Genomic DNA, 57671 nt, shown 5'->3' with positions numbered 1-57671 from the left:
AATTTTCTTCAAAGATCCATATTTTAATGATGCTAATAATCCATTGGTATTAGGAACAACATACGATGATAAATTTGGAGATAGAGACAAACCAGTTTATCGTAAATTTATTCCAAGCACACAAGAAAAAATGGATCAGGAATTTACAGCAATTAACATTCCTTTAATGCGATATTCAAATGTATTGTTGATGCAGGCTGAAGCTTTAAATGAATTGGGTCGTCCAGCAGAAGCAATTCCGTATATCAATAAAGTTCGCGCTAGAGCAGATATGCCTGCAATGACAGGAACAAGTGGTGTTGAGGTAAAAGCGCAAATCGAGCACGAAAGAATTTTAGAATTCCCTCTTGAAAATTTCCGTTTTTACGATTTACGCCGTTGGGGAAAAACAAAACAAGCTCTTGATGCAGTTGGACGCACAGGTTTCGACGCAGCAAAGAATAACTTTTACCCAATTCCATTGACAGAATTGCAAACGAATTAATTCTCTCAAAATGATTTAAATATTTAAAAAGAATAGCCTATATTTCTTGGCTATTCTTTTTATCTAAAGATATTGGTCTGCTCAGTAAAATGGGTTGACCTATAGCTATATAACAACACAACACAAAAAATGACACAACATGAGCAAAAAGAAAATACTTTTTATTCTTTCATCCCTCTTTCTAATACAATCAGGTTGGTCTCAAAAAAGCTTTCCAAACTTAGAATTTGCTAAAAATAGCATTAATTATAAAGGAAATCTGACAAACGCAACCGACAGAAAACCATTGGCGTTCTCTGATAAAGGAGCTTGGTTTGCATTTGGATTTTTAGAAGGTTCAAATGTTCAAGCAGGATTTTCAGGACCTTTTTTGATGACAGAACAAAACGGAGTTTGGATAAGTCCATCATTTGTTTCGCTTGAGCTAAAAGACGAAAACAAGCAAGATATCATCAACTGGAAAAATTCATTGGTTGCGCAAAACAGTTTCAATAGCCATTTAGAACAGCAGTTTAAAAATGAGAAATTAGAAGTAAAACAGCAATTGGTGTTTTTATCAGGCCATTCGGCTTTGCAAAAAACAAGCATTACAAATAAAAGCACAAAATCAATCACTATTTTTCCTTCTTATAATGCGTCTCTTTTTTTAGATGATTTACAATTGTCTAATGAAAAAAACACTTTAAAAATTGTTTCTACAAAAAGCACTGCTGTAGGATATATTCAGTTTTTAAAATCAAATCCTGAATTTGAAATTACCAAACAGGGATTCAAAGCACAGACAGAAAAATTGGTTTTAAAACCAAATGAAACCAAAGAAATTATTGTTTCGCAAAGTTTTATTTTTCCACAGTATTCTTGGAAAACAGAAAATGAAACGATACAAAAAACGGTATTTACTACGCTGTTAAACAACACACAAAAAGAAAAAGAAAAACTATTAGCAGAGTTAATTGCCAAAAAGAAAAACATTTACAAAGATCAGATCTATTCAGATTTTGCAGCAAAATTGGTGCTGACTTTACAAAACAATACAAGAATTGCAGCGGAAGGATTAAAACACGGAGGTCTTTTCCCGAGTTATAATTACGAGTGGTTTCACGGTTTTTGGGCTTGGGACAGCTGGAAACATGCCGTTGCAGTAGCTAATTATGATACCGAATTAGCCAAAAATCAAATGCGTGCTTTGTTCGATTATCAGGATCCAAATGGTTTTATTCCAGATTGTATTTACAGAAATAATCTTCTTGAAGAAAACAATTACAGAAATACAAAAGCACCACTTGCAGCTTGGGCAATCTGGAAGATTTATGAAAAAACGAAAGATGCTGATTTCATAAAAGAGTTTTATCCAAAGCTTAAATTATATCACAATTGGTGGTACAAAGAACGCGATCATGATCAGGATGGTTTATGCGAATTTGGCTCAACAGATGGCACTGTAATCGCCGCAAAATGGGAAAGCGGAATGGATAATGCTGTTCGTTTTGATGATAGCAAAATCTTGAAAAACGGCGAAAAAGCGTATTCGTTAGATCAGGAAAGTGTTGATTTAAATTCGTTTTTATTTGCAGAGAAAAATTATCTCAGCAAAATGGCGACAGTTTTAAAATTAAGTGAAGAAGCAAAAAAATGGATAGACGAAAGTGATGCATTAAAGCAGAAAATTCAAAAGCAATTTTGGGATGAAGCGACAGGCTGGTTTTATGACACGACAATTGACGGCAAAACATTGATAAAAGCGATGGGATGCGAAGGATATTGTCCGATTTGGGCAGAAGTTGCTACTGCAGAACAAGCCAAATCTGCAAAAAACAATATGATTGATCCAGCTAGTCTGAACACTTTTGTGCCTTTGCCAACATTGGCGGCAAATCATCCAAAATTTAAGCCTGATAACGGATATTGGAGAGGGCCAATTTGGCTTGATCAAAGTTATTTTGGCATCAACGGATTAGAAAAATACGGTTACACAAAAGAAGCAAATGAACTGGCGCATAAACTGATGCATAATGCCGAAGGTGCTTTGGATAAAGGCACTACCATAAGAGAAAACTATCAGCCATTAAACGGAAAAGGATTAGAAGCGTTTAACTTCAGCTGGTCGGCTTCACATTATTTAATGCTACTTTTAGAAGATAAATAATTTGAATTTAATTATTCAATTTAATAACGAATACAACAACTAAATATGTTTAACCACAATATATCTTTCACAAAAATAATAACGGCAGGATTGTTTATTGCAGGCTGCCATTCAACGCCTGTTTTTGCTCAAAATAAGAAAAACTCAGTTGCAGAAAATAAAGATCCGCAGCGATTTTTCTCCAAACCTGATTTAATGCAGATTGGAGTTTATTATTATCCTGAGCAATGGCCAAGAGAACAATGGGAACGTGATTTAAAAAATATTAAAAAACTAGGTTTTGAGTTTACGCACTTTGCTGAATTTGCGTGGACTTTTATGGAACCAGAAGAAGGAAAATACGATTTCAAATGGTTGGATGATGCATTGGCAATTGCTGAGAAACAAGGTTTGAAAGTAATCATGTGCACACCAACGCCAACGCCACCAGCATGGATGGGAGAAAAATATCCTGAAATTTATTTGGTTGATGCAAGCGGAAGACGCAGAGAACACGGGAACAGAGCCAACCAGTCTGTTTCTAATGAAAAGTACAGAGAATTTGTAGCCAAAATTGTTACCGAATTAGGAAAAAGATACGGCAATAATAAAAACGTTATTGGTTGGCAGGTTGATAACGAACCGGGAGCGCCGGATGACTTTAGTCCATCAGCACAAAAAGGATTTCAAAAATGGCTGAAAGCGAAATATGGAACAATCGAAAAATTAAATACGGAATGGGTAGCCAGTTTCTGGAGCATCAGATACAATAATTTTGAGCAGATTGCGATTCCAAATGCAGAGATTTATTTTGAAGATAAATTAAGTCCGCACGCTATTCTAGATTTTAAAAGATTTACAGCAGATTCTCAAGCAGAATATTTGAATTTGCAAGCTGAAATACTTCGAAAATATATCGATCCGAAACAATGGATTACGACAAATTATACCAATGTGGTTTATGGTGCTGATCCGAGAAGAACAGATAAAATGGATTTTGCAACTTATACGATGTATCCTGTAAGCGGAAGAAATCAATTAGGAGGACAAAATTTCAGAATGGGACATCCTAATAAAATTTCGGAAGCCAATGATTATTATAGATCTATAAATGGTGTTACAGGAGTAATGGAAATGCAGCCTGGACAAGTAAATTGGGCAAGCATTAATCCACAGTTATTGCCAGGAACTGTCCACATGTGGATTTCTCAGGCTTTTGGTGGAGGCTGTTCTTTTACTTGTACATATAGATATAGACATCCGCTTGGAAGCAGCGAAATGTATCATGACGGAATTGTTGGAACTGATGGCGTGACTTTAACTACTGGAGGAAAAGAGTTTGTTCAATCAATCGATGACATGAAACTGCTTCGTAAAGAATACAATCCGAAAGCAGTCATTCCGCAAGAAATAGCAAAAAGAAAGACTGGGTTTTTATGGAGCCACGAGAATCTGTGGGATTTGGAAAATCAGAAGCAAACTGAGTTTTGGAGTACTTGGAGACATAGAAATACCTATACTTCGGCAGTAAAATCAACGGGTGCGCCAATGGATTTTATTACAGAAGAAAGCGATTTTTCGGATTATCCGTTTATTGTTGCTCCAGCGTATCAATTAGTTGATCAGAAACTGGTAGACAAATGGACGAAATATGTTGAAAATGGCGGAAATTTAATTCTTTCATGCCGTACAGGACAGAAAGATAAAAATGGTCATTTCTTCGAAGCAAATTGGAGCGGACCAATTGTACCTTTAATCGGTGCAGATGTTGAGTTTTTTGATATGTTGGTTGAAGATGTAAACGGAACCATAACTGCAGGAAACAATACCTATAAGTGGAATGTTTGGGCTGATGTTTTAAATCCGAAACAAGGAACTGAAGTTTTAGCTTCTTATGCCGATCAGTTTTACAAAGGCAAAGCGGCTGCGATTACGAGAAAATTAGGAAAAGGAACCGTTACTTATATTGGAGCTGAAAGTAAAGATGGGAATCTGGAGAGACAAGTGGTAAGAACGGTATATGAACGTGCAAAAGTTGCTATTCAAGATTTGCCAAAAGGGGTTTATGTAGAATGGCGTGATGGTTTTTATGTGGGTGTAAATTATACAAATGAAACGATAAACTTGCCAATTCCTGCTGGAAGTAAAATATTAGTTGGAAAAAATCCATTAGAACCAGCTCAAGCTGTTATTTGGAAATAGAATAGAATAAAGTTTGCCACGAATTGCACGAATTTACACGAATTAAGAGAAAACATTTAAAAAAATTAGTGAAAATTGGTGTAATTCGTGGCTAAAAAAAAAAGAAAAAACAATTTAATTGAATACAATGACTTTTTCAGAAACAGTTATTCAGGACTTAGTAAAAGAACATTACGGTTTAAATGTAACCGTAAAAGCATTAAATGGATATGATGAATTGAATTTTCTTTTATCTGATGATAAGAATGAAAAGTACATTCTAAAAGTATCAAATGAGAGCCATTCATTTCCATTTTTAGAAGCGCAGGCTGCCATTATGAGGCATCTTGCCAAAAGTGATATTTCTGATTGTTTTCAGCATTTCTGTCTAAATACAAAAGGAGAGGAGCTGACTCAGATTATAACAGATTCGCAAATCTATTATATTCGAATTCTCAACTTTCTGGAAGGCATTTTTTGGGTGGATGAAAAGAACAAAAACAGTCAACTGCATTACAATTTAGGTTCGTTTTTAGGTAATATGGATGCTGACCTGGCGAATTTTTCTCATCCGGCAATGCATCGCAATTATACGTGGGATATTAGCCACGCAAGCGAAGCTGGAGATAATTTAAAGTATATTTTAAATCACGAAAGAAGACGTATAGCTGGATATTTTTTATTGCAGTTTGATACAGAAGTATTACCGCAGTTGCACCGACTGAGACACGCTTATATTCACAATGACGCCAACGATTACAATGTTTTGGTAAAAGACAATCGCATTAGCGGATTGATCGATTTTGGAGACATGGTATATACCGCTTTAATCAACAATCTAGCGATTGCTTGTGTTTATGCGATGCTTGATGAAGAAGATCCGTTGGCTGTAGCAACAGAAATTGTCAAAGGATATCATAATTCGTATGCGCTTACCGAACAAGAATTAGATCTATTGTATTATCTCATTGCAGGAAGACTTTGCATCAGTGTGACACAATCTGCTTATAATGCATCGTTGGATAGTGACAATGAACATCATTTTGTCACTGAAAAACCAGCTTGGGATTTGTTGTACAAACTGATAAAAATAAACCCTATAAAAGCACAAGATGAATTTAGAAAAGCATGTGGTTTTGACGGGTTAATAAATAATGATGATTATTCGGAACTTCTTGAAATTAGAAAACAAAAAATAGGAAGAAATTTAAGCATTGGCTACAAAGACAAATTAAAAATTGTAAAAGGAGCTTTGCAATATTTATACGATGACAAAGGAAGAACTTTTGTTGACTGTGTAAATAATCCTTCGCATGTTGGACATTGCCATCCAGTTGTGGTTAGAAAAATGCAGTATCAAATAGCGACTTTGAATACGAATACAAGATACTTAAATGATGCTATAACCGATTATGCAGAGAAACTGACAGCAACTTTACCCGAAAAACTAAGTGTCTGCTATTTTGTAAATTCAGGAAGTGAGGCCAATGATTTGGCTATTCGTATGAGTCGTCATTTTACCAAACAAAAAGATATTATTGTACTCGATCATGCTTATCACGGAACTTCGACTGTAGCGATGGAAATGAGTCCGTATAAATTTGACAGCAAAGGCGGTTCTGGACAAATGCCTTGGATTCATAAAGCAATTAACCCAGATTTGTATCGCGGGCCTTATAAATATGGAGATGCAGCAGCAGGAGAAAAATATGCTGAAGATGTACAGCGAATTATCGAAGATTTAAAAAAAGAAGATAAAGCACCTGCCGTTTTTATTTGCGAAACCTTATTAGGAGTTGGCGGTCAAATTCCGTTGCCAGAAAACTACTTAAAGAATGTCTACGAATCTGTTCGTGCAGCAGGAGGAGTTTGTATTGCAGATGAAGTTCAGGTTGGATTTGGAAGAATTGGAGATCATTTCTGGGGATTCGAATTGCAAAATGTAGTGCCAGATATTGTTGTCTTAGGAAAACCAATTGGAAACGGGCATCCACTTGCTGCTGTAATTGTAACCGAGGAGATTGCTGAATCTTTCAATAATGGCTTGGAATACTTCAATACTTTTGGAGGAAATCCTGTTTCAATGACAACAGGATTGGCAGTTTTAGATGTTATTCAAGAAGAAGAAATGCAAAAGCATGCTCTAGAGACTGGAAATTACTTGATGGATGGATTAAAAGGTTTAATGGCTAAATATCCTATCATTAGTGATGTTCGCGGGCATGGTTTGTTTATTGGTGCAGAAATGGTAAAAGACAGAATTACCATGGAACCTGCGATTCCTGAGATTGATATTGTAGTTGAAAAACTGAAAACCAAAGGTTATTTGTTAAGTACAGACGGACCTCTGCATAATGTTTTAAAAATAAAACCGCCAATGCCATTTAATAAACAAAATGCTGATGAAATGGTTGAGTTGCTAGATATTGCATTAAGCGAATTATAAAACCTTTCCATTAAAATAAAAAGTCTTTCGTTGCAATAGACGGAAGCTTTCATTAGTTCTACACAACGATTTAAGCAAACCAAAATTAGCGACAGCTTTTCTCTTTTATCATTTTTGGTAGAAGTGGATTTGTATACAATAAAGCAAAAAAATGAATGATAATAAACTTGTCAATTTAGAAAAGCAATTAGAAGGAAAATTATTTTACGATCATACCATGCGTCTGCTGTACGCAACAGACGCAAGCGCTTACAAAGAAATGCCTTTGGCTGTAGCTGTTCCGAAAACTAAAGAAGATATCCAAAAAATTATTGCTTTTGCAAAAGAAAACAACAGCAGTATCATTCCTCGTGCCGCTGGAACTTCACTTGCAGGGCAAGTCGTTGGAAACGGAATTGTGGTTGATATTTCGCAAGAATTTACCAAAATTATTTCGGTAAATCAGGAAGAAAAATCGGTTTGGGTAGAACCAGGAGTTATTCGTGATGAACTGAATCTTCATTTAAAACCGTATAAACTTTTTTTTGGTCCAGAGACTTCAACCAGTAATCGCTGCATGATTGGCGGAATGGTGGGAAATAATGCCTGTGGAGCAAGATCTGTTGTTTATGGATCAACCCGCGAACATGTGCTCGAAATACAAGGTTTTTTAGCAGATGGAAACGAAGTTGTTTTTGGTTCTCTGACTAATTCCGAATTTGAAGATAAATGCAATGGGATTAATGTTGTAAGTCCGCTAGAACAGGCTATTTATGTTCAAGCTAAAGAAATACTATCATCTGAACATAACCGAAATTTATTTGAAGCCAATTTTCCTAAAAAATCAATTCCGAGAAGAAATACAGGATATGCGCTAGATTTATTATCAGACAGCAGTCCGTTTGATGATTCTGCTGAAAAGTTCAATTTCTGTAAACTAATTGCAGGATCTGAGGGAACATTATTTTTTTCTACAGCAATCAAACTAAATTTGGTTGATGCCTTAAAACCTTATTCGGCTTTGGTTTGTGTGCATTTTGAAAGTATTCATGAATCTTTAAAAGCCAATATTGAAGCACTGAAGTTTAATCCGGATAGTGTAGAATTAATTGACCATTATATTCTGGAATGCACGAAAGAAAATATTGAACAAAGCAAGAATCGCTTTTTTGTAAATGGTGATCCTCAAGCTATTTTGGCGGTAGAATTTTTGAGAGATTCACAAGAAGAAATTGACAGCATTGCCAGAGGAATGGAAGCTTTAATGCGTTCTAAAAACCTTGGTTATCATTTCCCGATTGTTTATGGCGAAGACACCAATAAAGTCTGGGCATTAAGAAAAGCAGGATTAGGTTTATTGTCTAATATTCCGGGTGATGCCAAAGCAGTTGCTGTAATAGAAGATACAGCAGTTGACGTAAATGATCTGCCTGATTTTATTGAAGATTTTAATGCCATTTTAAAAGAGAGAAATCTGAACTGTGTGCATTATGCGCATGCTGCTACGGGTGAATTGCATTTGCGTCCGATCATAGATTTAAAAACTCATGAAGGAAAAGCACTTTTTAGAACTATTGCAACCGACATTGCGCATTTGGTCAAAAAGTACAAAGGCTCGTTGAGCGGAGAACATGGTGACGGAAGACTACGCGGAGAATTTATTCCGCTCATGCTGGGAAATGAAATTTATGAGTTATTTGTTCAGATAAAAAAAGTTTGGGATCCTTGGGGTGTTTTTAATCCTGGGAAAATCGTGAATACGCCTCCTATGGATACAAGTCTGCGATATACAGCAGGGCAGGAGACACCAATGCCTGAAACGTATTTCGATTTCTCAGAACACAACGGAATTCTTCGTGCAGCGGAAATGTGCAACGGTTCTGGCGATTGCAGAAAAACAGAGAAAAGCGGTGGTACAATGTGTCCGAGTTATATGGCTACTCGAGATGAAAAACATACCACTCGAGCACGTGCAAATATGCTCAGAGAAACCATTACAAACTCATCAAAAACCAATAAGTTTGATGATGAAAATCTGTTGGAGGTTTTGGATTTATGTTTAAGCTGTAAAGGCTGTAAGTCGGAATGTCCTTCTAATGTGGATATGGCAAAATTGAAAGCCGAAACTCTACAGCAATATCATGATAAAAATGGAGTAAAATTTAGATCTAAACTAATTGGAAATACGCCAAAAATTAATCAGCTGTTTGCCTCAGCTCCGTGGTTGTATAATTTATCTGCTAAAGGAATTATTGGAAATTGGATTAAAAAAGGAACTGGTTTTGCCACAGAAAGACAATTGCCTTTAATGCACAAGATTACTTTTGCAAAATGGATAAAAAACTACAGTCAAATAGGTGATTTTAGAAACGGAAATGTCTATTTGTATAATGACGAGTTTCTGAACTATTATGATGTTGAAATAGGGCAGACGGCGGTAAAACTTTTAAATAGATTAGGTTATAAAGTTCTAATTCCTAAAATTGGAATTAGCGGAAGAACGTATCTTTCTAAAGGAATGCTGAAAGAAGCACGAGAGATTGCAGAACAGAATATTAGAATTTTTGAAACCGAAATTCCAAACGATGGTATTTTAATCGGAATTGAGCCTTCGGCAATACTTTCATTTCGTGATGAATATCCTGATTTGTGTCGTGGTGATTTGAAAGTAAAAGCAAAAAAAGTAGCAACTAAAACTTTTTTGATTGAAGAATTCTTGGCTAAAGAGTTGGATGCAGGAAAAATTACGTCAGATAGCTTTACAGACCAAAGAGAAAGAGTTCGTATGCATGGGCATTGTTTTCAGAAAAGCTTATCGTCTTTAGTGCCACTTAAAAAGATACTTTCACTGCCTAAGAATTATACTGTTTTAAATATTCCAAGTGGCTGTTGCGGTATGGCAGGTTCTTTCGGTTATGAAAAAGAACATTATGATATTTCGATGAAAATTGGAGAACTGGTTTTGTTTCCGACAATTAGGGCAGAAGAAAGCGCCACATTAATTTCTGCTTCAGGAACTAGTTGTAGACATCAAATTGCTGATGGTACAGGAAGAAAAGCGCAACATCCGGTTGAAATATTATTTGAGGCTTTGAAATAAATATCGTTGTGGATATTCGTTGTGTAGACGCACTGCGGTGCGTCTCTACAGATATGCTTTGTGTATAAATTAATCTGTTTATATCTGCTAAATCTGTGAGATAAAAAAACTATATGTAGAATTATCTCTCGCAGATCTCGCAGATTTTGCAGATTTTTTTTTAAATCTGCGTGAAAACAAACTATTCTCAAAAAAAACAAACCTCCAAGTATATTTTGGAGGTTTGCATCAAAAAACAATAATTCAAAAAAAATTATAACTTAATATTTATCGTAGAACCATCTTTTATGACCTTATTCATTAAAAGTTTCTTACCGTCAGTTATTTTTAATTTTAGGTTTTTACCAGCTCTTTCGACTGTAATGTCAAAATCGTGTTCAAAGGCATGAATCTGTTTTAATTTCATAGTATTCCAAGATTTTGGAAGACGAGGTGTAAGATCAAAACTACGCAAACCTGTCGGACGAATACCAAATAATCCCTCTGTAAAAATTCGGCAATATAAACCGCTTTCAGCCGAAAGATGACGTTGATCGCCTTCTGGATAGGCTTCTACAGGATACGGAACGTGATCTCCCAATAAGCGACGATCAGAATAATAATGTAAAAAATCAAGCGCTTTATCTGTCTCGCCAGCAGCAAGAACTCCTCTTAAAGCATACAAAGTAGAGCGATCCCAGAATATCTTATCTCCGGCAACACTTGCAAGACCATCTTTTGTCCATAATCTAGGAGAAAATAATGCGTCTATCGTTCCGTTTTTTCGATCATAAATGCCCATTGTAAGTGGCGTACAGATCCAAGCTCTTAAGACATCATTTTCTTTATAGTATTTGTAGGTTTCAAAGCCTTCAACTTTAGCTCCAAAGTATTTTTCTATAGCTGTTTTTAATTTTTCAGCTTCGACTTTATATGCTTTTAGCTGTGTTGCATTTTTTCCTAAAACGTTGCCTAGGTAAACTGCAGAATTTAAAGCATCATAATACAAAGAAGAAGTATTCAAATTGGCTTTTCCTGCTGGAAGACGTCCTTCAAGTTCATCAGAATCTGAAGCAACTATGCCATCAGCATTTATTTTTCTGTGACAGTATTCTAAGCACCATTCAATTAATGGCCACAATTGTTTTGCTTCGTCTGTATTTCCTCTAGAAAGCGCGTAACGAGCAGCTCCGTACGCAATCATCGCGCCATCTCCGCGATCTCCTGCGCCAGCCCAAATATCTGTTCCCTCTGCAACAATAGAACTCGGAATCGCTTTATAATCCTTGTTCATAAATTTGGCAAATTGAAGGTAAGCATTTAAAGATGCTTGATTTCCATATTCATATCCTAAATAAGGGAAAAATGGACCAATATATTCCGCTTGATCATTTGCCCAAATGGCGGCATAATACGATTCTCCACCAGGACCGTGCATTGGACCGCCTTTGGTTTCAAAAATACTTTCTGCCGCTCTGATTTTCGCGAAAGCAAATTCGGTATTCAAAACCTGATCTGGTGTTTCCAAAATCAATTTGCTCCATATTTCGCGAATCAATTCTAAACGTTTGTTTTTTTCATCTTCAGCATTTACAGCAGGAACTGTTTCGTTTGCTTTAATGCCTGAATAGATAACAGAAAAGCTAACAGTTTCATTTGGTTTAAGATTAAAACTTCCATTATTAATAAGATCAGCATGTATAGTGTAACTGCCTTCTGTTCCTTTAGCTGAATCTGTGGTATAAACCGCATTCGATTTTGGAATTTCTACAATACAGTTTTTATCAGAACTGTTTTTAAGGGTATAAATTTCATTATAAACCGATAAAGCTGTAGAAGGAAAAAATTGTCTGGTAAGCTCAAGATTGTCTGTTTTACTTTTAACTAATAATGTTCCGTTAAGAGTCAGCGAGATTGTTTTTTCTGCTGGAATTGGTTTGTAATTTACGGTAACAAGGTTAAAAGCATCCTGCGCAAACTGACGTGTTAAACTGGCATGGGTATTATTCGGAATGGTTCTCAGCATTGGCCAAACCAAACTGCGTGTAGCATGAAAAGAACCATCCGCTGCGACGCCATATCTCAGAACGCACGAGATTCTTTTACCGCTCATTTCGATATGATCATCATGTGGAATTGTGTTGTTTATTTGCCAAGAAATAGAACCATCAGTATTAATTTGCCAACGTTGGTCGTTTTGTGAAAATCCCGTATTTGTAATAAAGCAGAATGCCATAAGGACAAATAAGATAGATTTAAGTTTTTTTCTAGAAGATATCTTCATAGCATTTGTTTTTTTAATTGTTATCCAATGTATTAGTAGTACGCTGGATGAGTTGTTTTTTAGCGACAAGCTGCCGTTATTTTTTGTCCAGGATTCACACGAATTGTAATAGCAGTGTAGGGATTTCCCTTGTTATCCTTTTCATGAATTACGGCAGCTTTTTTTTCATTTATAAAAATAGAATTATAATTTCCAGTAAACATAGCTTTCCATTCTATAAAATTTTCGCCTTTGTTGTGTAGTGTTGTTGTTTGGTTTTTGTGTTTTACAGCTAATGTTGTCTGTAGCACTGGTAAATTGTCGACCTCAGAAACGCTATCTTTTTTTCCTCGATTTACTGTTGTTATTATTTTTTTTGATGCATCTGGCTCTATTCCCATACAACCATGAATGATGCCTTCAATTACGCCGTATGAAACTTCTGGATATTCTCTTCTTTTGGTTTCAGGGGCGGTTAAGTGTAAAATGTATTCGTAGGCTTTATCTTCATAGCCATATTTATACAATAGAAAAGGAAGATAAGAGGCATTTTCTACATTGCTTTTTGCAGAAATAATGTTCTTAATTGTTTTTTCGGTTCTGTCTGCATTTGTTAAAGCATCGAACCATAATAAAAATAGTTCGCCAAAATCTTTACTGAATTTGCCGTCAGCAGTGTAAATTACATTATAAGCCGAAGCATTTTGATCCCACCAGATTTGTTCTATCTGCTCTTGATATTGTATTGCTTTTTTCTCAAAGAAAGCTGCTTTTTCAAATTGCGCTTTTTCTTTTAAAATAGAAGAATAGGTAAGCAAACCACGATAAATTGCTGCAACCAGATCGACCCCCATTTTTAGACCAGGAATGCCTTCAGAATAGGAAGCCAGTCCTCGACATTTATGAAAATCGTCTTTAATATTGAATGGAGCAGGAGAGTTTACAAATTCTGGTCTTGTCAATAATGATTCCGATTCGAGATTCCAGCGTTTTATATATGCTGTCGAAGATTTTTCGAAGAAATTCTCAAACTCAGGATTTTTGATATAACCTTCATCTCCAGTCCATAAATACAATCTCCAGCAAGCAAATATGATATCAAAATTGCTGTTAAGATTGTACCAGAATTCTTTGTCGTTTCTGTAATCTTCGGGAGCAGGTTTTCCATATTTATTGATTTCCCAATAAGAGCACCAGTCTTTATTTTCTGAAATGTTTTTAGCAAATAGCGAAAGCATATTTTTATTTTCGTTACTCAATCCAAGAATTTCTGCGCCAATGCTCTGATGCGATACGTCTCGCATGCAAAATGCAGATCTAGAAGGCAGAGCCGCTTCATACCATGGTCCAACAGGATCATTAGAATTTCCTTTATAGCTCAAGGCCATATTTTTGGCACGCTCAAAAGCAAGCTGAAGTGCAGAATCTGAAGATTTGAAAGTAACGGTTTCTTGACTAAATGCATTCAAAAAGAAACAGCAATGAGCCAGTAAAACTAAAAAGTGATTTTTCATAGAGCTATTTTCGATTTGGATTTTGGTTTGAATACATTTTAAAAGCAAACCCATCCCCCTAGATGGGTTTGCTTAATTGGTTATAGTTAATTATAACCAGGGTTCTGGGGTAAACCTGTTCTGTTAATTTCATCTCTAGGTATAGGAAGCAGATAATGTTGTGGTTTGAAAATCCTTTCCTGAACTTTGGAGTACGTGTAAGTTTTAGAACCGTCACTGTTTTTAGTAATAATTACTCCCATTAATGGTTTGTTTTCAGTTTCTTCGGCTATTTTCCAACGTCGTACGTCATAGTAGCGGAATCCTTCAAGACATAATTCAACTTGTCTTTCGTTGCGGATTTTATTCTCTAAAGCTGTTCCTGTTAAACCAGTTAACGGATTTGTTATTCCTGCGCGCTGTCTTAATAAATTAAGGTATTGAATTGCAGTTCCTTCATGCCCCAATTTAAATTCTGATTCAGCATAGTTCAGATATATTTCTCCTAAACGAGAAATAATCCAAGCTTTATTAGTTTGCGTTTCATTATTGTAATTGTACGTTGTATCGCAATATTTACGGAAAGTATAACGAGTTTTACTAGCATTCCAAGTATCCCAACCTTGAGGAGAATCTAAACCTCCTTCGTAGAATTCAGCTTTATTTGAACTTCCTGCATCATAACGATCTTGAAAGAATTCAGGTTTTCCGTAAGCACGTCCGTCGTATACAATATTTTTATAAAAACGCGGATCTCTGTTTACATACGGTTTTTGAGGATCGTAACCAGATGTTGGGTCAGTAATGTCTTTTCCGTCAGCTGTTCCGTAAGCATCAATATGGCTTTGGCTTGGCGCAAAATTGGCCCATCCGTGAAAACCACTCGGAGAATTAAACATTTCTACACCATTAAATGCGCTCCATTGCGGATCTTTACTAGACAAACGAGAGAAGATAACTTCTGAATTGTTGGTAGTGAATAAATCTTCATACTTTTTATCGTAAAGCGAATATATATTTAAATCCATAACCGCTTTTGCAGCGTCTGATGCTTTTTTCCATTTTGCCAAATCATTAGAAGGATTCCATTGCGGACTTGCGGCATAAAGCAATGTTCTTGATTTGATAGCAAGTGCAGCCCCTTTTGTAACTCTTCCAAGATCTGTAGCTGTTAGAGGAAGTAATTCGGCAGCTTTGTCCAATTCTCCCACAATAAAGTCAACGCATTGATCATAAGAACTGCGGTCTACTTTAAAATCACTATTTAACTCAAAAGGTTTAGTAACAAGAGGAACCCCACCGTAATCACTAGTTAATTTGAAGTATGCATAAGCTCTTAAGAAAAGCACTTCGCCTTTTAATCTGTTTCTCCAAGCTTCATCTCCAGGTACATTATCAATTCGAGACAAAAAGATATTGCAATTTTGAATAGTAGCATAAGTAGGTTTCCAAGTATTGAAATCTCCTGCGTTGTCTGGAGTAAGAGCACCAGAATTAAGATTCCACACATCATAATCGTTAAAATTATTAAAGGCTTCATCACATGCAGTAGATAAGATCCAGCTTCGATTTGTTTTGTCGTTCCAGTTGTGCTGAGTGCTTGGTAATACCGTATATAAGTTATTAGCGAAAGCTTCTGTAAGTTTTAAGTCGTTCCATACATTTTCATCAGTGTAAGAATCCAAAGGAGCTTTGTCTAATGGATCTTCGCTACAGGATGTTACCGCAGCAATAGCAATAAAAAGAGCCGCCGCAATTACTGCTTTCTTTTTTATATTAAATAGTTTATTGATTTTATAATTTTTCATGTCTTGATCTTTTTACCTTGTTATAATTCAATGCTTACACCGATTCTGTAGATACGGGTTTGTGGATAAATTACGCCCGTTTTACTGTTTGTTTCAGGGTCTAAATTGTATTGTTTCATGTGGTCAATAGAAAACAAATTAGTTCCTCCAGCATAAAATCTCGTATTTAATATTCCGAATCTAGACAAGACTTTTTCTGGTAATGTATAGGAAACTTCTAAAGATTTTAATCTGAAGAATGATGCGTCTTTTAGCCAAAAGTCAGCTTCAATATTGTTTCTCGGATCAGAATCATTGAATGCAACAGGGTATTTAGAATTTGGATTATCTGCTGTGTATCTGTCGTCGTACAACCATCTTGGAGGCGCTACAATAGCTCCTTGAGCTTGTGGAAGTATTACTTGTTTTGCTTTTGCCTGTCCTGTCCAAAGCATATCTATAGAAAAACCTTTGTATTCAGCTCTCATAGGAATACCATAAGCAATTTTTGGTGTTGCAGATTCTGGAATTCTTACTTTATCATTAGAAGTGATGTTTCCGTCACCGTCAGTATCTTTTACCCAAAGATCACCTGGTTTTGCTCCTTCAAAATGAGGAGAACCGTCAACTTCTGCCTGAGTACGGTAAATTCCGTTTGTTTGGTATACTAGCCAAGAATCGATTGCTCTTCCAGTTGATTTTTGCCAAGCCGGAATGTTTGCTGCTTCATCGCGAAATAATACTTCACTTTGTGCATAAGTAAAGTTAAAACCAACACTATATTTAAAACTATTGATATGATCTGCATAATTAACAGACCAGTCAGTTCCTCTGTTTACCGTTTTTCCGATGTTTTCTTTTGGAAGAGATAATCCTGTGTACAAAGGCACAGAAGCATTTCTCGCTGCTAAAATATCAGATCTTTTATTGCTGAAATAGTCAAAAGTTGCCGTTAATTTATTGCCGAAGAACCCAAAATCAAATCCGATGTTTTTAGAATCTTGAATTTCCCAAGTAATATTTGGGTTCGGAGTAGAAGAAAGATAAATACTATTGTTTAACGTATAATCTGATCCAAAATAGCTGTAAAGTTGCTGATCTGTTGTTAGCTGATATCTTGTTAAGAAAAGATATTGGTTAAGATAATCTACACCATTAATGGTTTCTCTCAAATCGTCATTCCCCATTCTTCCCCAAGAAGCTCTTATTTTAAGCTGGTCAATTAATTTGATGTTATTTTTGAAGAAAGGCTCTTCAGAGATTTTCCAACCAGCACTAATAGCAGGGAACATACCCCAACGAGTTGAAGAAGGGAAGTTGAATGATCCATTATAGCGAGCAGTAACTTCTGCAAAATATTTATCGTCAAAATTGTAAGCAACTCTTCCAAGGAAACTTTCACGTCCGTCTTGATATGCGCCACCTGTAGCATTTTGTCCTTTAGTGCTTCCAGTAAAAATCTGATCCAATTGATCGCTCAATAAATCTCTTCTATAAGCATACGTTTGAGTTTTGTCCATTGTAGTCTGCTCATATCCAACAAAAGCATTTACCGCGTGTTTGTTGAATTTACGATCGTAGGCAAGTTTTGCGAAATATGTATTTTGATTCGCAATTCGCTCTTCTTGCATAACGCTTGTTATGCTCGTGCTGTTTTTTACGTTATTATAACTGTCATTGGTTTTGTCGTAAGAATAAGCATCCCACGGTTTTGTGAATTTCTTTTCACTGCGAACATTATAGTCAAATGCTGCATATCCGCTAAGTGATAATCCCTCAGTTATTCTTGGCAATTTTAATTCAAATCCAATTTTTGGATTTACAATTAAGTTTACCACGTGATCATAACCTGCCGCTGGTGAAGACATTAAAATTGGGTTTCTACCATTTGTAATACCCGATGATGGCGAGCCGTTTTTCCAATAAGCAGGAATAAAAGGATACATACTAACCGTTTCGTGCATGATACTTCCAATGCTTACTGCTGGGTAGTTTCTGTCTTCTTTACGAGTAGCAATGTCTAAGTTTACCTTAAAGTTCGAAGTGATATTAACATCAATGTTTGATCTTAAATTGAACTGTCTGTATCTCTCGTCACTGTACCTAAGGTTACTTTCCTGATTTAAGTATTGTCCAGAAAAGAAATATTTAACCTGTTCATTACCGCCATTTACAGAAAGTGAAAGGTTAGCTTGTGGAGCATCTTTTCTATAAACCTGCTTCATCCAGTCTGTACTGGTGTAATTTGGATCATTTCCAGCTTTGTATTTGTCAATTTCTGCCTGAGTATAAGGAAGCGTTGTCCCTTTATGAGCATTCAGTTCGTTATAATACGTCATGTATTCCCACGAATTAACTCTTTCACCCATTCTGGTTAACTGCTGAATACCATAAGATCCGTCAACTTTGATTGTTGGAGCACCAACTTTTCCTCTTTTGGTAGTTACCAGAATAACCCCATTTGCAGAACGAACTCCATAAATAGCTGCCGATGCATCTTTTAGAACTGTTACAGATTCAATATCATCAGGGTTTATCCTGTTCAAATCACGATCGGGAATTCCATCCACAACTACAAGCGGACTTGTCCCTCCTCCAAAAGAGTTAAAACCTCTAATTAAAAGAGTAGAGCTGTCATCACCAGGCCTTCCAGAACGGTTACTGGCAATTACTCCAGACATGCGTCCGGCAATTCCGTTAGATACGTTTGCAGATGCATTTTGAGTTAAAACACCTCCTTTAATTGATGCAATTGCTCCCGTTGTAGAAGCTTTTTTCTGCGTTCCATACCCAACGACAACAACTTCATTTAAGGTTTGATTCTGCTCTACAAGCTGAATGCTTACTGCGTCGTCTGCACGAACTTCTTTTGTTAAAAATCCAGTATAAGAAAAAACAAGAATGCTGTTGGAGTCTGGAACTTCGATAGTAAAATTACCGTCAAAGTCTGTTACAGCTGTAATTTTTGTTCCTTTTACCAGAATGTTTACACCAGGAAGCGGTTCTCCTTGTGAGCCAGTTACTTTTCCCTTTATTAGTTTTTCTATGGCAAAAGATGTGCTTTTGCTGTTTGTCAGAGCTAAATTAGTAGTCAGTTTGTTAGAGAATTTACTCTCTTTTAACTCTGCTGCAAAAGAAGTTTGTAAAGTAAGGGCCAGTAAGGCTCCTGATGTTAGTTTGGTTATCTTCCATTTTTCAGAAGAGAGCCAATCTTTTGTTGGTTTTTGTTTGGTTAATAAAATCATGTTTTGTTGGTTTTTGTTGGTTAGTACTTTATTCTCTCATAGTCCGTTTTTTATCTATTTTTCATTTTGGAGAAACAAAATGCCTTGAGCTCCTGCAGATTGTTTGTGAAAAAAGAGATAAATGTGCAATCCAAATGTATAAATGTTTCTAAGTCAACACATACCAGTGCCTACCAGTTTTTTGCGATATTTGTAAAAAACACGATTTATTTACGATAATATTAAAAGTAAAGTGGGTAATATATGCATAAAATACAAATCAAGGTTATTTGAATAAATAGCTATATATTCTTGTTTTTTGCAGATTATTTTACTCTTGTTTATTTGCGGATTCTTTTTTTTGAATAAGAGGAATGAATGGGTGTGATAGAATGATGGTTTTAATTTTTAAAAGTGGTTAATATAGTATCAGAATTTTCTTTTTGGAATAATTTTGAATTTTTTAAATAGTTTTATTTTTTTAACCATACCAGTCGGTAATTTTAAGCTAATATGTAGGACTAAGCTTGTAAATGTTTTGTCCTGTTTTACGATTAAGAACCTTTTTTAGGTAATAAAATATCATAATCGATAAAAAAGTGTATAAAAATTATCAAAAGTCTATTTTTGAAATATTTTGCTTTTAATATTGAAAAAGCAACGCAGTAAGACGCAATAATTGGATTTAATTATATTTTGCTATTTTTGGACTTCATTTCTTCATAATTTAAAAATGGTCTACCAGAGCTCAAAACCATTTTTATTATGAATTATACCAACTATGTTCCTCTATAGGTATAATTAAATGAATTTTTTCTCGTGGTTTGATTGATAAATGTGATGTACGGAGTTTCGATAGAATTTCAATTATAATCTGAAAAAGATTGTTTTTGGCTTCTTTTTAGAAATCTTCAAAAACGAATATTCACTATTGTTAATTAAAATTTTTATGAAAAAAGCACTATTTCTATTAGTTCTGACCACTCTCTTTTGGAAGGCTAATGCACAAAATGATCCCATCGCTATTGAAACCCAGAATACGGCATTAATCTTAAAAGTGGCAAAAAACGGATTGCTTTATCAATCTTATTTAGGAGCAAAACTGGAAGTTTCGGCATATAATGTACTTTCTAAAGAAACAGAAAGAACATTTGTTATAAACGACGGAAATCCGTTGCTTAATTTAAGACATCAAGTGTATCCAACTTACGGAACCGATAATTTATTTGAATCGGCTATCCGTATGACACATAATGACGGAAACCCTGCTTTGGAGTTAGTGTACGTAAGCCATCAGACAGCAAAAATAGATGGCAATACTACTGAAACTAGTATAAAAATGAAAGATCCAGTTTATCCTGTAGAAGTGACTTTACATTATAAAGCTTTCTATAAAGAGAATGTTATTGAGCAATGGACTGAAATTGTACACCGCGAAAAGAAACCAATAACGTTGTACAACTATGCTTCGTCTATGCTGCATTTTGATGCGGATAAATATTGGCTGAGTCAGTTTCATGGCGATTGGGCTAAAGAAGTTAGAATGCAAGAAAGCGAATTAACCAGGGGAGCCAAAGTAATTGATTCTAAATTGGGAGTACGAACTAATATGTACCAGACGCCAGTTTTCTTTTTAGCATTAAACGACAAAGCCAAAGAAGATAGTGGCGAGCTTGTTGCGGGAACAATCGCTTGGTCGGGAAATTTTAAATTTACTTTTGAGCTTGACAATAAAAATTCGTTAAGAATTAGTTCTGGAATTAATCCGTTTGCTTCAGAATACAGTCTTCAGCCTGACGAAGTTTTTACGACTCCTTCTTTTATTTATACTTTTTCAAACAAAGGAAAAGGGCTGGCGAGCAGGAATTTACATTCTTGGGCAAAAAACTATGGTGTGAAAGATGGCGACAAACCTCGTTTGACTTTACTGAACAATTGGGAAACTACCTTTTTTAATTTCGATGAAAAGAAACTGACAGAAATGTTTGAAGACTCTAAAACATTGGGTGTCGATATGTTTTTATTAGACGACGGATGGTTTGGAAATAAATACCCGAGAAGCGGTGATAAATCTGGTTTGGGAGATTGGCAGGCAACAAAAACAAAACTGCCAAATGGTCTTGGTTTTTTAATGCAGCAGGCAGAGAAAACTGGAGTGAAATTCGGAATTTGGATTGAACCCGAAATGGTTAATCCGAAAAGCGAATTGTATGAAAAGCATCCAGATTGGGTTTTAAAATTGCCAAATAGAGAGGAGAGTTATTACAGAACACAATTGGTTTTGGATTTATCGAATCCTAAAGTGCAGGATTTTGTGTTTAAAACGGTAGATGATATTATGCAGACAAACGGCGGGGTGGCATTTTTTAAATGGGATTGCAACCGAATGATGACTAATGCGTATTCTACTTATTTAAAGAATCAGCAATCTCACTTATTTATTGAATATACTAGAGGTTTATATAAAGTTTTAGAAAGGATTAAAACAAAATATCCGCATTTACCAATGATGCTTTGCGCAGGAGGCGGAGGAAGAACAGATTATGCATTCTTAAAATATTTCACAGAATTTTGGGCTAGTGATAATACCGATCCTTACAATAGAGTATTTATTCAGTGGGGGTATTCGCAGTTTTTTCCAGCTTTTACGATTTGTAATCACGTAACATCATGGGGAAATCAGTCTATTAAATTCAAAACAGACGTTGCTATGATGGGTAAATTAGGTTTTGATATTAATGTAAAGGAACTGAAAGAAAAAGAATTAAAATATACTCAGGATGCAGTTGCCAATTATAAAAGATTAAGCCCTGTAATATGGCATGGCGATATGTACCGAATTGTTTCTCCTTATGAAGACAGTCGCGCTGTATTAATGTATGTTGACGAATCAAAAAACAAAGCTGTTTTATTTTCGTATACGCTTCATCCGCTTTACGATCCGCAATATAATTTGGTTCGTTTTCAAGGTTTAGACGCCAATAAAACGTATAAAGTAGAAGAAATTAATTTAATGCCTGAAGCAAAGAATACGCTGCAAGAATCTGGAGCATCTTTTACAGGAGATTATTTAATGAATGTCGGATTAAGAGTTTCTTCTTCAAAAGTTGAATCGAGTGTAGTGCTTGAAATTACAGCAGTATCTGGGAAATAAAAAGTTATTCTATACAATAAAACAGCTGTTTAATATCGTTTAAAACAACGAGATTAAACAGCTGATTTATTTTTAGCCCAAAGGAATATCTGTAGAGACGCACAGCAGTGCGTCTACACAAAGTATATCCGCAATATATTAGACGCAATGCAGTGCATCTCTACGTTTTTTTTCTTTCACAGATTTTAAAATCCTTTTAATCTAAATAATCTGTGGCTAAAAAACTTTGCGGTTTGGCAACTTTGCGAGCATTTATCTCCCGCAGATTTAGCAGATTGTGGAGATTTTTCTACATCTGTTTTAATCATTATAAATCTGTGCGAAACATTTGTGCTTATGAATTACAAGTTCAGTTTTCTATATTGCAAAGGCGAAAGCTGTTTTAATTCCTTAAACTTTCGGTTAAAATTGGAAATATTATTGAACCCGCATAATTCGGCAATTTCCAAAACAGAGAGTTCTTCATTATTAGATAATAACTTTGCGGCTCTCTCAATTCGTACTTCAATTAGAAATTGAAAAAATGACTTGTTGGTCCGGACCTTAAAATACCGGCAAAAGGCATTTTTTGTCATACTCGCAATAGAAGCAATTTCATCAAGTGTGATGTTTTTATGAAAATTGGTCATTACATATTCAAATACAATCTGCATTCTTTTCCCTTCGTTATCCGTAATTTTCTTTTGATACAAATAATTAGATAGTGGAGTCGTGTCTGATGTAGATAGCCATTTTAGAATATCTAGAAATAATATAAAACGAGTATAGCTATCGGCTTTTTTTAGCTTCTTGAAATATTTGACAACCTTTTTTGGTGCGTTATGGATTATAAATCCGTTTTTACTGCTTTCTAAAATAGGATGGATATTTCTAAAAGTTGACAATTCAAAAAAATCTTTTCCGAACGAATTGAAGGTGAAAAATAAAGTACGCATTACAGAAATCACATTTTCCTGAACATCGCTTCTAAACACATGTGGCAAATTGCTTCCAATTACTAATATATCACCTTCACGGTATTGCGAAATAGTATCGCCGGCAAAAACGGCTCCTTCTCCTTTTTCTATAAAACTAATTTGAATTTCTTCATGCTGATGCAATTTATCATAAAATGAAACTTCGATATCTTCTTGATATATAAGGGGATCTTCTCCAGATTTTGGAATTTTGAATGGGAAAACTTTCATATAGTGGTTAGTTAGTTATAATCAAATATATTGCATTTGAATAAAAAAATGATGCTATAATGTTCTGTTTTTTAAGTTTTGGTCCTATAGAGGGTAATATAGTATCGTTTTGTGGTAATTTTTAAAGGGTGCGCTCTATTGTTTCTAGATAATTTTGGCCTTAATAAAAAATTAAAATTATGAGTATTCAATGGAATGGCGTTATGCCAGCGGTAACTACAAAGTTTACTGCAGATGACAAATTAGACTTCAATATGTTTGAAGTTAATATGAAGGCACAATTAAATGCTGGAGTTTCAGGAATTATTTTAGGAGGCACTTTAGGTGAAGCCAGCACACTTTTAGAAGAAGAAAAAAGAGAATTAGTAAAACATACTGTTGCACTAACAGAAAATAAAGTGCCTGTAATTATGAACATTGCAGAGCAGTCTACAAAAAATGCAATTTTAGCTGCCAATAAAGCTGAACAAGATGGAGCAAAAGGATTAATGATGCTTCCTCCAATGCGTTACAAAGCATCTGATTTTGAAACGGTTACTTTCTATAGTGAAGTGGCAAAAAATACTTCACTTCCTATTATGGTTTACAACAATCCGATTGACTATAAAATTGAAGTGACATTAGATATGTTTGAAGAGTTATTAAAATATGACAACATTCAGGCAGTAAAAGAATCAACTAGAGATATTTCTAATGTTACTAGAATGATCAACCGTTTTGGAGATCGTTTAAAAATATTATCAGGAGTTGATACGCTAGCATTAGAAAGTCTATTTATGGGTTCTGACGGATGGGTTTCTGGATTGGTTTGTGCTTTTCCTGAAGAAACAGTGGCAATTTATAAATTAGCAAAAGCGGGAAGATTTGATGAAGCTTTGAAAATCTACAGATGGTTCTTGCCTTTATTAGAATTGGATATTAATGCATTTTTGGTTCAGAATATCAAATTAGCAGAAGTTGCAACAGGAATTGGTTCAGAATATGTTCGTGCGCCAAGATTGCCATTGCAAGGAGCAGAAAGAGAAAGAGTTTTGGCAATTATTGCTGAAGGACTACGTACTAGACCAACTTTACCAGACTATAAAAATTTATAGTAGCATATTAAAGATTGGCTTAGCTTTTTAGTTTTCAGTCTCGGTTCTCAGCTTTCAGTCGCAGTCTCAGTTTTTCAGTTTCCATTTACAGTCAGGGTTTTCGGTAGCTGTGTTTACTGGGGCTGCGACTGAAACTTGAGACTAAAACCGTAGCTGAAAACTAAAATTGCTCTTAATTCATTTATAAGAAAAAAAACATGATTACAGGAAAAAATTATATAGGAAGCCAGCTAAAGGCAGGTGGAACAAAAATACTAAAAACGTTTAATCCGCTATTGAATACAGAAAATCCATGGGTTTTTACTGAGGCAACTCAAGATGAAATTGAGGAAGCAGTTGCGTTAGCCAATCAAGCATTTGCGAGTTATAAAAATTATTCGGGTATAGAAAAAGCTAAATTTTTGAACGCTATTGCTGATGAAATTTTAGCATTAGGAGACGATCTTTTAGTTCAGTACTGCACCGAATCGGGTTATCCGAGAGGCAGAGCAGAAGGAGAACGAGGAAGAACAATCGGACAATTGAAAGCTTTTGCCGATATGCTTACAGAAGGAAGCTGGGTACAAGCCACAATAGATACTGCAATAACCGACAGACAGCCTGCGCCAAAAGAAGACTTACGCAAAATGTTAGTGCCTTTAGGACCAATTGTGGTTTTTGGATCAAGTAATTTTCCTTTTGCATTCTCTACAAGCGGAGGAGATACGGCTTCGGCTTTGGCTGCAGGTTGTCCTGTTATTGTAAAAAGCCATTCTATGCATATAGGAACGGGTGAAATGGTTGCTTCTGCAATTATTAAAGCAGCTCAGAAAACCAATATGCCAGAAGGTGTTTTTTCTAACCTTATTGGTGACGGAAGAACGCTTGGAACAAGTTTGGTAAAACATCCATTGGTAAAAGGAGTAGGTTTTACGGGAAGCATTAAAGGCGGACGTGCTCTGTGCGATTTAGCTGCACAGCGTCCAGAGCCAATTCCAGTATTTGCCGAAATGGGAAGCATAAATCCAGTAGTACTTTTACCAAACGCATTGAAAAAAAACAGCCAAAAATGGGCGACAGCCTATGCAGGTTCTATCACTTTAGGAGCTGGGCAATTTTGCACGAATCCTGGTTTATTGCTAGCTTTAAAAGGAGAAGAATTAAATGAGTTTACAGAAAATCTAGATCAAGCAATCGAAAAAATTACGCCAGGCTGCATGCTTCATCCTTCTATTTATGCTGATTTTAATAACGGAATTGCAAAAATAGAAGAACAAAATGGAGTTTCAAGAATAGCTCAGTTTAAAGGTGAGACAACACCAAATCACGGTGCTTCAACTGTTTTGAAAGTTGATGGGAAAGAATTTTTAAAGAATGCAGCATTACATAATGAAGTTTTTGGTCCTTTTTCAATTTTAATTGAATGCGAAAATGAAACTGAATTAATAGAAGTAATTTCGAAGTTGGAAGGACAGCTAACAGGTACAATTATAAGTGAAGAGAACGAAATTGACACCCACAAAGAAATAATTGGCGCTTTACAGAATCGTGTAGGTCGCTTAATATATAATGGTGTCCCTACAGGAGTAGAAGTTTGTGCTTCTATGCTTCATGGCGGACCTTATCCTGCATCTTCAGATTCACGTTACACAGCAGTTGGAATAGACGCAGTTTACAGATGGGTCCGTCCAGTAAGTTTTCAGAATTGGCCAGACCATTTACTGCCAGCTGAATTACAAAATGAGAATCCGTTGCAAATTGTTCGTACAGTAAATAATAAACTAACACTATCTCAAATATAAAATGGTAAAGAAAACTTTTTTTTGCGTAGATGCTCATACGTGCGGGAATCCGGTTCGGGTTGTTGCTGGTGGCGGACCAAATCTACAAGGTAATTCGATGAGCGAAAAACGGCAGCATTTCTTAAAAGAATATGACTGGATTCGTAAAGGCTTAATGTTTGAACCGAGAGGACATGACATGATGAGTGGCAGTATATTGTATCCGCCAAGTAATCCTGAGAATGATTTTGGAATTCTGTTTATAGAAACTTCTGGATGTCTGCCAATGTGCGGACACGGAACAATTGGAACTATTACAATTGCTGTCGAAGAAGGTTTGGTGACTCCAAAAGTTCCTGGAATTATTAAAATGGAAGCGCCTGCAGGTTTAGTGCACATCGAATATCAGCAAACAGGCAAAAAAGTAGATTGGGTACGTCTGACCAACGTTAAATCTTATCTAGCTGCAGAAGGTCTTACTATTGATTGTCCAGAATTGGGCGAAATTGTTTTTGATGTGGCTTACGGAGGAAATTATTACGCCATTGTAGATCCGCAAAAGAATTTTTCAGGTGTTCAAGATTTTACAGCAAGTAAAATTATTCAATACAGTCAAGAAGTACGCAATAAGATTAATGAAAAATATCCAGATTATTTTATTCATCCTGAAAATAATACCATTAGAGATGTAACCCATATGTTGTGGACAGGATCGCCTATAGATGCCACTTCATCTGGCAGAAATGCAGTTTTCTATGGCGATAAAGCAATCGATCGTTCGCCATGCGGAACTGGAACATCGGCTAGAATGGCACAATTGCATGCTAAAGGGAAATTGAAAAAAGGAGAAGAGTTTATTCACGAAAGTTATATTGGAAGTAAGTTTATTGGTAAAGTCGTAGAAGAAACTTCTATTGGAGATATTCCAGCTATTGTTCCAAGCATACAAGGCTGGGCAAAAGTGTACGGATACAATAATATTATAATTGATGAAAGCGACGATCCATACGCATTTGGATTTCAGGTTATTTAAAAATCAGTTTATAATATAATTAAGCTGTTGGTTAAATTAAATTATTGTTTTTTGAATAGTCTCTAGTTTTAACTAAGGGATCTTAGAAATTGTAAATAGGATGGGCTTTAGCCAAATTAACATGGTTGTTGTTGAAGCTAAACCCATCTTTTACAATTTTGATTATCTCTATCGTCGTTAAATTAAGAGATTTTTGCATTCAGATTGGAGCTGAGAATTAAATAATAATATTCAGATATAGCCCGTGGTTTCAACCACGGGTACATATAGATTGTTTTTTGATTACATACCCGTGGTTGAAACCACGGGCTATGTTTAAAAATGGATGCAAAAAAAATCTAAGTAAAGACGAATGCAATTGATTTTAACTCAATGAAACATATAATTTGATCCAATAGTTTTAAAATATAATTAGCAGTTCAAAGAACTCTTAACGAAATAAAATTTATGAAAAAAGTTGCTGTTATTGGCGGTGGAATTATTGGCTTATGTTCTGCCTATTATCTTGCAAAGGAAGGTTACGAGGTGAGCGTATTTGATGAATCGGATATGAACAATGGCTGTTCGTACGGAAACGCAGGAATGATTGTACCATCTCACATTATTCCGCTGGCACAACCCGGTATGATTGCTCAAGGAATAAAATGGATGTTTGACAGCCGTAGTCCGTTTTATGTAAAACCACGTTTAAGTAAAGATTTGATAAACTGGGGAATGCAGTTTTATAAACATGCCAATTTGCGCCATGTAGAAAATGCAATGCCTGCTTTACGAGATCTTTCTTTATTAAGTAAAGAATTATATCAAGATTTTGCCAAAGAGAATAATTCTTTCTTCTATGAAGAAAAAGGACTTTTAATGCTTTATAAAAGTGATAAAGTAGGAGAAGAAATGCATCACGAAGGAAAAGAAGCAGAACGTTTGGGACTTGAAGTAGATTATCTGTCAAAAGCAGAAGTTGCACTTTTAGAAAAAGGAACTAATACCAATGTAATTGGAGGAGTTCATTATAAAAGTGACGCCCATTTATATCCGCAAAAATTTATGTCTTTCATAAAGGAAGAATTGGCTCGTTTAAAAGTTGAAATCCATTCTCAAACCAGCGTGAGAGATTTTGTTTTAGAAGGAAATAAAATTGAAAAAATTGTTACTGATAAAGGACTTTTTAGAACTGATGAAGTGGTCTTGGCATCAGGATCTTGGAGCCCTTTTTTGGCTAAAAAATTAAATATCTCAATTTCTATTTTACCTGGAAAAGGATACAGTTTTACATTAAAAGATAAATCCCAAAAACCTAGTATTCCATCTATTTTATGTGAAGGAAAAGTAGCCGTAACTCCAATGGCAAATGATATTAGATTTGGAGGAACTATGGAAATAACACACGCCAAAGACAACAAAATAAATGCAAACCGACTTCAGGGAATTATAAACAGCATTAATGATTTCTATCCTGATATGAAAGTAGAAATGCCAAAAACAGAAGATACTTGGTTTGGCTTTAGACCATGTACGCCATCAGGAATGCCTATTATTACTAGAGACAAAAAAGTTGTAAATTTGACCTTAGCAACAGGACATGCCATGATGGGATTAAGTCTCGCACCGGCAACAGGGAAAATTATAACAGAAATTATTTCTGGCAAACCGACTTCTGTAGCTATTGACAGATTCCAAATATAAAATATGAGATACAATGCGATTCCGGTTTCTTTGTTTATTGAAAACCGAAAAAGATTTACCGAAAAAATGCTGCCAAATAGTTTGGCTATTTTGACTTCAAACGACGTAATGCCTAATAACGCAGATGATGTTATGGGGTTTTCACAAAACAATGATTTATTTTACTTGTCTGGAATTGATCAGGATGAAACCATTTTGGTGCTTTATCCTGATGCTTTTAAAGAAGAAAACAGAGTTATACTTTTTGTAAAAGAAGCAAATGAACATACGCTTCTTTGGGATGGTAATTTTTTGACTAAAGAACAAGCAACAGCTGTTTCCGGAATCCAGAATATCAAATGGCTTCACGAATTTGAAAAGACTTTGCAGCTTTTTGCTTTTGAAGCTGACATTATTTACTTAGGTCATAATGAGCATATCAAAAGAGTAACTGCCGAAATTGAAACCAGACAAGATCGAATGATAAAATGGTGCAAAGAAAAATATCAATTGCATCAATATGATCGTGTGGCAAAAATAACTCGCGAATTGCGTCCAATTAAATCGAACGAGGAAGTTGATTTAATAAAAAAAGCTACAGCACTTAGCGTTGAAGGTTTTCATAGAATTTTAGAAGTAATTCGTCCTAATATAAACGAATATGAATTAGAAGCCGAATTGTTGTACGCCACCGTAAAAAACGGAGGAACGAGACAGGCATTTAGATCAATTGTGGCATCTGGAGTTAATGCCTGTTCGTTGCACTATAACACCAACGATGATATTTGCAGAGAGAATGAAATGGTTCTTGTTGATTTTGGAAGCTGTTATGCCAACTATAATTCTGATACCACAAGATGTATTCCGGTTAACGGAACTTTTAGTCCGAGACAAAAAGAGGTTTACGAATCTGTTTTGCATTGTTTGAAAGAAGGTTCAAAATTATTGAAGCCTGGAGTTTTATCTAAAGATTATGAACTTCAAATGGCAAAATTAATTGAAACTGAATTGGTGAAACTGGGACTTATTACAGAGGAAGAAATTAAATCTCAAGATCCAGAAAAACCTGCTTACAAGAAATATTTCATGCATGGAACTGCACATCATTTAGGACTTGATGTTCATGATGTTGGTTTGTATTCAAGACCTTTTGAAAAAGGAATGGTGCTTACTTGTGAACCTGGAATTTATATTAGAGAAGAAGGAATAGGATGCCGTTTGGAAAATGATTATCTGATAACAGAAAATGGAAATATCAATCTGAGTGAAGCCATGCCAATAGAAATCGCCGAAATTGAAAATTTAATTAAAAATAAAAAGTAAGATGAAAAAGTATTTGTTGTTTCTTCTGTTCGTATGCACCTCTGTTTTTGCGCAGAAGATTGATATTAACAATCTAAATTGGTTGCCAAATTCTCATTCTTTTTGGGTGAATCAAGACAGTAATGTAGTCATTTATGATGTTGATAAGCTAGATAAACAAAACACTATTTTATCGAAAGCGCAATTAGGAGCTGCTGGATTTACTAGCGAAATTGAGCAGTTGGTTTGGAACGATTCAAAAACAAAAGTTTTAGTTTATACTAATTCAAAGAAAGTTTGGAGAGACAATACGAGAGGTGATTACTGGTATTTTGATTTGGCTACAGGAAAAGGAAAACAATTGGGCAAAAACTTGGACGCATCATCCTTAATGTTTGCTAAATTTTCTAGCGATAATGAAAATGTTGCCTATGTTTCAAAACACAACATATATGTTGAAAATCTAATTTCTGGAAAAATCACACCAGTAACAACTGACGGTACAGATAAAATTATTAACGGGACTTTTGATTGGGTTTATGAAGAAGAGCTAGCTGCGCGTGACGGATTCAGATGGAGTCCAGACGGAAAAAGTATTGCTTTTTGGAGAGTAGATGCAACTTCTACCAAATTCCATTTCATGATTAATAATACAGATTCGTTGTATCCGACAATCATTCCAGTAGAATATCCAAAAGCAGGAGATAAACCTTCTTCTGTAAAAATCGGAGTAGTAAATATTGATTCTCTTCAAACCAATTGGTTAGATATTCCAGGTGAACCAGATAATAATTATTTAGTTCGAATGAAATGGCTGAGCAATGAGTCTATTATGGTCGTTCAGCTAAATAGAAACCAGAATCAGGTTACGATGTACGATTGTAATGCAAAATCTGGTGCGGCGAGAGTGATTTATAAAGAAGAATCAGCTGCATGGATAGATGTGTTTGACACTTCTGCTGGTGAATATGATGTTTTTCCTTGCCAGTTTGTAGACAACGGAAAAGCTTTTTTATGGAGCTCTGACGCAGATGGATGGATGCATGTTTACAAAATAAGCCTTGATGGAAAATCGAAAGAGTTAATCACTAAAACTAATTTTGATGCTTATTTTAAAGCCTATAACGAAAAAACAAAAACGATATATTTTATAGCAAGTCCAGAAGATGCTACTCAGCGTTATTTGTATGAAACGAATTTAAGTTCGAAAAAGACAAAAAGAATAACTCCAGCAATTTTTGATGGTACAAACCGATATGTTTTTTCTACAGATGCAGCTTATGCAAGACACACCAATTTTAGCATTTCAAGAGACTACAACCAGAGATTGATTGCTTTGTCGGGGCATCAAAAGATTTATCCAAAAGAAGCAGATGTTTTTGCGGCTCCAAATCGAGATTATTCGATGGAGAAGTTTAAAGTGAAAACAGCAGATGGAGTTGAAATTGATGGAGTAATGGCAAAACCGTTAGACTTTGATCCCTCAAAAAAATATCCTGTTTTCTTTTATGTATATGGAGAACCAATGGCTACAGTGGCTAATGATAGTCCATATTTTAATGGATTCATAAGTGAGTTGATACCAAAAGGATATATCGGAATTGCGATGGATAATAGAGGAACTCCAGCGATGAAAGGAACGCAATGGAGAAAATCAATTTATAAAAATATCGGAATTATTAATACGCGTGATCAAGCAATGGCGGCCAAAGAAGTTTTAAAATGGAACTTCATTGATTCTGACCGTGTAGCAATTCATGGCTGGAGCGGTGGAGGTGCTGTAACTTTAAATCTAATGTTTCAGTATCCAGAGATTTACAAAACAGGCGTTGCCATTGCGGCAGTAACAGATCAGCATTTTTATGATAATATTTATACAGAGCGTTATATGGGATTGCCAGATGAAAATCAGGCAGCATATATTCAAGCTTCTCCTGTAACGCATGCTAAAAATCTGAAAGGAAATTTATTGTATATTCACGGAACAGGCGATGATAATGTGCATTATAAAAACGCAGAAGTTTTAATTAATGAATTGATCAAATACGATAAAATGTTTGATTTAATGATATATCCAAATCGATCTCATAGTATTGATGAAGGAGAAGGAACAGAAAAACATCTGACAGATACTTTTATCAGATTTATTGAAAAAAATTGCCCGCCAGGAGCAAAATAAAAAAAACTACATATCATAAAAAGAGAGGAGAATTTCATCAAATTGAAATTCTCCTTTTTTTATGGATTTATTTCTTTCGGTTTTGAGTTAAGTATTTGATTTTGAAATTTTTTCTAAATGGTAATATAGTAAATGTGTAATTACGAAATTGATATTTATAGGGTAATATAAGCAGGTTTTTCGGTAATATATTATCAGAAAAATTATCTAAAAAGCAAAATATTTGCCACATTAATTATAAAACCATTTTATGAAATTGAAGATTAATTTTAGAAAAATTGCAGTACTCTTTTTTGTACTGTTGACTAAACTGACTTTTGCCCAAGAACGGGTTGTGTCAGGAATTGTTTCAGATGAGAATGGAGTTCCATTGCCAGGTGTTGGAGTACTGGTAAAAGGAACTCAAACAGGTTCTCAGACTGATTTTGATGGGAAATATTCAATAAAAGCTGATGCAAATGCGGTTCTTGTGTTTAGCTTTATTGGAATGCAGACTAAAGAAGTTCCAGCACGCGGCAACAGCATAAACGTAAAAATGACCGCAGGATCTACACAATTGCAAGAAATCGTAGTTACAGCATTGGGACTTAAAAGAGAGAAAAAATCTCTTGGTTATGCAACACAAGAAATAAACGGAGATCAGCTGACAAAAATAAATACAGGTAACGTTTCTAATAATATTTCAGGTAAAATTGCTGGTGTAGAAATTAGACGAAATAATAATATCGGAGGTTCTACCAATGTTGTAATTCGTGGTACTAGTTCGTTAACGGGAAATAATCAAGCATTATGGGTTGTTGATGGAATTATATTGAATAATGACAATACCAATACAGCAGATCAAAAATCAGGTGGAAACAAAGGTGGCTACGATTACGGAAATGCTGCTTCTGATATTAATCCCGACGATATTGAAACCATGAACGTTTTAAAAGGCGCGGCGGCTACAGCATTGTACGGATCAAGAGCGTCAAATGGAGTTATTATCGTGACGCTAAAAAAAGGAAGCAAAACTAAAGGCGGACTAGGATTTGATTTTAGCTCAGGAGTTAATATTGGAGTAGTAGACAAAAAGACTTTACCAGAGTATCAAAAACAATACGGCGGAGGATATGGTGATTTTTATGGCACAGTTGATTTAGGTAGTGGTGTTCATCCTTACACAGCAACCGACGATGCGGCGTGGGGACCAAAATTTGATCCTTCATTGTTAGTTTACAACTGGAATTCGTTCTATCCAGAATTGCCAACTTACGGTAAGGCGACTCCATATACAGCTGTTAAAAATGATCCAAACAGTTTTTATCAAAATAGCTTAACGTATATTAATAGTATATCTTTTTCGGCTGCAAATGATCAAGGAGATTTTAGATTTGGTTATACCAATTACAATCAGCAGCAAGCTATTCTTCCTAATAGCAATAACAGAAAAGACAATTTCAATTTTTCTGGAAGTTATAAAGTTACACCAAAAACGAGAATTTCTACATCAGCAAACTATTTGACATCTGATGCTATTGGAATGAACGAAACAGGATATGGAGATGGAGGAAATAACTACTTAAGCAGTGTTAGACAATGGTATACAACCAATGCAGATTTTAATGATCTTAGAGCGGCTTACGAATTAACAGGCAAAAATACCACATGGAATGTATACGGTCCAACCGATTTAAGAGTTCAGTTTCATGATAACCCATATTTTCAACGTTACAATAATTACAACTCATTAAAAAGAGATCGTTTCTTTGGTAATGTAGTGGTAAAAACAGAAGTTACAAATTGGTTTGATATTATGGGACGTGGTGCCGTAGATTTTTACCATCAATTGCAAGAAGAGCGTATTGCTGTAGGTTCTAAAAGAACACCAAACGGTCTTGGTCAATATTCTAGATATGATAAAAATTTCCGCGAAATCAATTTAGATTTAGCATTAAATTTCAAAACAGGTATTACCGACGGAATCAGTTTTAATGGTATGTTAGGAGGAAACTCTAGACGTTCGGTTAGCAATTCTATCTATGCGTTAACAAATGGAGGATTGGTTGTTCCAGGAATTTATGCTTTGACTAATTCAATTGACGGAATCACAAGTCCAGAAGAACAACAGATAACTCTTGGAACTAATAGTGTTTACGGAATGGCAAGTTTTAATTTTCTTGACACCTATTTCCTTGAAGGAACTTATAGAGTAGATCAATCCTCTACTTTGCCAAAAGACAATAATACCTATTCTTATCCATCCATTACAGCAACTTATATTTTTAGTAATCATATTAAGGCAGATTGGTTGTCATTTGGAAAATTGCGTCTGAATTATGCAGAAACAGGAAACGATGCGCCATTTGCGGTGACTTCTACACTTTATCCTAAAAATTTCAATTTCGGACCTGGTGGAGTTCGTTTTTCTACAGACAATGATAAAAGTAATTCTGATTTGAAAAGTGAGTTGACAAAAGGTGTAGAGGCTGGTCTTGAACTTAAGTTTTTCAAAAACAGATTAGGGGTAGATTTCTCTTACTATAAAACTAATACAACAAATCAGATTCTTTCTATAGAAACTCCAACACAGACAGGGTATACAAGAGCGTGGATCAATGCTGGAAATGTTCAGAACAAAGGATTTGAGGTAACTGTTAACGCAACTCCGATAAAAACGAAAGATTTTTCATGGCAGGCGACAGTAAACTGGTCAACCAATAAAAATGAGGTAATCTCTTTAGGAGGAGCAAGTCAGATTTCATTAGGATCATTCCAAGGAGTAAATTATGTGGCAGAAGTTGGTAAACCAGTAGGACAGCTAGTTGGTTCTGGATACACTTATTTAAACGGAGAAAAAGTAATTCGTTCAAACGGAAGATACTTGCAAACTGCAGGAGCTGTAATTGGTAACGTAGCTCCAGATTGGATTGGTGGTTTTAATAACGTTTTAACGTACAAGAATATTTCTTTCAATTTCTTAATTGATGTTAAAAAAGGCGGGGACGTTTATTCGCTAGATCAGCAATACGGACATGCAACAGGAATTTACGAAAGTACAGTAAGTAAAAATCATAATGGAGTTCCTCAGCGTGAACCAGTTGCTGACGGTGGTGGAGTATTATTAGGTGGTGTAAAACAAGATGGTACGCCAAATGATGTAACGGTAAGCGTAACTGGAGCAGACGGATACTATTTCTACAATTCTATGCCTCAGCAGGAATATGTTTATGATGCATCATATGTAAAACTGCGTGAAGTTGGATTGAGCTACAAACTGCCAAAAAGATTTATAGAAAACACCTTTATTAGTAATATGGTTTTTGCTGTAAACGGAAGCAATCTATGGATCATTCACAAAAACCTTCCTTATGCAGATCCTGAAGCTGGAGCGTCTTCGGGTAATTTACAAGGCTTTCAAACTGGAGTATTGCCAACAACAAAAGAGTACAGTTTTACCATGAAAGTTCAATTCTAAAAAAATAAAGACATGAGAATTATAAAAACAATATTTTTTGCAGGAGCTGTTTTATGTGCGGTAGCTTCATGTGATAACTTAGATGACATGAACAAGAATGAAAAAGCCTATGAAACTGCTCTGCCAAGTGCATTGATGACCAATGCGCAGGTGAATTATGCTTATTTTCTAACAAATGCTTCAGTAAATTCAAATAATTTCAGAGCATATGCGCAACATTGGTCAACGGCAACTTATACAGATGAAGCCAATTACAATCAGGCAAAAAGAAACCTGGGGAGTTCGCATGCTGTAACATTATACAGAGATGTATTGCAGGATTTGACCAATGCGCAAAAACAAATTCAGGAAACAAAAGTACTAGGTCCTGTTGAAGAAGCTGTAAAGAAGAATCAACTTGCTATTTTAGAAGTTCAAATTATAATGGCTTATCAAACTCTGGTAGATTTATTTGGAAATGTGGCTTATTCTGAAGCTTTAGATATTAAAAAATTTCCGCTACCTAAGTATGATGACGCTAAAACCATTTATTTTGATTTGGCTGCTCGTTTGGATGTTGCTATTGCATCTTTGAATGATGGAAATGAAAGTTTCGGAAATGCCGATTTAATTTTTCACGGAGATGTGGCAAAATGGAAAACTTTAGCCAACAGCGTAAAATTGAAGATGGGATTGCATCTTGCCGATGTTGATGCAGTAAAAGCAAAAGCAATGGTAGAAAGTGCTTTTAGTTCAGGAGTTATGAGCAAAGAAGCTGATACTGCACTGTTTCAATACTTTTCTTCAAATGTAGATATGAATCCGCTATATAATAGTTTAGTAAGTGAGAATCAAATTAACATTGCAGAAGTTTTTGTTAATGAATTAAATGGAAAAGAAGATCCAAGACGTGATTTTTTCTTTGATCCAAAATCAAAAATAAATGGGGTGTATAAAGGCGCACCTTATGCACAACAGGTTACTTACGCCAATTATAGCAGTACGGGTGAAAGATTAAGAGAAAAAACAAATCCAGGAGTCATATTCGATTACACCGAAACTTGTTTTTTACTGGCAGAAGCGGCAAGCCGAGGTTTTAGCGTTGGTGCAGATGCAGCTACATATTATAAAAAAGGAATAGAAGCGAGCATGAAATTTTGGAAAGTTTCTGATGCGAATGCTCAAACTTACTTAGCGCGCCCTGATGTTGCTTTCGCTACAGCAGCAGGAACCGATAAGCAAAAAATTGCTTATCAGCTTTGGATCGCCTATTACAATCGTGGTTTTGAAGCATGGACGGAATATCGCAGACTAGATTATCCAATTTTGGTAGCGCCTCCAACAGCAGTACAAGAAGCTGATGGTAAAGTTCCTGTTAGAAATATTTATTCAACATCTGATAAAACGCTAAATACAGCTAATTATGAAGCAGCTTCAACAGCAATTGGCGGAGATTTAATGACAACAAAGATTTTTTGGGACAAATTTTAATTTTGAGTTAGTTTAATTTGTTTTTTGAGCCAGCACTTTTTTAAGTGCTGGCTTTTTGTTTGTCCTAGTATTTGCAAGGGAAGACTGATGTTTTAATTCTGTGAGGTAAGATTTGTTTTTAATGATTTATTATGTGTATTTTTTTTAATATGTGTTTTTTTATGGTTAAAAATGTGATAATTATGTATTAATTCTGAATAAAATACTATCAAAAAAACAGAAGCTTGTGCGGTAATTTTGATTGTTACTAATTAAAAAACCTAAACAAATGAAATTAAAATTACTAATCTGCTTTCTGATTTTCAGTTCAGTGAAAATTAGCGCACAAGGTTTGCCTTGCCGAACAAGCGAAGAAAATGAAAAAATGTATCGGAATAATCCGCATGCACTTCAAGAGAAAAAGAACTTTGATGTTTTCAGTAAAAATTTTGCGGCACAGCGCAAATCTTCAACGGCAAAAGCTGCCGCAGTGACTACTTACACAATTCCAGTAGTATTTCATATTTATGGTGATGTACAAGGAGGAAAAACCGTGACATACGAAAAAATCGTCAACCATTTGGCTCAGCTTAACGATGATTTTAATGGTCGCAACGCAGATTACCAAACTGTTGAACCTTTTTTTCAATCTCGACGCGGAACTTTAAATATAGAATTTAAATTAGCTAAGAAAGATCCAAACGGAGGTTGTACGACAGGTGTTGTTTTTCATCCAACAAAAAATGGCTACGGAAATGGCGGAGGCTACGATGACCAGATCGCTGCTGATGCTTGGGACAATACAAAATATATGAATGTCTATATTCAAAATGATTTGTATAATGACGGAGCTACAAATAATTCAGGTGTGGCTTGGTATCCAAGTTCAGACATGACGGCAAACAATACGGCTCGTGTTGTTTTTAACGGGGCTTATTTATACGATAACTCATATAGTAAAGAATTCTCTGCAACACTGACTCATGAATTTGGTCACTTTTTAAATCTGATTCATACTTTTGAAGGAGGATGCAGCGGCACTGATGAAGTTGCAGATACTCCGGCAGAAGACGGAAATCATACTTTAGGTTGTACTCCAGGAACAAATTGTAGCGGAGATAAAGTAAATTTCGAAAACTACATGGGCTATAATGGCGCACAAGGCTGTTACAAAATGTACACACAAGGTCAGATTGACAGAATGCTAGCTGCTTTAGAACATCCGGCTAGAAAATCGCTTTGGCAGGCACAAAACTTAATCGATACTGGTGTTAATGCAACAGGAAGCACTCTTACTGCATCGGCTGTAGCTTTTAAAGAAGCGATCATAAATGATGGTTCTTTTGATACTTCATCAATAATCAAACTAAACGGAACTAAAACTTTTGCTGTTTCTTCAGGAACTTTAACAGCAGGAACTCATTTTACTCATACTTTTCCAGCAGGAATCACACCTGTACTTACTGTAAACTCCAATAATCAAATCACAGTTACATTAACTGGAAAAGCAACAAATCATGCATTAAGCAACAATGCATCGGGTGGAATTAGTTTTTTACCTGCTGCCTTTACAGGCGGAACAACTGATTTATCTTGTACTTCTCTATACTTCAATTTTAAATTCTCAGATCCATACGGAATCTTTTTTGTAGACATGCCAGACGTAACTGTTTCGTCAGCATTGACTTGGAAGTATTTTGAAATCGCAAAAGGAGATGATCGTGCATTTGGCGGATGGCGCTATGCTGCTAATGCTTTAAAAATTGAAACGTATGCAAAAAGATTAGTTTGTGAAACGGGGACTAGAAATATCTCATTATTGAATTCAAACACAGCTGTTGGTCCAACAAGTAATATGACTGCTCCTGGTGCATATCCAAACCAGTTGGATTTAAGAACGGCGACATATACAAATTGGGACGGAAAAACGGGTTATGTAGGATTTGATTATTTAATGGATGGTCTTACTTGTTATGGATGGTTTAAAGTAAAAGTAAACGCTGATGGTGATGGTTATACAATTTTAGAATATGCTTATAATACAAAACCAAATACTCCAATTTATACAGGAATGAGCGATAAAACGGCAACAGTTTTATCTGCAGATACTTTGTATGAAGCTGAAGTAAATGATGGAAGTATTACTTCAAATACAACAATTAGTCTAGCTACAAATAACGGAACATTTACAAAAAGCAGCGGTACTTTTACTGCAGGAACCGACTATACGATTACTGGTGTGCCAGCTGGTTTAACCGCAGTTTTAACTCTGGAAAGCAATACTAAATCAGTTCTTACTTTTACAGGTAAAGCTACTGCGCACAATACTACAGATAATGCAACTGTTATTGTTACTTTTAAAGATGCCGCAATAACTGGAGGAACAAGTACTTTGGATATGGCTTCTAAAACAATCAATCTGAAATTTGATCCGCCTTACGGAGTGTTTTATGTAAACAATCCTGATTATACAGCTAATGCAGCATCGACTTGGCAATATTTTGATTTGGCTATTGGAGACAATACCGAATATGGTGTTTGGCAATATGCAGCTGCCGCTTTGAAAATGGAAACGTATGGAAAAAGACTGGTTTCTGAAGCTGGAACAAGAAATATATCATTCTTAACACAAGGCACTTCTATTGGAGCTGCCAGTAATTTTGTAGCACCAGGAAATTATCCGAATCAATTAGATTTAAGAACAGCGACATATACAAATTGGGATAATAAAACAGGATATGTTGGTTTTGAATATACAAGCAGAGGTCGTGTTTGCTACGGATGGATGCATGTAAAAGTGGAAGCTGGGGGAGTAGGATATACTGTTTTGGATTTTGCTTATAACACCAAACCAAACGAACCGATTTTAGCTGGAGTTCAGACAACAAATACGGTATTGGCTCCAACAAATTTAACGGCTTCTGTAACGAATTTAGAAGCGGTTCTTAACTGGACTAATAATGCTACAAATGCTACAAATGTAATTATTGAAAGAGCGGGTTCAGATGATGTTTATGCTGAAATTGCGACATTAGCTAGTACTGCGGTGACCTATACCAATACTGGTTTAACTGCTGATACTACTTATAAATATAGAGCGAGAGCAAAATCAGGTGCTGATTATTCTGCTTATTCAAATGTGGTTACTGTGACAATTCCAGCAGCTCCATTATGTGATGCACAAGGAACAAACGGTTACGAATATATAAGTTCTGTAGCAGTAGGAAGTTTTGTAAACGCATCGGGAAAAGAAACTAACGGTTACGCCGATTACACATCGAAAGTGATTACGTTAAATCCGAATGCGAATACAAGCGTTACTTTGACTCCAGGTTTTAGCGGTTCTGCATATACAGAATATTGGGGAGTTTGGATTGATTACAATAAAAACAATCAGTTTGAAGTATCAGAGAGAGTTGTTAATAATGTTTCTTCAAATGCTGCTGTAACAACAAGTTTTACACCTCAATCATTTACAGGAACAACAAGAATGAGAGTGGTTATGAAATACAACGCCAATCCATCTACTACATGCGGAAGTTTAGGCGATGGTGAAATCGAAGATTATACAGTTCAAGCAGGAACTTCTGTACCAACAAATCCTGCAACTTTAACAATTCCTGCTAATCTTAGTAATGCAGGAGTATATTCATCTGGATTTTACGCTTCTTGGGCAACATCAACATATGCTACATCTTATGAAGTGCAATTAAATACTGCATCGGGTTGGACATCAGCCGGAACTTCTACGACATATTATTTATGGATTCCAAAACAAGGAACTCAAACGGTATATGAATTTAGAGTAAAAGCAAAAAATGGTGACGCTTTTAGCGAATGGAGTGCTTCTCACACAATCGATTTGCAATCTGGAAGTCTAGGTTTGCCTGGCTCAGATGTAAATACTGCAAAAGCATTTACAATGTATCCAAATCCAGCTTCTGATGTGGTAAATTTTACTTTTGAAAATATTGATATCAATAAAGTTAAAGTATCAATTTACGATAGTACAGGACATTTAATTGCTACAATGCATAATACAACTGTTTATTCTCTTAAATATTTAAATAAAGGAGTTTATATCGTTGTGGCTACAGATGGAAAGTTTGTAGAAAAGAAAAAATTATTAGTTGAATAATAGTTGATTTAGTTAAAATGAATAGGGTTGTCTTTCTGAGACAGCCCTATTTTTTCTGTTTATTAATGATGTAATATTTCGCTCCTCTGGAGCTTTTTCTGGATTCATAAAATTTATAGCTATAAATATTTTGCTCCGCTGGAGCTTTTTAAATAGGTTAAGAGAAACTGTCTCAAAAGCAAAACAAGTTAGAAATAGCATAAATGGAAAATTTATCCGATAGCTACCGGAATAAAAAAGAGGTTATTTTGGCTTTAAGACTGCACTTGCCTCTTTTATTCCGCTCAGAAGCTCGAAATATAGCCCGTGATTTCAACCACGGGAACGCAATGAATTTCCTCCTCCGCATGTCCCCCGTGGTTGAAACCACGGGCTATATTTGAATATAAATGCGTATAAATAAAAACAATTGAGGCTGTCTCGAAAACTTTTGAGACAGCCTCTTGTTTATTAAACGAGAATTATCTTTGAACCTATAATCCAAACGGATTATCAATACTCTGCATTGGTTCGGTAAACCATTTAGGACCTTCAGCGGTCATATAAAAATGATCTTCATGACGAATACCAAATTGTCCTGGCATACAGATCATAGGTTCATTACTAACCACCATTCCTTCTTTTAGAATAGTTTGATTGCCTCTTACCAAATAAGGATATTCATGAATATCTAAACCTGTCCCGTGCCCCACTCGGTGTGGCAAACCTGGAATTTCGTAATCTCCACTCAAACCCGCTTCTGCCAAAACTTTACGCGCAGCATCATCTACAGAGCCACATGTTGCTCCAATTTGCGCAGCATCAAAAGCCGCTTTTTGAGTTGCTTTTTCAAGATTCCATATTTTTCTGTGATCATCATTTGGAGTTCCGTAAACATAAGTTCTAGTAATGTCAGACAAATAGCCTTCTAAACGGCATCCAGTATCAATTAAAACCACATCATTTTCAACTAAATTTTGAGGAGCAGTAACTCCATGCGGATATTGCGAATCTTCTCCAAAAAGAACAATACAGAAATAAGAACCAGAAGAAATTCCAGCCTTAATATGTGCTCTATGTATAAAATCGACAACGGTACTTACTGGAATTCCTGGATATAAAATCTTAGCCGCCGCTTTTTGAACCGTCATCGTAATTTCTTTAGCTTTTTGAATAATAGCAATCTCATTTGCCGATTTATGCATTCGGCATCCTGCTGTTATTGGCTGAGCATTTACAAAACTAAAGTTTGAATTTGCTTTTGAGATTCCATCAATTAGAAAAAAAGCTGCAGATTCATCCAACGCAATATTGCCATCAGAAATATTTTTACTTTTCAGAATACTCCCAAATAATTCAGAAGGGCTTTCATGTTCTTCCCAGAAGTTCAAGTTTCCTTTAATTTGCATAAAAGTTTTAAACGTTCCTTCTTCAAATTTTGGAACAATATATTCAACTGTTTCATCCTCAAAAAGTATAGCTCCAACCATACGTTCAGACGGATTCCATTTTGTTCCTGTAAAATAATATAAGTTCGTTCCTGCATTTACATAAAGCGCTTTGCAGTTTTGCTCTTTCATTAAAGTAATCGCTTTTTTGATGCGTTGTTTATACTCTGGAAGTGCGATTGGCACGACATCAAGTGTCATGTTTTGTATTTTTCCTAATTCGATATCTATAGTTGATCCGCCAACTCCAATTGTCATTTTTTTATTTTTTAGTTATTATTTAATATGCTGTAATTTATACAAAGCTCAAATTTTCAATAAAATTAAAGGAATATTTCTATTTTGTCCTATGTTGATGCAAACAAGATAAAATATTATATTTTAAGGGTAATATAGTATCAGTTTTTGCTTTGTATTGCGCTTACTTTTAAAATTTCAAAATAACAAGATTAAAATGAATCGAAAATCCTTTATTATTACGCTGTTCTTTCTTTGTTTGAATTATTTTGCCGTTTCTGCGCAGGAATCTTCAGCAGATCTTCAGCAAAAACTAACCGAATTATTCCCCAAAGCCATTATCACCCGAATTGATAATTTAGAAAATTTTACAGAGTCTTATCAATTAATTTTAGACCAACCTTTAGATCATAAGCATCCAGAAAAAGGGACTTTTCAACATTATATTTATCTTTCGCATTTAGGTTATGACAGACCAACAGTAATTGAAACTCATGGTTATAATACGAATAATATTAAAAGCGAAGTCAGTAGTCTGTTACAAGCAAATCAGGTTGCGGTTGAATATCGTTTTTACGGAAAATCAAGACCAAATCCGATTCAATGGGAGTATTTAACCAATGATCAGGCCATTGAAGATTATCATAGCATTGTGACAAAATTGAAGAAAATATACTCAGGAAAATGGATTTCAACTGGAATTAGTAAAGGAGGAGAAACATCCTTAATTTATAAATCAATATACCCAGAAGATGTTGATGTGGCAATGCCTTACGTAGCGCCACTAATTAATACTTGTGAAGATCCAAGGACTATAACTCATACAAGAACAGTTGGAACAGAAGAATGTAGAGCAAAAATAACGGCTTTTCAAAGAGCTGTTTTGCAAAATAGAGAAGCTGTCTTAGAGGTTTTTAAAGACTTTTCAGTTGAGAAAAAAATGCAATTTACAGAAGTTCCTTTTGCTGAAGCACTAGAATACGCTGTTTTAGAATTTCCTTTTTCGTTTTGGCAGTGGGGTGGAAAATGTGATGAGGTTCCGCCAGTAAACGCTTCTGCAAAAGAGCTTTTTGACTATTTGAATAAAATTGTTGGAGTAGGAACCTACAACGATAAAATGTCGTTTGTCTATTTACCGTCTTATTATCAGCATTTAAGCGAATTGGGTTATTATGGTTTTGATCTAGAACCTGTCGCCAATTTGTTAACTATTGTTAAAAGCAGTTCTAATGCGCGATTTGCACCTAAGGATGTCGCAATTAAATACAATCCGAAATACATAAAAAAGGTGCGTAAATATGTTGAAAATAAAGGTGATAAAATTTTATATGTCTATGGAGGATACGATACTTGGTTCTCTTGTTCGCCAACTCCAAAATCGGGTGTTGATGCTCTGAAAATGGTACTTCCAGAAGGAAGCCATTCGACCAGAGTCAAAGATTTTCCTGAGAACGACCAGAAATTGATTATGGATACTTTACATAAATGGCTTAATTAAAGGTTGACAGTTAAACTTTTAATTTACTATTGCGATTACATTTCTGATAATTTTTGTCAAATGAGTTTTCATTTGGCAGAAATTATCTTTTTTTATGGCTATTCTTAATAAAATAAAAAAAGAGGAGGTGAAAAGGAATTATATTAACACTAGATGTAGCATTTCAACATTAAATCAGGTATTTTAAACGAAAATTAACATATAATTTTGTTGTTTTCAGATATTTATAATATCTTTAACTTATGATATGGGAATTGTATAAACTTTGTGTATAATTTTGCAACACTAAATTAACAATTACCCCAAATTATGAATATTAACTTAACTGTCTGCCTAATATGAGAGTATTTTTAATGGCACTGCTTTTTTCCTTGAGTTCTTTCACTTCTATAAGTATGTGGGATGAGGATGAGATTTTAAGCGAAGTTGAATTTGCAAGACTTAATGAGCATGTAAATGAAATTAAGGCTTTTACAGCTGCTAATCACAAGTATAGCAACAAAATTGCTTTTCTTGTAGATATGAAGATTAAATCAGGAAAAAATCGTTTTTTTGTTTACGATCTAGAGAATAATCAAATTCTTGATCAAGGTTTAGTTGCCCATGGTAAAGGTTCTGAAACAGGAATAAAAGGAGACATTTTACAATTTAGTAATTCTCCAGAATCTAACTGCACTTCGCTGGGAAGATATTCAGTAGAAAAACCATATAAAGGAATATTTGGAAAAGCCTTCAGACTTGCAGGATTAGACGAAACAAATAGTAATGCCATGAAACGCGCCATTGTATTGCATTCTTATAAAGAGGTTCCATCAGATGAAAAAGAATACTATATAATCAATAGTCACGGTTGCCCAATGGTTAGTCAAGAGTTTTTAGGTAGACTTTCAAAATATATCGAAAGCACAAATTCAAAAATCTTACTTTCTGTATATTATTAAAAAGAAACAGCAAATATAAATTTAAAAGAGAACTTAGGTTCTCTTTTTTTATGTCAAATAGTTGCCAATTTTATTTATTTTTTATTTTCTAAACCATTGCTGCTTTCTGAAAATGCTCATTATCAGTAATAAATTAGGATAAACTTAACTTGTATGATAAGGTAGTTAGAAAATACAAGTTGTAAATTAGTAGGATAGTAATCAAAAGTTTATTTTATGAAAGCAGTACGTTTTTTTGGACACAAAGATGTCCGTGTTGTTAATGATATTGAAAGACCGGTTCCTAAAGGTGATGAAGTTTTGTTAAAGATTGGTGGAGCAGGTGTCTGCCATTCAGATTTGCACATTATCGATGAAGGAACAGTGGTTGGAACAGTTTTTACGTTAGGACATGAAAATGCTGGATGGATCGAAGAAATTGGAGAAAATGTCGAAGGGTACAAAAAAGGAGATGCCGTTCTGGTATACGGTCCTTGGGGATGCGGGCATTGTAAACCTTGCCAGCAGTCAAAAGAAAATTATTGTGATCATCAATCGGAGCAAGCGTATGGTGGCGGATTAGGATTAGACGGTGGTATGGCTGAGTATATGCTGGTTCCGTCTTCTAGACTTCTAGTGCCTATATTTGACTTAGATCCTGTTATTGCAGCTCCGTTAACAGATGCTGCACTTACACCTTATTCTGCAATTAAACGTTCGCTTCCTAAATTAATGGCTGATGAATATGTTGTGGTAATTGGTGTTGGCGGATTAGGTCACGTTGCGTTACAGATATTAAGAGAAATAAGCGGAGCCGAAATTATTGCTTGTGATGTTACCGAAGACAAACTTGCTTTTGCAAAAGAACTAGGAGCAGCTTATGCAGTAAATTCTAAAGATACTGATGCAGCAGAACAAATTCAGAAAATTACGGGAATCAAAAAAGCAAAAGTAGTGCTTGATTTTGTTGGGGCAACTTCTACGATAGATTTAGGAACAAAAGTAGTAAGCCTTGATGGTGATCTTACCATTGTTGGTCTTGGCGGTGGACATTATCAATATAGCATGAACGTTTTGCCTTTTGGTGTAAGCATGACCAATCCGTATTGGGGATCAAGAACAGAACTAATGGAAGTGGTGGGACTTGCGAGACAAAAGAAAATTCATATAGAAATTGAAAAACATAAACTTGACGATGCCAATGAAGTATACGATAGGATGCGCCAAGGAAAAATAAAAGGTAGAGCTGTTTTAATACCTTAAAATTATATTTAAAGATTAAAAAATAGGTTTATATTTGCACATCAAATCAAGCAAATGAAAAATATAATTAACATCGCTTTTATTATTATCACAATTATCATTCGATAGTGGTGTAGGGATGTTATATAAATAAATCAAAATATATTATTTAAAACCTCCCTAATACGGGAGGTTTTTTTGTTTACAGCAATTATGAAAAATTTAGTTCAAAATAGCATTATTATTTCAATTATCATTATTCGTATCACATGACGAGTCAGGATTCTATTGTCTATTCATAAAAGCCTTTCTCAGTCAAATGTGAAAGGCTTTTTTATTTCTCAGTAACTCATTTAAAAAAAACACAAATAAAAAACAATGAAAAACGAATTTACTCTAACTATTTACTCCGAAGATCAAATAAGATTAATAAGCAAATTATCTAGTATGTTTTTAAGGAAACAAATACAGATTTTAAGTCTTAATATGTCTATTTGCGAAATTGATAATATGTACCGACATACCATCGTAGTAAATGAAACGCTAGACCAAATTATTAATCTAACAGCACAGATAGAGAAAATTATCGAAGTTTATAAATGTTATTATCATATAAATGAAGAAATTGTTTTTATGCAGACGGCGTTATTTAAGGTTTCTACAGTTTTATTTATGACAAATGGGGACACGGAACTCATGCTTCGTGAAAACGATCTTAAAATTGCTGAAATACAAAAAGAATATACCATATTACAGGCTATAGGAACGGATGATGAAATAGTATGTTTAACTGAGAAATTAAACCCATTCGGGTTGATTGAATTTGTAGCAAGCTCGAGAATTGCTCTTGAAAAATCTAATAAAGGGTTTTGTACGGAAATGTAAAGAATAATCGGATTCTGTTTTTTCTTGCAGAAACCTTGCTGTTTTTCTTCAATATTTCTTATTTTTAATAGTCATTACTAAAGCCACTAGAGTATGATTTTAGATACCAAACGTTTATTGTTTTTTTTCTTGTTGAGTTTGACTTTGCTGATAAACACCAATACAGCCAAAGCGCAGCTTTTAGGAACTGCAAAGACAACAGAAGAACCAGCTAAGATTCCAGATGATTCACTTGGCAGAAGAACACCTCAAGGAACTGTCAATGGATTCATTAAAGCGCTTGGCGATCAGAATTATCTGCGTGCGAGTCAGTATCTTGTGTTAAGCAAACGGTCGTATCGTAAAACAGCAGAGAGGATAAGAATAGCAAAGACTTTTCAGCAGCTGTTGGATCAGGGCGGTAATTTCTCACCATCATCAATTTTAAGTAATAAAGAATTAGGGCGAATAGACGATAATCTGGCAACAGGCATAGATTTGGTCGGAAATATCTCTACAGACAAAATAAACATACAGCTTTATTTAGAAAATCAGTCAGATGATAGCCAACCTGCTTTATGGCTTTTTTCTGCTGAAACTATAGAAGCAATTCTTGCGGCAGATGTGAGCGGAGAAAAAACTTTTTTAGATAGAGTTTTGCCTAGATTCTTAAAAGATCGAAAATTAGGAAATGTTCCAATTGGCCATTGGGGAGTAGTGGTGGTGATGGCGGTAGTTACTTATTTATTGTCGAGACTCCTCATTTTTGTGCTCATTTTTCTGATTCAAAAAGTTTGGAAAAAAGCAGATACTGAAAAAGGAACGGCGATAATAGATGCATTTACGCTTCCAGTTCAAATGTATCTTACGGTTATGTTATTTGTGGCATTGACACAGCGCATGGGAATTTCGATAATAGTTCGCCAGCGTTTTAGCATCATCATAATTACAATCGGAATTATAGCTTTCTTGATCCTGCTGTGGAGAATGACCGATTTTGTGAGCATGTATACTCGAAGCAGAATGAGCAACAGTGGCCGAGCTTCTGCAGTATCTGCGGTATTGTTTTTAAGCCGTACTATGAAAGCTGCAATTGTCGTAATCGGAATAATTGCAATCTTGGGAATTATTGGCGTAGATGTTACAGCAGGACTTGCAGCACTAGGAATTGGGGGGATTGCATTGGCTTTGGGAGCACAAAAAACAATAGAAAATTTTGTGGGGAGTGTGAGTCTTATTGCAGATCAGCCATTGCGTGTGGGTGATTATTGCCGAATTGACGATATAAAAGGAACCGTAGAAGCAATCGGAATGCGTTCTACAACGCTTCGCACAGCAGCTCGTACGATTGTAACAATTCCGAATGGACAGCTTTCGGCTAGTAAAATAGAAAATTATGCACATCGCGACCGTTTTATATTCAATCCGATTTTTGGTTTTAGAATGGAAACCACTCCAGATCAGATGCGTTATCTGCTTGTCGAGTTAAAGTCTTTGCTGTATGCGCATCCAGCGGTTCTAAATTCACCTCCTATAGTCCGTTTTACTGGAATTACAGCCGATGCTCTGAAAGTTGAAATTACAGCTTATATAGAAGCCATAAACCTAGAAACATCGCAAGAAGTTCAGGAAGATCTTTTATTGAGAATGTTGGATATTATAGAAAAAAGCGGAACTTCTTTGGCTTATCCTTCACAGACCTTATACATGACACGTGATACTCCTTTTTCAAAAGAAAAAGCAGATGAAATCTCTGAAACAGTTCAAAAATGGAAGAAAGACAATGACTTGCAGCTTCCTAAATTTGATCCGAAACGGGTTGAAGAATTAAGAGGAACTATAAAATATCCTGGAGAAGGAAGTTATAATCCTGATGACGAGGAAACTTTGTTGTAAAGAGGAAGCTGCCTCAAAAGGATAGTTCTTTTCTGTAAGCTTCAGGGAAGCGAAATATTTATAGCAAACGTTAAATGTTTACAACATAAAGCTCCGTAGGAGCGACATATTTTTTTGTAATCTAAATATATGTCGCTCCTCTGGAGCTTTTTTTATTTGCTTATTGTATTTCTATAAATATTTTGCCCCGCTGGGGTTTACCGGTAGAGAATTTTTCGTCCAGTAAAACTATCCTTAAAACAGCTGTAATTTAGCTTTTAGGTTCTTTTACAATTTCCAGATTGCCATCATTTTGTTTGACAATTTTCCAATCAGGATTTAAGGTAATCTCATAAAATTCATTTGTAATTTTTTGGCCTTCGATTTTAGCGGGAAGCGGAAAAACAAGATAAGTTCTTCCGTCTTTGTCATAACTTAAAATTCCAGCTTTACCCAATTGGTTTTTCCCTTCAACTGTAGCAAAATTTCCAAAGTTGTTTCCCGATTTATCTCGTCCTTTAATGCTCGAATACACGATTCCTTTATCACTTAAGGTTAGTGTTCCGTTCATATTAAAAGTGCGTCCATAATGTTCAATATCGGTAATCGCTACTTTCAAAGTTGGTTTCTCAAGAAGTAAATCAGTATAATAATCAATTAGTTTTTTCTGCTCTTCTTCTCGTGCAATTTCTTGCTTGCTTATTTCATTAAAATTGTTTCTGGATTTGGCCGATTCTAATTCTTTTTTATTGATAGTTATTTTTGATTTTAAAATCATAACTTCATAAATATCAGCAAAATTATAAATGTCATCTAAACTTTTTCTCCAAGTGATATTCAGGTAATCAAAAAGCAATCCATAGGCTGGGCCAGTAGCATAAGGAAAAGGTCTTGTGTATGTTTTGGCTTCTTCTCGCTGGTTGATTTCTTCTATGGCTTTTTCATATTTATTATCATAAGAAGATAAAGCAAAACCAGTATAATTGGCTAAACCTTCCAAGGTTTCTATTTCAAGTTCATCCTTCAGGAATTTTGCATATTGGTTTTGTCTTTCTTTACGAAACAGAACAGCATCTTTCAAATAGCTTTTAACTTCTTCGGATTTCTTTTTTTCGACAACAGCCTTCAAAGCATTTTTCAGTGCCTGATATTCCAATCGCAATAAAATGCGAGCCTTGGTTTCGTCAAGATATTCAATCGGATTTCCGTTGAATTTTCTGGATTTCATTTGAAGTAAATGAAATAGCTCGTGAATGATCGTAGCACTTTTATCATCTAGATAATTATTCAGTACTGTCGCATATTCCTTTCCTTCATATTTTTGTGTGGTATTAACAAAAACAAGCGAATTGGGGTCCATAATTTCAGAATACAAAAGGTTTTCTTTTTTGCTATTGGATAATGGAACCAGACTATAAATAGAATTGTCAAAATCGATTACAATAATACTGTCGTTCCAGATTGGTTTTCCCCATAGTTTTCCGTTATCTTTTTCCAAAAGCGCTTTTGCTTCCAAAAGTTTTTGCTGTATGTTTTGTCTGTTTTCTAAAGCTTTCTCTCTTTCTTGTGCAAAGGTAAATTGCAAGATTGTCAAGAAGATTAGTAATAAAAGATTCTTTTTCATTTCCGATTGATGTTTAAGATTTCGGAAACAAAAGTAGAGTGGGTGAGTTTGAAAATTGGTTATACAGAGGTTGAAATTGGGACTAATCCCAAGGATGATTTTTTAATTTCTTTGCCAATTCATGACGATTTGCAACATCTAATTTTGCGTAAAGATTTCTGATATGCGTTTTTACAGTGCTTAGCGAGATAAAAAGTTCATCGGCAATTTCCTTATTCGATTTATCTTCTAAAATCAATCTGGTAATTTTTTCTTCCTGATTGGTTAAGGTCAGATTTGAAATTTCGGATTTTACTTTTTTAGGTTTAAGAGTTTTTATTTTTCGGAATTGAAAAACGGAAATAAGAACCAAAATGAAAACTAGGATGGCGAGAGCATAATTCAGCTTTTTATGAAACGCATATTTTTGCTGTAGAATAACATTTGAGATTTTCGAAATTTCATCTTGATATTGAATATAATAAGAGGTTTCGCCATAGTAGTTTTTGAGCGAGTTGGATATAGCATCATAAAAAGCTTCATTTTTTTCAAAATCGTTTTTTATATTGAAATCATTTCGCTTAATATCCGAAAAGGCCAACAGTTTAAGCAGTGGGTTTTTAATGTTCTTTTCGCTGTATGCTTTCACTTTCTCAGCAAAATCATTTACTGCCTGCTGCTGTGCTTCTTTGTTTTTTATTTGAGCATTATTTTTCTCTAATTGTTCTTCAAAAGATTTCAGTTTTTTCCATTCTTTATCAGTCAAATTACTGTTTTTAGATTGACTAAACCAATTGCTCCCAGATTTAGGAAAATAAATGGTATCTCTATTTGAAAAAATGAAATTATGAAAATTGCTTTTCTCATTATCTGCAACCAATTGCAATCCTTTAATCGAGTTGATATTAGAATGGATGCGGTAAAGTTTGTCTTTTTCAGATAATAGCTGTCCTTTAAATTCAAAATAACCAGAACTATCGGTCTGTGTAGAAAAAAGAATCTGATTTTCGGTAATCATCGTTTCTTCATCATATTTCAGCAGACTCAAATAAACGGTTTTGTTTTTCTGTTCTGTGTCAATATAGCCCGAAATCTTGTATTGTCCATAGCAAGTCGAGCAGGAGAAATGTATAAAAATGAGTGAGAATAAAATTTGTATTGTTCTTTCTTTTAGCATTTTAATGAAATAACTGGAAAGTTTATGAGATTAAAAATACAAAAAAGATCAATGTTTAAGAATGTGTTTTTTTTGAAAGTTTATAAGTTCATCTATAGCGTTTATTCGGCTAGACTAAAAATGAGAAATCTCCCCGTCTCAGCACTTAGAAACGGGGAGATAATCAAAAATAAAAAAAAACACATTTTTTAGAACGAGTATCTCAAGCCAAGCTGACCTTGGAATCTTGAAGCTAATTGATCTACAGTATATGGTGCAGAAGTTGGTTTTTGGAACGTGTAAGTTGGATCGCCTGTTGCAACTCCGCCTAAGTTTCCTGATTTTGTTAAACCAAGACTTGCTGTTGAATTATAAGTGTTAGGAACAAAATAACTTCTTCCCCAATCTTTGTTGATAAGGTTTCCGATATTTGCCATACTGAATGAGATTTGGAAAGTTCCAACTTTAGTAACCTGAATTTCATCCATTAATTTTAAATCTGCTTGAATGTTCCAAGGTGTAGTATCTCCATTTCTTTGAGTAAATGTTCCTCTACGGCTTTTTAAGTAATCATTTCCGTTAATGAAAGCTTCGTAATCAGCTACTTGTTGTGCTGCAGTTGCAGAAGGAACTCCCGCAGCGTTTACGCCAATATATTTTGCTGCTTCTGCTGCATCTTTAAAGATGTAAGCTAAACCTGCTGCTTGCCCTGTACCTGCAATTGTTGAGTTAACGAATCCCCAAGAAAACGGATTTCCAGATTGTGCATTAAAGTAAACATTAGCAGATAAAGTATTGTTTGGTGCCACTTTTACTCCGTAACCTACATTAGAAACAATTCTGTGTTTAATATTAAAGTTAGAAGTTGCCAATTGAGGGTTATTTGGTGTCAACGATTGATTCATCTGGAAGTTACTTTCCATAGAGTTACGAATTCCGTTTGTGATATCTCTAGAATCTCCGTAAGTATAAGCAACCATGAAGTTCAAACCAAAATCGTAAGATTTAGTGATCATTTCTGTAATACTGTAACGGTATCCTTTATTCGTGTTTGATAACAAATAAGCATTTGAGAAAGCTGAGTTTATGTTTGCAGCATAAATTGGCATTTCATGTTTGGTATCATATGAGAAATAAGTTGGATTATCTGTTTTATTTACTTGTTGGAATTCTAGATCACGAATTACTTTAGTATAAATACCTTCAACAGTAAATTTGTATCCGTCAATTGTTTTGTCAAAAGCCAATGAGTTTCTTAAAACAGCTGGCATTTTAAATTTATTGTCAACTAAATCGGCCTGTACTTTTGGCGTAGCATCGTGGTAACCATTTAAACCTCCAGTTGCCAATGGATCTCCTGCTGCTGCAACTTGAGCTGGAGTTAGATTGTTTTTATCATAACTTCCGTATCCAACACCATCATTATAGTAAGCATATCCTAACCAAGCAAAAGGAATTCTTCCTGTAAATACTCCAGATCCACCTCTAATAACAAATGTTTTGTCATCGTCTACATTATAAGTAAATCCAATTCTTGGAGAAACTAAAGCTGTACTGAAGAAGTTATTTTTAATTTGATTTAGAGGAGTATAAGTATACGTTGTTCCGTAATTTGGATCTTCTGGAGAGTTCTGTACTTGTGGGCTCAATTTAGGTTTGTTTGGTAAATCGGTGTAATCTACACGAACACCTGGAACTACTTTCAATTTATTTCCAATTCTTATTTCGTCTTGAGCATAAACGCTGTAAAGGTTTATTTTAAATTTAGCATACGGATCATTAAAGATTTCGTCTCTTGTTGAACCATCAAAAGGATAAGTTCCACGAACACGAGTAGGTAACTTATTGAAGAAATCTGTTAGAGATTTATAAGAAACTCTTCCGTTAAGTGCATTTACGAAACCGTAGTTGATGTCGTAAAACTCATTGTGAGTACCAAATAATAAAGTATGATTTCCTGTTTTATAAGTAAGGTTGTCTGTAATCTCAGTTGTGTTTTGTTTCATATTGAAAACAGTCGCTTCACGATCATTTCCTAAGAAAATAGTTCCGCCATTATATCCAATTTCTGTTTGAGGAAACATGATATTTGCTGATTTTGGATCACGATAATCTTTTATAGCCGAATAACTTGCAATAAAAGAGTTTGACCACTGACTGTTAAAGTGTGTCTTTAACTCTAAAACAGTGCTGATAGCTTGGTTTTTCTGAGTAAAATCCATGCTTGCAAATCTAAAGTTTGCAGCATCACGCTCTAAGTTTGTTGCTTGAGAAATTACAGTATTGTTTCTTAAAGAAAGAGAGTTTTTCTCATTGATTTTCCAATCTATTTTGTTGAAGAATTTTTGGCTCTTAGAGAAGTTGTTATAAGAACCATAAGTTCCAGGATCAAATCCGTAGTTTGATTTTACGAATTGCGAAATCTGTTCTGCAGTTGCATTGTCTACTAGAGAAGTTAATTTTCCATTAGAATCTGTTTGTCCTGCATTATAAAAAACTGGATCTGTTCTTTCAGCATATTCCATGTTAGTAAAGAAGAACAATTTGTCTTTTATGATTGGCAATCCCAATCTGAAACCAACTTGGTAATCTCCAAAAGAATTTGGCATTTTTGAGCCATCACCTGCATTGTTTGGTCCTGTAAGAGCAGCATTTCTTCCGTAGCTGTAAATTGATCCGCTAACTGTGTTTGTACCGCTTCTTGTTACAGCATTTACACTTCCTCCTAAAAAGTTTCCTAATTTAATATCGTAAGGAGCAATGTAAACCTGAATATCTTGTATCGCATCTAAACTGATAGAGTTTGAACGTGTGCTGCTTCCTGGCATTCCAGAAGTTCCTGATTGTCCTCCTAAAGATGGACTAAAACCAATCGCATCATTATTTATAGAACCATCAATTGTTACGTTGTTGTATCTAAAGTTGGTACCAGCAAAAGAGTTGTTTGAACTTTGAGGAACCAATTTTGTAGCATCTTGAATTCCTCTGTTAATTAAAGGAAGCGCATTAACTTGTTTTTCGTTAATACTTGTGCCATTATTTTTAGAAGAAGGTTTAGAACTTGTTATTACAACTTCTTCCAATACATTGTTGTCTGCTTTTGAAAGTGAAATTGCAGGCAGATCATTATCTCCTAAAGCTAAATAAATTTGTGCATTTGAATAATCTTTAGTGTCATTACTTTTTATTTCTAATTCGTAAGGACCACCGGCATTTAAGTTTTCGAAGCTAAAACGACCCTGCTTATCTGTAGTTGCTCTGTAAGTTGCATTTGTAGGCAGATGTGTTAAGGTAACTTGGGCACCGATAACGGCAGTTGTTCCATCATTGACTTTAGCAGACAAAGATGAAGTTGTAATCTGGGCAAAAATACTTCCTGCTGTAAGGAGCATTAAAGCCGAAAAAAAGAGTTTTAGTTTTGTCATGTTATTTATTAGTTTTTATTCACGACAAATAAAATCTCTTTCTTTCGATTCGATTTAAGGCTTATGTTAACGAAAAATCAAAAAACAATTCTTTGTTAATTTATAATGATGAACATGTTATTGAATGAAAAAATGGCTAGCGCTTTAAAATCAAGGAGTTTGTCTCACATGCCCTAAAACAAGGCATTAGAGGTACATTTAAACAAGATTAGAGATAGATTAGAGTATTATGTAAATGTTACGAGCTCAGAAAAATTACTTTCAGAGACAGGGAAAATAGTTTGTTTTTTTGATCAAAAATTAAGGGAAAAGAAGTGAAAAAACAGTGCCTTTTTCAAGTTCAGAAGCTACGGTTAAATCAATGTTATGACGCTTTAGAATCTGCATGGTAATAAAGAGCCCTAATCCTTGTCCTTGAATATGTCGAGTGCGATCACTTCTAAAAAATAGATCAAAAATAGATTTGAGATCTTTCTCGGCAATTCCAGAACCTTGATCGATTACTTTTAAAAGAAGTTTTCCTTGATTTTCAGAAGCAATTATATTTACCTGCAAAGGAAAAGAGAACTTAATAGCATTGTCTATAATATTGTATAAAGCAATAAACAGCAAATGTCTGTTGGCATTTATAGTCAATAGATCTTCATTATTGGCAATGGCATCCAAATTGAGCGCAACTTTAACTTCGGGATATTCGATTTTTTTCTTCTCCAGTACATTCCATACTATTTCATCTATCCTGACCATTTCCATTTGGTCAGGTTCTGAAAGTTCTAATCCAGACAGAATAAGTAATCCGTCAAGAGTCGATTTCAAATGAAAAGTATCATTTCGAAGTGATTTTAATACTTCCACATATTGCTCGTTCGTTCTAGGATGCTGTAATGAAACATCTATATCGCCGATAATAAAAGTAAGTGGCGTTTTAAGTTCGTGTGAAGCATTTTTTAGAAAGTTCTTCTGTATTGTGACACCGCTTTCAAGTCTTTCCAGAAGATAATTGAATGTGGTAATAAGTTCTTTTATTTCATCTTTTCCGCTTGCAGCAGGCATTTCGAGTCTCGAATGCAGATTTTCTGTTGTAATGGTATTTACTTTTGAAATTACATCTTCAAAAGGTCTGAAAGTCTGTCTTGCCAAGAAACGTCCCAAAAGATAATTAAGTGCAATTCCGGCGAGGTAGAAAATAAAAAAGACAATGGCAAATACTTCCAATTGCTGATTCCCGACATCATCAATTCCAGAAACAACAATAATAAAATCACCTTGATTGTCTTTATAGTATAAACCGCTAAATTGCCTTTGATCTCTAGTAAAATGTAATATTCGGTCTCGTGAAATTGCGTTTAATTCCCTATCATTTAATTTAAGAGGCAATTCGTCCTTTAAATACAGTTTCTTCGTTTTGGCATTATAAATTCGAATAGACTGATTGGCGATTTTATTGTATTTCGATTCTATTTCTTCATAGCTTACGCTATCAATTTTTTTAATTTCATCTTTCTCAAAATAGAAAAAAGCAGTTATAAGGGCGTTGTCTTCAAGTTTTTCATAATACAAATCTCTTCTATGGCTTTTAAAAAGCAAAAAGGATCCAATTAGAACAAGTCCAAGGATAAAAGCAAATAGGAGTGTAGAATTTATTGCAAGTTTATTCTTGAGATTCATGAGCCTTATTTTTTAGCATATATCCCGTACCTTTTACGGTGTGTATGAGCGGAAAAGGGAAATTCTTATCGACTTTATTCCTAAGATAATTAATGTAAACATCAACAGTATTAATGCTCATATCAAGATCCATTTGCCAAACGGCTTCAGCAATGGCAATTCTAGATAAAGCTGTTTCTCTGTTCTTCATAAAAAAGATTAAAAGCTTCAGTTCTCTAGACGAAAGATTAAGTTCTTTGCCGTCTCTAGAGGCACTTTGTTCTTTCATATTAATTTTGAT

At 35.0% G+C, this 57671-nt stretch carries 31 protein-coding genes (2 of these 31 running past the window's edge); 20 read left to right on the top strand and 11 right to left on the bottom strand.

Annotated features, from left to right (window positions below; translation table 11 throughout):
- From AC5ZCW_RS18690 to AC5ZCW_RS18670, 5 genes are all read left to right on the top strand, one after another.
- Positions 1–484, top strand: the end of a protein-coding gene (locus AC5ZCW_RS18690; protein ID WP_496121212.1) for a RagB/SusD family nutrient uptake outer membrane protein. Its footprint begins 1016 nt before the window's first position; 484 of the gene's 1500 nt are visible here — the last part of the coding sequence; the start codon falls outside the window, past its left edge; its stop codon occupies positions 482–484.
- Between the two features lie 139 nt (positions 485–623).
- Positions 624–2630, top strand: a complete 2007-nt coding sequence (locus tag AC5ZCW_RS18685; protein WP_496121211.1) for an MGH1-like glycoside hydrolase domain-containing protein — start codon at positions 624–626, stop codon at positions 2628–2630.
- 45 nt (positions 2631–2675) lie between these two features.
- Positions 2676–4811, top strand: coding sequence for a beta-galactosidase (locus tag AC5ZCW_RS18680; RefSeq protein WP_496121210.1), 2136 nt, complete (start codon positions 2676–2678; stop codon positions 4809–4811).
- A 127-nt stretch (positions 4812–4938) separates the two neighbouring features.
- Entirely contained in the window at positions 4939–7236 is a 2298-nt protein-coding gene (locus AC5ZCW_RS18675) for an aminotransferase class III-fold pyridoxal phosphate-dependent enzyme (RefSeq protein WP_496121209.1), read from the top strand.
- 151 nt (positions 7237–7387) lie between these two features.
- The gene (locus AC5ZCW_RS18670; RefSeq protein WP_496121208.1) at positions 7388–10315 is read left to right on the top strand and encodes an FAD-binding and (Fe-S)-binding domain-containing protein; all 2928 of its coding nucleotides are present in this window, start codon (positions 7388–7390) and stop codon (positions 10313–10315) included.
- 253 nt (positions 10316–10568) lie between these two features.
- Here the strand turns inward: AC5ZCW_RS18670 and AC5ZCW_RS18665 are convergent, their stop codons facing one another.
- From AC5ZCW_RS18665 to AC5ZCW_RS18650, 4 genes are all read right to left on the bottom strand, one after another.
- Positions 10569–12578 carry a hypothetical protein gene (locus tag AC5ZCW_RS18665; protein ID WP_496121207.1) on the bottom strand — a complete coding sequence of 670 codons (2010 nt, stop codon included), beginning with the start codon at positions 12576–12578 and terminating at the stop codon, positions 10569–10571.
- Between the two features lie 59 nt (positions 12579–12637).
- Entirely contained in the window at positions 12638–14071 is a 1434-nt protein-coding gene (locus tag AC5ZCW_RS18660; protein ID WP_496121206.1) for a hypothetical protein, read from the bottom strand.
- Between the two features lie 86 nt (positions 14072–14157).
- Positions 14158–15858 (bottom strand): RagB/SusD family nutrient uptake outer membrane protein, encoded by a 1701-nt coding sequence (locus AC5ZCW_RS18655; protein ID WP_496121204.1) that lies wholly within the window; start codon positions 15856–15858, stop codon positions 14158–14160.
- A gap of 20 nt (positions 15859–15878) precedes the next feature.
- Positions 15879–19082: a SusC/RagA family TonB-linked outer membrane protein gene (locus AC5ZCW_RS18650; RefSeq protein WP_496121202.1), complete on the bottom strand. Its 3204-nt coding sequence runs from the start codon at positions 19080–19082 to the stop codon at positions 15879–15881.
- Positions 19083–20010: 928 nt separating this feature from the next.
- On the opposite strand from AC5ZCW_RS18650, the gene AC5ZCW_RS18645 reads away from it, so the two are divergent.
- Positions 20011–22215 (top strand): alpha-galactosidase, encoded by a 2205-nt coding sequence (locus tag AC5ZCW_RS18645; protein WP_496121201.1) that lies wholly within the window; start codon positions 20011–20013, stop codon positions 22213–22215.
- 341 nt (positions 22216–22556) lie between these two features.
- On the opposite strand, the gene AC5ZCW_RS18640 is transcribed toward AC5ZCW_RS18645, so the two are convergent.
- A complete protein-coding gene (locus tag AC5ZCW_RS18640; RefSeq protein ID WP_343544697.1) occupies positions 22557–23402 on the bottom strand; it encodes an AraC family transcriptional regulator in 846 nt (281 codons plus the stop codon).
- A 179-nt stretch (positions 23403–23581) separates the two neighbouring features.
- Between AC5ZCW_RS18640 and AC5ZCW_RS18635 the strand changes: the two genes are divergently transcribed.
- The 9 genes from AC5ZCW_RS18635 (at position 23582) to AC5ZCW_RS18595 (ending at position 41476) form a co-directional block, all read left to right on the top strand.
- The gene (locus AC5ZCW_RS18635; RefSeq protein WP_281632828.1) at positions 23582–24496 is read left to right on the top strand and encodes a dihydrodipicolinate synthase family protein; all 915 of its coding nucleotides are present in this window, start codon (positions 23582–23584) and stop codon (positions 24494–24496) included.
- A 197-nt stretch (positions 24497–24693) separates the two neighbouring features.
- Positions 24694–26277 (top strand): aldehyde dehydrogenase (NADP(+)), encoded by a 1584-nt coding sequence (locus AC5ZCW_RS18630; RefSeq protein ID WP_496121200.1) that lies wholly within the window; start codon positions 24694–24696, stop codon positions 26275–26277.
- Between the two features lies 1 nt (position 26278).
- Positions 26279–27289, top strand: coding sequence for a 4-hydroxyproline epimerase (locus AC5ZCW_RS18625; protein ID WP_496121199.1), 1011 nt, complete (start codon positions 26279–26281; stop codon positions 27287–27289).
- 447 nt (positions 27290–27736) lie between these two features.
- Positions 27737–28972 carry an NAD(P)/FAD-dependent oxidoreductase gene (locus AC5ZCW_RS18620; protein WP_496121198.1) on the top strand — a complete coding sequence of 412 codons (1236 nt, stop codon included), beginning with the start codon at positions 27737–27739 and terminating at the stop codon, positions 28970–28972.
- A gap of 3 nt (positions 28973–28975) precedes the next feature.
- Positions 28976–30274 carry an aminopeptidase P N-terminal domain-containing protein gene (locus AC5ZCW_RS18615; RefSeq protein WP_496121196.1) on the top strand — a complete coding sequence of 433 codons (1299 nt, stop codon included), beginning with the start codon at positions 28976–28978 and terminating at the stop codon, positions 30272–30274.
- Position 30275: 1 nt separating this feature from the next.
- A complete protein-coding gene (locus AC5ZCW_RS18610) occupies positions 30276–32432 on the top strand; it encodes a S9 family peptidase (protein ID WP_496121195.1) in 2157 nt (718 codons plus the stop codon).
- A 250-nt stretch (positions 32433–32682) separates the two neighbouring features.
- Positions 32683–35889, top strand: coding sequence for a SusC/RagA family TonB-linked outer membrane protein (locus tag AC5ZCW_RS18605; protein ID WP_343544691.1), 3207 nt, complete (start codon positions 32683–32685; stop codon positions 35887–35889).
- Between the two features lie 12 nt (positions 35890–35901).
- Positions 35902–37359: a SusD/RagB family nutrient-binding outer membrane lipoprotein gene (locus AC5ZCW_RS18600; protein WP_343544690.1), complete on the top strand. Its 1458-nt coding sequence runs from the start codon at positions 35902–35904 to the stop codon at positions 37357–37359.
- 268 nt (positions 37360–37627) lie between these two features.
- Positions 37628–41476: a M43 family zinc metalloprotease gene (locus AC5ZCW_RS18595; protein ID WP_496121194.1), complete on the top strand. Its 3849-nt coding sequence runs from the start codon at positions 37628–37630 to the stop codon at positions 41474–41476.
- Between the two features lie 473 nt (positions 41477–41949).
- Here AC5ZCW_RS18595 and AC5ZCW_RS18590 read toward each other — a convergent pair whose 3' ends face one another.
- Complete coding sequence (locus tag AC5ZCW_RS18590; protein ID WP_496121192.1) at positions 41950–43161, bottom strand: M24 family metallopeptidase; 1212 nt, start codon at positions 43159–43161, stop codon at positions 41950–41952.
- 196 nt (positions 43162–43357) lie between these two features.
- On the opposite strand from AC5ZCW_RS18590, the gene AC5ZCW_RS18585 reads away from it, so the two are divergent.
- From AC5ZCW_RS18585 to AC5ZCW_RS18565, 5 genes are all read left to right on the top strand, one after another.
- Positions 43358–44638, top strand: coding sequence for a S28 family serine protease (locus AC5ZCW_RS18585; protein WP_496121190.1), 1281 nt, complete (start codon positions 43358–43360; stop codon positions 44636–44638).
- A gap of 338 nt (positions 44639–44976) precedes the next feature.
- The gene (locus AC5ZCW_RS18580) at positions 44977–45579 is read left to right on the top strand and encodes a murein L,D-transpeptidase catalytic domain-containing protein (RefSeq protein ID WP_281632817.1); all 603 of its coding nucleotides are present in this window, start codon (positions 44977–44979) and stop codon (positions 45577–45579) included.
- A 216-nt stretch (positions 45580–45795) separates the two neighbouring features.
- Positions 45796–46821 carry an NAD(P)-dependent alcohol dehydrogenase gene (locus tag AC5ZCW_RS18575; protein ID WP_496121189.1) on the top strand — a complete coding sequence of 342 codons (1026 nt, stop codon included), beginning with the start codon at positions 45796–45798 and terminating at the stop codon, positions 46819–46821.
- Positions 46822–47178: 357 nt separating this feature from the next.
- A complete protein-coding gene (locus tag AC5ZCW_RS18570) occupies positions 47179–47685 on the top strand; it encodes an acetolactate synthase small subunit (protein ID WP_496121187.1) in 507 nt (168 codons plus the stop codon).
- A 93-nt stretch (positions 47686–47778) separates the two neighbouring features.
- Positions 47779–49560 (top strand): mechanosensitive ion channel family protein, encoded by a 1782-nt coding sequence (locus AC5ZCW_RS18565; protein WP_496121186.1) that lies wholly within the window; start codon positions 47779–47781, stop codon positions 49558–49560.
- A 250-nt stretch (positions 49561–49810) separates the two neighbouring features.
- On the opposite strand, the gene AC5ZCW_RS18560 is transcribed toward AC5ZCW_RS18565, so the two are convergent.
- The 5 genes from AC5ZCW_RS18560 to AC5ZCW_RS18540 all read right to left on the bottom strand — a co-directional run.
- Positions 49811–51163 carry a hypothetical protein gene (locus AC5ZCW_RS18560; RefSeq protein WP_496121184.1) on the bottom strand — a complete coding sequence of 451 codons (1353 nt, stop codon included), beginning with the start codon at positions 51161–51163 and terminating at the stop codon, positions 49811–49813.
- Between the two features lie 82 nt (positions 51164–51245).
- Complete coding sequence (locus tag AC5ZCW_RS18555; protein WP_496121183.1) at positions 51246–52319, bottom strand: response regulator transcription factor; 1074 nt, start codon at positions 52317–52319, stop codon at positions 51246–51248.
- Between the two features lie 188 nt (positions 52320–52507).
- Complete coding sequence (locus tag AC5ZCW_RS18550; RefSeq protein WP_496121181.1) at positions 52508–55723, bottom strand: TonB-dependent receptor; 3216 nt, start codon at positions 55721–55723, stop codon at positions 52508–52510.
- Between the two features lie 300 nt (positions 55724–56023).
- The gene (locus AC5ZCW_RS18545; RefSeq protein WP_496121180.1) at positions 56024–57391 is read right to left on the bottom strand and encodes an ATP-binding protein; all 1368 of its coding nucleotides are present in this window, start codon (positions 57389–57391) and stop codon (positions 56024–56026) included.
- Positions 57375–57671: the final stretch of a response regulator transcription factor gene (locus AC5ZCW_RS18540; protein WP_343544679.1), read on the bottom strand. It continues 402 nt past the right edge of the window; only the last 297 of its 699 coding nucleotides appear in the window; its start codon lies off the right edge, out of view; the stop codon is at positions 57375–57377. The genes AC5ZCW_RS18545 and AC5ZCW_RS18540 overlap by 17 nt, the downstream gene beginning before the upstream one ends.

It is taken from the genome of Flavobacterium sp. PLA-DH12, from assembly GCF_059511845.1.
Note: the sequence above shows the minus strand (reverse complement) of the source record. Positions and strands in the feature narration are given on the sequence as shown.

Excerpts from the sequence above, each read along its gene's own strand:
- AC5ZCW_RS18565 (WP_496121186.1), top strand. The coding sequence starts at position 47,779 with ATGATTTTAGATACCAAACGTTTATTGTTTTTTTTCTTGTTGAGTTTG.
- AC5ZCW_RS18550 (WP_496121181.1), bottom strand. The coding sequence starts at position 55,723 with ATGACAAAACTAAAACTCTTTTTTTCGGCTTTAATGCTCCTTACAGCA.
- AC5ZCW_RS18635 (WP_281632828.1), top strand. The coding sequence starts at position 23,582 with ATGAGTATTCAATGGAATGGCGTTATGCCAGCGGTAACTACAAAGTTT.
- AC5ZCW_RS18615 (WP_496121196.1), top strand. The coding sequence starts at position 28,976 with ATGAGATACAATGCGATTCCGGTTTCTTTGTTTATTGAAAACCGAAAA.
- AC5ZCW_RS18575 (WP_496121189.1), top strand. The coding sequence starts at position 45,796 with ATGAAAGCAGTACGTTTTTTTGGACACAAAGATGTCCGTGTTGTTAAT.
- AC5ZCW_RS18685 (WP_496121211.1), top strand. The coding sequence starts at position 624 with ATGAGCAAAAAGAAAATACTTTTTATTCTTTCATCCCTCTTTCTAATA.
- AC5ZCW_RS18595 (WP_496121194.1), top strand. The coding sequence starts at position 37,628 with ATGAAATTAAAATTACTAATCTGCTTTCTGATTTTCAGTTCAGTGAAA.
- AC5ZCW_RS18590 (WP_496121192.1), bottom strand. The coding sequence starts at position 43,161 with ATGACAATTGGAGTTGGCGGATCAACTATAGATATCGAATTAGGAAAA.
- AC5ZCW_RS18570 (WP_496121187.1), top strand. The coding sequence starts at position 47,179 with ATGAAAAACGAATTTACTCTAACTATTTACTCCGAAGATCAAATAAGA.
- AC5ZCW_RS18545 (WP_496121180.1), bottom strand. The coding sequence starts at position 57,391 with ATGAATCTCAAGAATAAACTTGCAATAAATTCTACACTCCTATTTGCT.
- AC5ZCW_RS18640 (WP_343544697.1), bottom strand. The coding sequence starts at position 23,402 with ATGAAAGTTTTCCCATTCAAAATTCCAAAATCTGGAGAAGATCCCCTT.
- AC5ZCW_RS18620 (WP_496121198.1), top strand. The coding sequence starts at position 27,737 with ATGAAAAAAGTTGCTGTTATTGGCGGTGGAATTATTGGCTTATGTTCT.
- AC5ZCW_RS18670 (WP_496121208.1), top strand. The coding sequence starts at position 7,388 with ATGAATGATAATAAACTTGTCAATTTAGAAAAGCAATTAGAAGGAAAA.
- AC5ZCW_RS18630 (WP_496121200.1), top strand. The coding sequence starts at position 24,694 with ATGATTACAGGAAAAAATTATATAGGAAGCCAGCTAAAGGCAGGTGGA.
- AC5ZCW_RS18605 (WP_343544691.1), top strand. The coding sequence starts at position 32,683 with ATGAAATTGAAGATTAATTTTAGAAAAATTGCAGTACTCTTTTTTGTA.
- AC5ZCW_RS18680 (WP_496121210.1), top strand. The coding sequence starts at position 2,676 with ATGTTTAACCACAATATATCTTTCACAAAAATAATAACGGCAGGATTG.
- AC5ZCW_RS18580 (WP_281632817.1), top strand. The coding sequence starts at position 44,977 with ATGAGAGTATTTTTAATGGCACTGCTTTTTTCCTTGAGTTCTTTCACT.
- AC5ZCW_RS18610 (WP_496121195.1), top strand. The coding sequence starts at position 30,276 with ATGAAAAAGTATTTGTTGTTTCTTCTGTTCGTATGCACCTCTGTTTTT.
- AC5ZCW_RS18675 (WP_496121209.1), top strand. The coding sequence starts at position 4,939 with ATGACTTTTTCAGAAACAGTTATTCAGGACTTAGTAAAAGAACATTAC.
- AC5ZCW_RS18655 (WP_496121204.1), bottom strand. The coding sequence starts at position 15,858 with ATGAAAAATTATAAAATCAATAAACTATTTAATATAAAAAAGAAAGCA.
- AC5ZCW_RS18645 (WP_496121201.1), top strand. The coding sequence starts at position 20,011 with ATGAAAAAAGCACTATTTCTATTAGTTCTGACCACTCTCTTTTGGAAG.
- AC5ZCW_RS18585 (WP_496121190.1), top strand. The coding sequence starts at position 43,358 with ATGAATCGAAAATCCTTTATTATTACGCTGTTCTTTCTTTGTTTGAAT.
- AC5ZCW_RS18660 (WP_496121206.1), bottom strand. The coding sequence starts at position 14,071 with ATGAAAAATCACTTTTTAGTTTTACTGGCTCATTGCTGTTTCTTTTTG.
- AC5ZCW_RS18665 (WP_496121207.1), bottom strand. The coding sequence starts at position 12,578 with ATGAAGATATCTTCTAGAAAAAAACTTAAATCTATCTTATTTGTCCTT.
- AC5ZCW_RS18600 (WP_343544690.1), top strand. The coding sequence starts at position 35,902 with ATGAGAATTATAAAAACAATATTTTTTGCAGGAGCTGTTTTATGTGCG.
- AC5ZCW_RS18625 (WP_496121199.1), top strand. The coding sequence starts at position 26,279 with ATGGTAAAGAAAACTTTTTTTTGCGTAGATGCTCATACGTGCGGGAAT.
- AC5ZCW_RS18555 (WP_496121183.1), bottom strand. The coding sequence starts at position 52,319 with ATGCTAAAAGAAAGAACAATACAAATTTTATTCTCACTCATTTTTATA.
- AC5ZCW_RS18650 (WP_496121202.1), bottom strand. The coding sequence starts at position 19,082 with ATGATTTTATTAACCAAACAAAAACCAACAAAAGATTGGCTCTCTTCT.
- AC5ZCW_RS18560 (WP_496121184.1), bottom strand. The coding sequence starts at position 51,163 with ATGAAAAAGAATCTTTTATTACTAATCTTCTTGACAATCTTGCAATTT.